The organism is Bradyrhizobium sp. SBR1B, from assembly GCF_014198205.1.
GTDB lineage: Bacteria > Pseudomonadota > Alphaproteobacteria > Rhizobiales > Xanthobacteraceae > Bradyrhizobium.
This window is the reverse complement of record NZ_JACIHC010000009.1, coordinates 227,062-269,494: the sequence shown is the minus strand read 5'-3', so window position 1 is coordinate 269,494 and position 42,433 is coordinate 227,062. Positions and strand designations below refer to the sequence as shown.

General features: G+C 64.4%; 38 protein-coding genes and 3 pseudogenes (1 of these 41 cut by a window edge). 23 read left to right on the top strand and 18 right to left on the bottom strand.

Annotation, left to right across the window (positions count from 1 at the left end; genetic code table 11):
- Positions 1-216: 216 nt before the first annotated feature.
- The gene (locus tag GGD61_RS23810; protein ID WP_026202531.1) at positions 217-912 is read right to left on the bottom strand and encodes a DUF1013 domain-containing protein; all 696 of its coding nucleotides are present in this window, start codon (positions 910-912) and stop codon (positions 217-219) included.
- 243 nt (positions 913-1,155) lie between these two features.
- Here GGD61_RS23810 and ispH point away from each other — a divergent pair, with 243 nt between their 5' ends.
- Genes ispH through rnhA form a run of 3 tightly spaced genes read left to right on the top strand, consistent with a single transcriptional unit; the run spans position 1,156 to position 3,575 of the window.
- The gene (gene ispH, locus GGD61_RS23805; RefSeq protein WP_092254145.1) at positions 1,156-2,124 is read left to right on the top strand and encodes a 4-hydroxy-3-methylbut-2-enyl diphosphate reductase; all 969 of its coding nucleotides are present in this window, start codon (positions 1,156-1,158) and stop codon (positions 2,122-2,124) included.
- Positions 2,125-2,130: 6 nt separating this feature from the next.
- On the top strand, positions 2,131-3,114 hold the full coding sequence (locus GGD61_RS23800) for a homoserine kinase (protein WP_092254147.1): 984 nt from the start codon (positions 2,131-2,133) through the stop codon (positions 3,112-3,114).
- Positions 3,111-3,575 (top strand): ribonuclease HI, encoded by a 465-nt coding sequence (gene rnhA / locus GGD61_RS23795; protein WP_018321313.1) that lies wholly within the window; start codon positions 3,111-3,113, stop codon positions 3,573-3,575. The genes GGD61_RS23800 and rnhA overlap by 4 nt, the downstream gene beginning before the upstream one ends.
- A gap of 158 nt (positions 3,576-3,733) precedes the next feature.
- Here rnhA and GGD61_RS23790 read toward each other — a convergent pair whose 3' ends face one another.
- From GGD61_RS23790 to GGD61_RS23765, 6 genes are all read right to left on the bottom strand, one after another.
- Complete coding sequence (locus tag GGD61_RS23790) at positions 3,734-4,219, bottom strand: peroxiredoxin (protein ID WP_018321314.1); 486 nt, start codon at positions 4,217-4,219, stop codon at positions 3,734-3,736.
- 108 nt (positions 4,220-4,327) lie between these two features.
- Positions 4,328-4,882 carry a DUF924 family protein gene (locus GGD61_RS23785; RefSeq protein WP_092254151.1) on the bottom strand — a complete coding sequence of 185 codons (555 nt, stop codon included), beginning with the start codon at positions 4,880-4,882 and terminating at the stop codon, positions 4,328-4,330.
- Positions 4,883-4,897: 15 nt separating this feature from the next.
- Positions 4,898-6,583, bottom strand: a complete 1,686-nt coding sequence (locus GGD61_RS23780; RefSeq protein ID WP_018321316.1) for a long-chain fatty acid--CoA ligase — start codon at positions 6,581-6,583, stop codon at positions 4,898-4,900.
- Positions 6,584-6,777: 194 nt separating this feature from the next.
- Positions 6,778-8,277, bottom strand: a complete 1,500-nt coding sequence (locus GGD61_RS23775; RefSeq protein ID WP_183231215.1) for a D-alanyl-D-alanine carboxypeptidase family protein — start codon at positions 8,275-8,277, stop codon at positions 6,778-6,780.
- A 189-nt stretch (positions 8,278-8,466) separates the two neighbouring features.
- Positions 8,467-10,263, bottom strand: coding sequence for a glucan ABC transporter ATP-binding protein/ permease (locus tag GGD61_RS23770; protein ID WP_018321318.1), 1,797 nt, complete (start codon positions 10,261-10,263; stop codon positions 8,467-8,469).
- Positions 10,264-10,348: 85 nt separating this feature from the next.
- Positions 10,349-11,398, bottom strand: coding sequence for an ABC transporter substrate-binding protein (locus tag GGD61_RS23765; RefSeq protein ID WP_183231214.1), 1,050 nt, complete (start codon positions 11,396-11,398; stop codon positions 10,349-10,351).
- 229 nt (positions 11,399-11,627) lie between these two features.
- On the opposite strand from GGD61_RS23765, the gene GGD61_RS23760 reads away from it, so the two are divergent.
- From GGD61_RS23760 to GGD61_RS23730, 7 genes are all read left to right on the top strand, one after another.
- Positions 11,628-11,996, top strand: coding sequence for a hypothetical protein (locus tag GGD61_RS23760; RefSeq protein ID WP_018321320.1), 369 nt, complete (start codon positions 11,628-11,630; stop codon positions 11,994-11,996).
- Positions 11,997-12,113: 117 nt separating this feature from the next.
- The gene (hisE, locus tag GGD61_RS23755; protein WP_018321321.1) at positions 12,114-12,518 is read left to right on the top strand and encodes a phosphoribosyl-ATP diphosphatase; all 405 of its coding nucleotides are present in this window, start codon (positions 12,114-12,116) and stop codon (positions 12,516-12,518) included.
- 145 nt (positions 12,519-12,663) lie between these two features.
- Positions 12,664-13,266 carry a YqaA family protein gene (locus GGD61_RS23750; protein ID WP_183231213.1) on the top strand — a complete coding sequence of 201 codons (603 nt, stop codon included), beginning with the start codon at positions 12,664-12,666 and terminating at the stop codon, positions 13,264-13,266.
- A 100-nt stretch (positions 13,267-13,366) separates the two neighbouring features.
- Positions 13,367-13,906 carry a hypothetical protein gene (locus GGD61_RS23745; RefSeq protein ID WP_092254159.1) on the top strand — a complete coding sequence of 180 codons (540 nt, stop codon included), beginning with the start codon at positions 13,367-13,369 and terminating at the stop codon, positions 13,904-13,906.
- A 29-nt stretch (positions 13,907-13,935) separates the two neighbouring features.
- The gene (locus GGD61_RS23740; RefSeq protein ID WP_183231212.1) at positions 13,936-15,336 is read left to right on the top strand and encodes an aspartate ammonia-lyase; all 1,401 of its coding nucleotides are present in this window, start codon (positions 13,936-13,938) and stop codon (positions 15,334-15,336) included.
- A gap of 258 nt (positions 15,337-15,594) precedes the next feature.
- Positions 15,595-16,563 (top strand): nitronate monooxygenase family protein, encoded by a 969-nt coding sequence (locus GGD61_RS23735; protein WP_183231211.1) that lies wholly within the window; start codon positions 15,595-15,597, stop codon positions 16,561-16,563.
- 210 nt (positions 16,564-16,773) lie between these two features.
- Positions 16,774-17,553 (top strand): thioesterase family protein, encoded by a 780-nt coding sequence (locus tag GGD61_RS23730; RefSeq protein WP_183231210.1) that lies wholly within the window; start codon positions 16,774-16,776, stop codon positions 17,551-17,553.
- 332 nt (positions 17,554-17,885) lie between these two features.
- On the opposite strand, the pseudogene GGD61_RS23725 reads toward GGD61_RS23730, so the two are convergent.
- Positions 17,886-19,445, bottom strand: a pseudogene (locus GGD61_RS23725) (AMP-binding protein).
- A 123-nt stretch (positions 19,446-19,568) separates the two neighbouring features.
- Between GGD61_RS23725 and GGD61_RS23720 the strand changes: the two are divergent.
- From GGD61_RS23720 to GGD61_RS23705, 4 genes are all read left to right on the top strand, one after another.
- Entirely contained in the window at positions 19,569-20,534 is a 966-nt protein-coding gene (locus tag GGD61_RS23720) for a nitronate monooxygenase family protein (RefSeq protein WP_183231209.1), read from the top strand.
- A 142-nt stretch (positions 20,535-20,676) separates the two neighbouring features.
- A complete protein-coding gene (locus GGD61_RS23715) occupies positions 20,677-20,925 on the top strand; it encodes a hypothetical protein (protein ID WP_028140683.1) in 249 nt (82 codons plus the stop codon).
- Positions 20,926-21,057: 132 nt separating this feature from the next.
- Positions 21,058-21,774: a hypothetical protein gene (locus GGD61_RS23710; protein ID WP_183231208.1), complete on the top strand. Its 717-nt coding sequence runs from the start codon at positions 21,058-21,060 to the stop codon at positions 21,772-21,774.
- 86 nt (positions 21,775-21,860) lie between these two features.
- Positions 21,861-22,571, top strand: coding sequence for a hypothetical protein (locus GGD61_RS23705; RefSeq protein ID WP_018321332.1), 711 nt, complete (start codon positions 21,861-21,863; stop codon positions 22,569-22,571).
- 50 nt (positions 22,572-22,621) lie between these two features.
- Here GGD61_RS23705 and GGD61_RS23700 read toward each other — a convergent pair whose 3' ends face one another.
- A complete protein-coding gene (locus tag GGD61_RS23700) occupies positions 22,622-24,193 on the bottom strand; it encodes a winged helix-turn-helix domain-containing protein (protein WP_092254170.1) in 1,572 nt (523 codons plus the stop codon).
- Positions 24,194-24,558: 365 nt separating this feature from the next.
- On the opposite strand from GGD61_RS23700, the pseudogene GGD61_RS23695 reads away from it, so the two are divergent.
- Both GGD61_RS23695 and GGD61_RS23690 read left to right on the top strand, forming a co-directional pair.
- A pseudogene (locus GGD61_RS23695) lies at positions 24,559-25,738 on the top strand (adenylosuccinate lyase family protein).
- A gap of 112 nt (positions 25,739-25,850) precedes the next feature.
- The gene (locus GGD61_RS23690) at positions 25,851-27,107 is read left to right on the top strand and encodes an aminopeptidase (protein WP_092254174.1); all 1,257 of its coding nucleotides are present in this window, start codon (positions 25,851-25,853) and stop codon (positions 27,105-27,107) included.
- A gap of 176 nt (positions 27,108-27,283) precedes the next feature.
- Here GGD61_RS23690 and GGD61_RS23685 read toward each other — a convergent pair whose 3' ends face one another.
- A complete protein-coding gene (locus tag GGD61_RS23685; protein WP_092254176.1) occupies positions 27,284-27,838 on the bottom strand; it encodes a hypothetical protein in 555 nt (184 codons plus the stop codon).
- A 237-nt stretch (positions 27,839-28,075) separates the two neighbouring features.
- On the opposite strand from GGD61_RS23685, the gene GGD61_RS23680 reads away from it, so the two are divergent.
- The gene (locus GGD61_RS23680) at positions 28,076-28,531 is read left to right on the top strand and encodes a cupin domain-containing protein (RefSeq protein ID WP_018321336.1); all 456 of its coding nucleotides are present in this window, start codon (positions 28,076-28,078) and stop codon (positions 28,529-28,531) included.
- Positions 28,532-28,662: 131 nt separating this feature from the next.
- Here GGD61_RS23680 and GGD61_RS23675 read toward each other — a convergent pair.
- The 7 genes and pseudogenes from GGD61_RS23675 to GGD61_RS23645 all read right to left on the bottom strand — a co-directional run bounded on the left by GGD61_RS23675 (position 28,663) and on the right by GGD61_RS23645 (position 34,454).
- Positions 28,663-29,710, bottom strand: a pseudogene (locus GGD61_RS23675) (amidohydrolase family protein).
- 254 nt (positions 29,711-29,964) lie between these two features.
- Positions 29,965-30,507, bottom strand: a complete 543-nt coding sequence (locus GGD61_RS23670) for a hypothetical protein (protein ID WP_177237023.1) — start codon at positions 30,505-30,507, stop codon at positions 29,965-29,967.
- 65 nt (positions 30,508-30,572) lie between these two features.
- Positions 30,573-31,385, bottom strand: coding sequence for an MBL fold metallo-hydrolase (locus GGD61_RS23665; protein WP_092254881.1), 813 nt, complete (start codon positions 31,383-31,385; stop codon positions 30,573-30,575).
- Positions 31,386-31,444: 59 nt separating this feature from the next.
- Entirely contained in the window at positions 31,445-31,849 is a 405-nt protein-coding gene (locus GGD61_RS23660; RefSeq protein ID WP_092254182.1) for a type II toxin-antitoxin system VapC family toxin, read from the bottom strand.
- A complete protein-coding gene (locus GGD61_RS23655; protein ID WP_018321341.1) occupies positions 31,846-32,100 on the bottom strand; it encodes an AbrB/MazE/SpoVT family DNA-binding domain-containing protein in 255 nt (84 codons plus the stop codon). The genes GGD61_RS23660 and GGD61_RS23655 overlap by 4 nt, the downstream gene beginning before the upstream one ends.
- A gap of 75 nt (positions 32,101-32,175) precedes the next feature.
- Positions 32,176-33,708, bottom strand: coding sequence for a permease (locus tag GGD61_RS23650; RefSeq protein WP_183231207.1), 1,533 nt, complete (start codon positions 33,706-33,708; stop codon positions 32,176-32,178).
- The gene (locus GGD61_RS23645; protein ID WP_183231206.1) at positions 33,705-34,454 is read right to left on the bottom strand and encodes an ABC transporter ATP-binding protein; all 750 of its coding nucleotides are present in this window, start codon (positions 34,452-34,454) and stop codon (positions 33,705-33,707) included. Before GGD61_RS23645 ends, GGD61_RS23650 begins: the two co-directional genes overlap by 4 nt.
- Positions 34,455-34,717: 263 nt before the next feature.
- On the opposite strand from GGD61_RS23645, the gene GGD61_RS23640 reads away from it, so the two are divergent.
- From GGD61_RS23640 to GGD61_RS23615, 6 genes are all read left to right on the top strand, one after another.
- On the top strand, positions 34,718-35,593 hold the full coding sequence (locus GGD61_RS23640; protein WP_018321344.1) for a branched-chain amino acid ABC transporter permease: 876 nt from the start codon (positions 34,718-34,720) through the stop codon (positions 35,591-35,593).
- 5 nt (positions 35,594-35,598) lie between these two features.
- Positions 35,599-36,750 (top strand): branched-chain amino acid ABC transporter permease, encoded by a 1,152-nt coding sequence (locus GGD61_RS23635; protein WP_092254186.1) that lies wholly within the window; start codon positions 35,599-35,601, stop codon positions 36,748-36,750.
- On the top strand, positions 36,747-37,505 hold the full coding sequence (locus GGD61_RS23630) for an ABC transporter ATP-binding protein (RefSeq protein WP_018321346.1): 759 nt from the start codon (positions 36,747-36,749) through the stop codon (positions 37,503-37,505). The genes GGD61_RS23635 and GGD61_RS23630 overlap by 4 nt, the downstream gene beginning before the upstream one ends.
- Before the next feature lie 3 nt (positions 37,506-37,508).
- Positions 37,509-38,297, top strand: a complete 789-nt coding sequence (locus GGD61_RS23625) for an ABC transporter ATP-binding protein (RefSeq protein WP_092254188.1) — start codon at positions 37,509-37,511, stop codon at positions 38,295-38,297.
- A gap of 91 nt (positions 38,298-38,388) precedes the next feature.
- Positions 38,389-40,227, top strand: a complete 1,839-nt coding sequence (locus GGD61_RS23620; protein ID WP_092254190.1) for a long-chain fatty acid--CoA ligase — start codon at positions 38,389-38,391, stop codon at positions 40,225-40,227.
- A 105-nt stretch (positions 40,228-40,332) separates the two neighbouring features.
- Positions 40,333-41,532 carry an ABC transporter substrate-binding protein gene (locus tag GGD61_RS23615; protein ID WP_018321349.1) on the top strand — a complete coding sequence of 400 codons (1,200 nt, stop codon included), beginning with the start codon at positions 40,333-40,335 and terminating at the stop codon, positions 41,530-41,532.
- A gap of 213 nt (positions 41,533-41,745) precedes the next feature.
- Here the strand turns inward: GGD61_RS23615 and GGD61_RS23610 are convergent, their stop codons facing one another.
- Positions 41,746-42,433, bottom strand: the 3' portion of a protein-coding gene (locus tag GGD61_RS23610) for a lysozyme inhibitor LprI family protein (RefSeq protein ID WP_092254192.1). It continues 425 nt past the right edge of the window; only the last 688 of its 1,113 coding nucleotides appear in the window; its start codon lies off the right edge, out of view; the stop codon is at positions 41,746-41,748.

Sequence of the window (42,433 nt, the reverse complement as noted above, 5' to 3'; positions counted from 1 at the left end):
ACACTAGAGACCTCGCTGGCAATTGCCGTGACCGCGCCCCTCTCTCCTCATGTCCTCAGCCTCCAAGACCGATAACGCAACAGGCCCACAAGGGGGGAGGGAACGCAGCTCGCGTGTGGCGACATGCGTCGCATTCACTCAGCCGTTCTTACAAACAAAAACGCGGCGGGATTTCCCGCCGCGTTTGCATTCGATGGTGAATGAACGAGAGAAGAACTACTCCTCCTCGTCTTCCTGCTTCTTGCCGCCGAGCGTCTTCAGCTTGGCGAACACGGCGTCGAGGTTGAGGTCGTCGCTCGATCGCTCGGCCGGCTCGAACTCGTCCTTCTTGGTGGTCTCGGAAGCCGGCAGCAGCGTGGCGCCGCCATAGGCTGCGTCGATCGGCTTCTCCTTGGCGGCGCGCGCCACCTCGAAATCGAGCTCGATCTGCGAGCAGAGGCCGAGGGTGACGGGGTCGATCGGGGTCAGCTGGGAGGTGTTCCAGTGGGTGCGGTCCCGTACGCTCGCGATGGTGCTCTTGGTGGTGCCGACCAGGCGCATGATCTGGGCGTCCTTGAGCTCGGCATGGTTGCGCAGCAGCCAGAGGATGGCGCTCGGACGCTCATGGCGGCGCGAGACCGGAGTGTAGCGCGGGCCCTTGCGCTTGGGCTGGGGCGGCAGCACCACCTTGCTCTCCTGGAGGCGGAGCCGATAATCCGGATTCCGCTCGCCCTTCTCGATCTCCTCGCGGGTCAGCTGGCCGTTGGAGAGGGGATCCATGCCCTTGATGCCCTGGGCAGCATCGCCGTCGGCGATCGCGCGCACCTCGAGGGGATGCATCTTGGTGAAATCGGCGACCTGATCGAAGGTCAGCGCGGTGTTGTCGAGCAGCCAGACGGCGGTCGCCTTGGGCATCAGAGGTGCGTTGCTCATGGCAAATCTCCTTTGTGCTTCGCCCACCCCTCTGGAGGCGAAACCGGTGGTCATCAGCGATGACTGGGAATTCGCGCTATATAAGCCCGGAGGGGGTAGCCACGCAATGGTTCTGCTATAGATAGTGCCTTGACAGCGCCCGAAAGGGGGCCCAATTCCCTGTAAGCTCGTACCCAAGCCCTATTCCATTCATCGACCGCTTCCCGCCCATTTGGCGAGGTGATTCGGTCCCGAGATCGCTCAATGTCAGCCAAACCAGACCTCAAGATCGTGCTTTGTTCTCCCCGTGGCTTCTGCGCCGGGGTGGTCCGGGCGATCGACACCGTGGAACGGGCGCTCGATAAGTACGGCGCCCCCGTCTATGTTCGCCATGAGATTGTGCACAACAAATATGTCGTCGACGGGTTGAAGAAAAAGGGTGCCATCTTCGTTGAGGAGCTCGCCGAAATCCCGGAAAACACCACCGCGCCGGTGGTATTCTCGGCCCATGGCGTGCCGAAATCGGTTCCGGCCGATGCCCAGTCCCGCAATTTGTTCTCGCTGGATGCGACCTGCCCGCTGGTCACCAAGGTGCACCGCGAGGCCGCGATCCACTTCAAGCGTGGCCGCGAGATCTTCCTGATCGGCCACTCCCATCATCCCGAGGTGGTCGGCACGCTCGGCCAGCTTCCGACCGGCGCCGTGACCCTGATCGAGACCGCCGAGGATGCCAAGACGATCTCCCCGAAGGACCCCAACAACCTCGCCTTCGTGACCCAGACCACGCTGTCGATCGACGACACCGCGGAGATCGTGGCGCTGCTGAAGGAGCGCTTCCCGAACATCAACGGGCCGCACAAGGAAGACATCTGCTACGCCACCACCAACCGCCAGCTCGCGGTGAAGAAGGTGGCGCCGGTGGTCGACGCGCTCATCGTCGTCGGTGCTCCCAATTCGTCGAACTCGCAGCGCCTGCGCGAGGTCGCCGAGCGCGAGGGCTGCCGGATCGCGGTGCTGGCGCAGCGCGCCACCGACATCGACTGGGACAAGTTCGGCAACATTTCGAGCCTCGGCATCACTGCGGGCGCTTCCGCGCCGGAAGTGATCGTCGAAGAGATCATGGACGCCTTCGCCGAGCGCTACACGCTGCATGTGGAGACGGTCTCGGCCGCTGAGGAGAACGAGTTCTTCCCGCTGCCGCGTCAGGTGCGCCCCGAAGCCGCCGCCGAGTAGACCTTTATGGCGGTCTACACCGACGTTGCCGCCGACGAGCTTGCGGATTTCCTGAAGCAATACGAGCTCGGCGAATTGCTCTCCTACAAGGGCATCGCCGAGGGCGTTGAGAACACCAACTTCCTGCTGCATACCAGCCAGGGGTCGTTCATCCTCACGCTCTACGAGAAGCGCGTGGCGAAGAACGATTTGCCGTTCTTCCTCGCGCTGATGACGCATCTGGCCGAGCACGGCATCAACTGCCCGCTGCCGGTGAAGGGAAGAGACGGCGAGGCATTGCGCGAGCTGTCCGGGCGTCCCGCGGCGATCATCACCTTTCTCGAAGGCATGTGGCCGCGCAAGCCGAACGTCGCCCATTGCGCCGGCGTCGGTGCGGCGCTGGCGAAGATGCATCTGGCCGGCGCGAACTTTGCGGTTCGGCGCGCCAACGCGCTGTCGGTCGCGGGCTGGCGGCCGCTGTTCGATGCGGCCTCGAACCGTGCCGATGAGGTGCAGTCGGGCCTGCGCGCGTTCCTGGCGACCGAGCTCGACCATCTCTCGAGCGGGATCTGGCCGGATAATCTGCCTGAGGGCGTGATCCACGCCGACCTCTTCAACGACAACGTCTTCTTCCTCGGTGACCAGCTCTCGGGGATCATCGACTTCACCTTCGCCTGCAACGACATGCTGGCCTATGACGTCGCGATCTGCCTCAACGCCTGGTGCTTCGAGCCGGATCATTCCTTCAACGTCACCAAGGCGCGCGCCTTCCTCAACGCCTATGGCCGCGTGCGAAAGCTTTCGGAGGCGGAGGAGGCCGCGCTGCCGCTGCTGGCGCGTGGTGCTGCGATCCGCTTCCTGCTGACGCGGCTGGTGGACTGGCTCAACGTGCCGCCCGGCGCGCTGGTCAAGCCGAAGGACCCGCTGGAATATTTTCGCAAGCTGCGCTTCCACCAGAGCGTGACGAGCGTACGCGATTACGGGCTGATGCCGTCAGGATTGGTCGCGTGAGCGAAAAGCCCGTCGTCACGATCTATACCGATGGCGCCTGCTCGGGAAACCCCGGGCCGGGCGGCTGGGGCGCGATCCTGAAGTTCGGCGACAAGGAAAAAGAGCTGAACGGCGGCGAGCGCCACACCACCAACAACCAGATGGAGCTGATGGCGGCGATCTCCGCGCTCGAGGCGCTGAAGAAGCCGTGCACGGTCGATCTCTACACCGACAGCCAGTATGTCCGGCAGGGCATCACCGGCTGGATCTTCGGCTGGAAGCGCAACGGCTGGCGCACCGCCGACAAGAAGCCGGTGAAGAATGTCGAGCTATGGCAGCGCCTGGATGCCGCGCTGAAGCAGCATGAGGTCCGCTGGCACTGGGTCAAGGGCCATGCCGGCCACCCCGAGAACGAGCGCGCGGACCAGCTGGCGCGCGACGGGATCGTGAAGGCGCGGTTGCAGCAGCGGCTGGCGGAGTAGGGGCTCGATGTGTCGGCGGTGCAGCTCGGTCTCGCTGCCGTCGCCGGTTTCGTAGGGTGGGCAAAGCGAAGCGTGCCCACGGGTTCTTCTAATTCGAGGAAAGAGGTGGGCACGGCGCTGACGCGCCTTTGCCCACCCTACGGCACTTTCGCCGCGGCTCAGAGCTGCCCGAGCAGCGTATCGCCGCCGGAGACCTCGACCTTGCCGGGCATTGCCTCGAGGTTGAGCTTCTTGACCACGCCGTCCTCGACCAGCATCGAATAGCGCTTGGAGCGGATGCCGAGGCCGTTGGCGGAGGCGTCCAGCTCCATGCCGATCGCCTTGGTGAAATCGGCGTTGCCGTCAGCGAGGAAGATGGCCTCGTCGCGCTGGTCGGTGTCGCGCTTCCAGGCGTTCATGACGAAGGCGTCGTTGACGGAGACGATGGCGATGCTGTCGACGCCCTTGTCCTTCAGGGCATAGGCGTTGAGGAAGATGCTCGGCAGATGCATCTTGTGGCAAGTGCCGGTATAAGCGCCGGGCACCGCGAACAGCGCCACCTTCTTGCCCTTGAAGATATCGTCAGTGGTCTTCACTTGCGGGCCTTCCGCCGTCATCACGCGGAATTTCGCCTCGGGCAGCTTGTCGCCAGTCTGGATCGCCATTGTCGGTCTCCCTGAATATCGATCCCGCTTATTAGACCGTGCGGCGGGCCTGCACAATATTGCCGGCGGGCGAAGCGGTGAGGGTGGGTCCCTTTCACCGTGATGTCATCAGCCGGCGAAGCCCCCCTTGTCGAGAAAGGCCTGCTCTTCCTCGGTGCTGTCGCGGCCGAGCAGGCGGTTGCGGTGGGGAAACCGGCCGAACCGCTGAATGATGTCGGCGTGCTCCCGGGCGTATTTCAGGTTTTCGGCATTCTCGGTGTTCTGAAACAGCGCGACGCAACGCAGCTGGTCGGGCAGGTGCTCGGAATGCATGAAGGGCAAATAAAGGAATTCGAGCAGGACCGGATCGATCCTGCCAGCGACCCCGCGATCAATCGCCCGGCGGGCGACGTCGCGCGCCTGGGCATCGCTGGCAAAGGCCTGGGGCGTGCCGCGGAACATGTTGCGGGGGAATTGGTCGAGCACGATGACCAGCGCGAGTGCGCCGTCATCGCTTGCCTCCCATGACGCGAGCTCGCCGGCGACCGCCTTCTGCCACAAAGCAAGGAAGCGGCGCCTGACCTCGGCGTCGAAGGCCTGGTTGCGCTTGTACCAGCGCTCGCGGCCGGCCTCGCGCCAGAAGGCGAGAATGCCTGATGGCGCGATATCGTCGACGACAGTCATGAACCGCAGACGCGCTTACGCCGCCTGAGCTTTCTTCTCGTCGCGCAGTTCGCGTCGCAGGATCTTGCCGACATTGGTCTTGGGCAGGTCGCTGCGGAATTCGATGTGCTTGGGCACCTTGTAGCCGGTGAGCTGCTCGTGACAGAATTTGATCACGGCCTCGGCAGTGAGGTTTTGATCCTTCTTCACCACGAAAGCCTTCACCGCTTCGCCCGACTTGGAATCGGGGATGCCGATCACGGCGCATTCGAGCACGCCCGGATGGCTCGCGATCACTTCCTCGATCTCGTTGGGATAGACGTTGAAGCCTGAGACCAGGATCATGTCCTTCTTGCGGTCGACGATCTTGGTGTAGCCCTTCTCGTCCATGATGCCGATGTCGCCGGTACGGAAATAGCCGTCCGCGGTCATCACCTTCGCGGTCTCCTCGGGCCTGTTCCAGTAGCCCGACATCACCTGCGGACCCTTGGCACAGATCTCGCCGGCCTGGCCGAGCGGCACTTCGTTGCCGTCGTCGTCGCGGATCGAGATGTAGGTCGACGGCACGGGAATGCCGATCGTCCCCGTGAACTCGGTTGCCGTTGCCGGATTGCAGGTCAGCGTCGGCGAAGTCTCCGACAGGCCGTAACCCTCGGCGATGAAGCAGCCGGTGATCGCTTTCCATTGGTCGGCCACGGGGCGCTGCACCGCCATGCCGCCGCCGTTGGAGATCTTCAGCTTGGAGAAGTCGAGCTTCTTGAAATCAGGGTGGTGCATCAGGCCGTTGTAGAGCGTGTTCACGGCCGGGAAGCTGTTGACCTGGTATTTCGCCAGCTCCTTGACGAAGCCGGCGATGTCGCGCGGGTTGGGGATCAGGAGATTGCAGCCGCCGGCGCGCACCGCGAGCAGGTAGCAGGCCGTCAGCGCGAAAATGTGATAGAGCGGCAGCGCGCAGACGATCATGAGCTGGTCGACATGCGGCGGCGCGGCGAGCGCCGGCTGGAGCCAGGCGTCGTTCTGCAGGACGTTGGCGACGATGTTGCGGTGGAGCAGGGTGGCGCCCTTGGAGACGCCGGTGGTGCCGCCGGTATATTGCAGGAAGGCGACGTCGCCCGGCGAGAGTTTTGGCTTGTTGAAGGTCATGCCGCGGCCGGCCGACACCGCATCGTTGAAAGAGACCGAGCCCGGCAGCGACCATGCCGGTACCATCTTCTTGACGCGGCGGACGACGAGATTGACGATCACGCCCTTGAAGCCGAGCAGATCGCCCATGCTGCCGACGATGACGTGCTTCACCTGCGTCTTGGCGATCACCTGCTCGACGGTGTGGGCGAAATTCTCCAGCACGATGATGGCTTCGGCGCCGGAATCCTTGAGCTGGTGCTCGAGCTCACGCGGCGTGTAGAGCGGATTGACGTTGACCACCGCGAAGCCGGCGCGCAGCACCGCGGCGGTCGCGATCGGATATTGCAGCACGTTCGGCATCATGATGGCGACGCGGGCGCCGCGCTGCAGTCCGCGGCCCTGCAAATAGGCGCCGAGCGCGACCGACATCTGGTCGAGGTCGCGGTAGCTGATGGACTTGTCCATGCAGATGAACGCCTTGCGGTCGGCGAACTTGGTGAAGCTCTCCTCCAGCAGATCGACCAGCGATGCGTATTGGGTCGGCTCGATATCGGCGGGCACGCCGGGCGGATATTGCTTGAGCCAGATGCGCTCCATGGAAAACTCCCCTCATCTACCAGAGCCCGTTGTGTCTCGGGCTTGCCTCATTGCCGCCAGTATCGAGCCTGCCGGAACGGGTGGCAAGTCGTCGAGGCTTAAGACATAGGTCAGGAAGTGGCTACTGGAATCGTCGATACCGCGCTGCCGCAGGTGCGAAGCGCGGGGGGGGGGGGGCCCGGTTCGGCGCGCCGTTAACTGTTGTTGGCCGGCTTGGCCGCGGGCTTGGTTGCGGCCTTGGGCTTGGCGGGCTTCGGATCGCTGCTTGCCGCAGGCTTCTCGGCGGGTTTTGCTGCCGCATTGTGCTTGGCGGCGGCATGCTTGGGCGCCGCCGGCTTAGCCGCAGTCTTCGTGTCGCTCTTATCGTTGCTCTTATCGTTTTTCTTGGCCTCAGCCGGCTTGGCAACAGGCTTCACGGCCGCCGTCTTGGTGTCCTTCGCGGCGTCCTTGCCCGCGTCTTTCGGCTTGTCGGCCGCGTCAGGCTTCTTGGCCACGCGCGACTTCTTGCCACGCGGCTTAGACGCCGTCTGCTGGTCGGCATCGGCCGCGACCGCCGCGATCAGGGCGGTGCCGGTGCGGGTCGGGCCGGTATAGACCAGCACGGGCTCGGTCGCCGCCGGAGCCGAGGCCATCAGCTCGGAGGCCTTCATCAGGGGCGGCTGGAGGCCGGCGGTGAAGAAGGTCACCTGGGCTTCGCCGCCGGTGGCCGAGGCCGATCCGCTGGTGCCGCCATTGGCCGCAATCAGCGCATCGTCGTCGTCGCTGGCCGGCCGCTTGCGATGGCCGCCGCACATCTCGTCGCGCAGGTTCGGCGGCGAGGCGTCGACCGGCACGAGGTTATCGACCGTGCCGAGCGAGGGGCGCAGCCACGTCAGATTGTCCTGGCCGAAGCCGCGCTCCAGCAACTGCGCCGCCTTCACCGCGCGCGCAGTGCCGGAATTGGCGCCGAGCACCACCGCGATCAGCCGGCGGCCGTTGCGCGTGGCCGAGGCGACGAGGTTGTAGCCGGAGGCACAGATGAAGCCGGTCTTGAAACCGTCGGCGCCGGGATAGCGGCCGATCAGCTTGTTGAAATTGCCGGTGGTACGCTTGCCGAAGCGGATCGCCGGGATGTGCACGAAGTATTCGTATTCCGGCAGGTCGCGCAGGAACGAGCGGGCGAGGATGCCGAGGTCGCGCGCCGACGTGATCTGGCCGTCGGCGGGCAGGCCGTTCGGATTGACGTAGCTGGTCTGCGTCATGCCGAGCTTCTTCGCGGTGTCGTTCATCATCGCGGAGAAGCCGTCGATCGAACCGCCGACGCCTTCGGCGAGCACCACGGCCATGTCGTTCGCCGACTTGACCATCATCATCTTCAGAGCGTTGTCGACGGTGAGCTGCGTTCCCGGACGGAACCCCATCTTCGAGGGCGACTGCGAGGCCGCCGTCGGCGAAACCGTGAGCAGCGTGTCGAGCGTCAGCCTGCCGTCCTTGACCGCCCTCAACGTCACATACGCTGTCATGATCTTGGTGACGGAGGCCGGATACCAGGGAATGGTCGCGTTCTCGGCCTGCAACACCTTGCCAGTGTCGGCCTCGATCAGCAGCAGCGCTTCGGCGCTCACCGCGCGCGGCGCCAGCAGCGCGGCACATGCGAGGCTTGCAGCGAACAGGTTGAACAGGGATTTGCGAAGCAGCGGGCGTAGGGCGTGCACTATCCGATTCCGGTCCTTGGAGACCCGCCAGTTCCGGGCGGTGCTCGTGATCTGAGTGTCGGTTCTGAAATCCAGCGCCGCCGCTTGCGGCGCCGCAAACCTATACCGGCTGGTGCGTCGAGAACAGGGGCATGAACGGGGTATTCCGCAATGAAATAGGCCGAATTTCGACGATCCTGTGGGGACTTGCTAGGGGGATTTGGCAGCAGTCGCAGCAGCCTCAGCGGCTGTCACACTGGCCCGTGTGGTCTCGTGGACCATGAACTGGGCCCTGGCGAGCTCGGCGAAATGGCCGCTCTTGGCCACCAGTTCATCGAAAGTTCCACTTTCGATCACCCGTCCGTTCTCGAACACCAGGATCCGCGTGGCGTTGCGGATGGTGGAGAGCCGGTGGGCGATCACGAAGGTGGTGCGGCCCTTCATCACTTCGTCGAGAGCGGCATTCACCTTGGCCTCGGTGACGGCGTCGAGCGCGCTGGTCGCCTCGTCCAGGATCAGGATCGGCGGGTCCTTCAACAGCGCGCGGGCGATCGACAGCCGCTGCCGCTCGCCGCCGGACAGCATGCGGCCGCGCTCGCCGGCATTGGTCTCGAAGCCGCCGCTGCGCTCGATGAAATCGAGCGCCTGCGCCCGCTCGGCCGCCTTGCGCATCTCGGCCTCGGTCGCGTCCGGCTTGCCGACGCGCAGATTCTCCTCGATCGAGCGGTTGAACAGCAGCGCCTCCTGGAACACGACGCCGATATTCCGGCGCAGCGAGGTCAGCGTGACGCCGCGCACGTCCATGCCGTCGATCTTGATGAAACCCGACTGCGGGTCGAAGGCGCGATGCAACAGCGCGATCGCGGTGGATTTGCCGGCGCCGGTGGGGCCGACCAGCGCGATGGTCTGGCCGGGCAGTGCGGTGAAGGTGAGGTCCTCGATCGCCGGCCGCTTGCCGTCATAGGAAAAGGTGACGTCGTTGAACTCGACGAGACCGGACAGCCTGCCGGCGTCGATCGCGTCGGGCCGGTCATGCACCGCGGGCACGGCGTCGAGCACATTGAAGAACTCGCGCAGGCGGGGCGCTTCCATGAACACGTTGTTGATGAAGCTCACCACCTGCTCGAGCTTCTGGATCAGCAGCGTCGCAAAGCTCACGAACATCACGATCTCGCCGACCGAGGTCAGCCCCTGGTCGTGCAGCGCGATGCCGAGCGTGAAGATTGCGAGCACGGTGATGGTGGTGGAGGCGCGCGTGATGACGGTGACGAGCGCCCACCACGACAGCACCGGCATTTGCGCGGCGAGCAGCTCGTCGGCGACGGAGCGCAGTCCCTTCACCTCGGATTCGACGCGGACGAAGCTCTGCACCAGCGCGACATTGCCGAGCGCATCGGAGGCGCGCGCGGACAGCTCGCTATATTGCTCCTCGACCGCCATCTGCATGCCGAAGGTCTTGCGCACCACGAAGGTCGTCAATGCCGTGAAGACGATGCAGAGCACGAACAGCAGGATCGCCAATCGCCAGTTCAAGTAGAGCGACAGCGGCAGCAGCACCACGACCGAGAGGATCGCGGCAAAGTGCTCGCGGAAGAAGCCGAGCCACAGTCGCCACAAGGCGTCGGTGCCGTTGAGCATCACCTTCATCAGCCGGCCCGAATGGGTTCCGGAGTGGAAGGTCAGCGGCAATTGCAGGATGTGCTCGAAATAGTCGGTCAGCACCGCCTGGCGCTGGCGGTGCGAGAGCCGGTCGGCCTGCAAGGCCACGAGCGCGCTGCAGAGAATGGTGAACAGCCCGAACGCGACCCAGGCTACCAGGAACGGCCAGGCCGAGCTCGACCCGGCCACGGTCTTGCCCGACAGCACGTCGACGATCCGCCCGAACAGCACGGGCTCGGCGAACTGCGAGCCCGCCAGCAGGAGGTTGGCGACCGCAAGCAGCCAGCCCAGCCGCGCCTCCTTGCCGAGCAGCTCGAGAACGCGGGTATAGAGACGGAGGATGGGCATGCGGGCGACGAACTCGAGCGGATAACGAAGCCCGTATTTTAAGCAGGGATCGCGCGGGAGATATAGCGGAAGCTGTCAGTTTTTCTCAGTTGATCAGCCGCCCCGCCACCGGCGGCAGGAACCGGTCGTCGAAGATGTCGCCAGCCGTGGGCCGTTTGCGGAATTTGAAGTCCTGCGCGATCTGGTCGATCGAGCGCTCCAGGCGCGCGGGCTCGACGCCGCCGAGGCCGTTGCGCTTGACCTCATCGGTCAGGATGTTGTCGACGAGGACGGTGCGCAGGCGCTCCAGCTCCAGGTCGCGGTCGCCGTCGTCGATGCGGCCCGCGGCCTCGTCCGCCGCGCGTGCCGGCTCCTTGATGGTCGCATTGATGCCGGCGATCAAGGCGCGGACGAAGCCCTTCACGGCGTCCGGCTTCGCCGCGGCGAAGGCGGGATTGACCACCACGGCGAAGCCATAGGCCTCGCAGCCATAGTCGGCATAACGCAGCACGACGAGATCGGCGCCGGGCACGCCGCGGTCGCGCAGGTTCACCGCGGAGAGATAGTTGAAGCCTGCGACCGCATCGACCTGTCCCGCGGACAGGATCGGCTCGCGGACCGCAGCGCCAATCTTGTGGAATTTGACGCGCGATGCCTTGATACCGTTCTGCTGCGCCAGCGCCGGCCACAGTCGCATCGACAGATCGCCGTCGGCAACGCCGACGGTCTTGCCGTCGAGATCGGGCAAGACATGGATGCCGCGGCTCCTGCGCGCGACGATCGCGTAGGGCGCGCGGTTGAACAGCACGAACGCCGCCTTGACCGGCGCCGAGTCCTCCTTGTCGCGAAGGCGGATCAGCTCGTTGATGTCGACCAGCGCAAGCTCGCTGTCGCCCTTGGCGACGCGTGCGAGCGCCTCCGGCGATCCGGCTGCACTGTTGAAGGACACGTTGAGACGTTCGGCGCTGAACCTGCCGTCCTTCGCCGCAAGGAAGAACGGCGCCATGCTCGCGTCCAACGGGCGGTCGAAGGTGAAGTGAATCGCAACGGACGGCGCAGCGGTCTCGGCCGCACTGACATCGCCTGCAACGAGCGTTGCAAGCGAGATCGAGAGAGCCAGCAGGCAACGGAGGGCGGTCGTCTTAAATCCTGACATCGATTGCGCCGGTTCCGCATTGTTATGGTTTCGTGACGCTTCGCGGCGCCCGGCTGCGGCCAGTCTCTCCGCGCCAACATGAACGGCAGATGAGCGGCGGTTGCGGCACGATTACGCAACCCCGTTCAGCTTGTGTTGGGGTTGGGGAACCCAACTTAGGCTGTGCGGGTTTTAAAGGCATGAGCCTGTCCGCAGGCGTCCATTCCAGGTCCCAAGGAGGGCCCAAGACATGTTCGAGCGATTCTCCAAGTTTGCGGGCCGAAAGGCCGTTCTGGCCACCGCCGCGGTGCTGGCGCTGACCGCGCTTGCCCCGACCGCGTCCTATGCAGGCGGCCGTCACTGGCATGGTGGTGGAGGCGGCGCGGCCGCAGCTGCGGCTTTCGCGGCCATCGGCACCGGTCTTGCCATCGCCGCGACCCGTGACTCCTATGCCTATGACTACGGTCCGGGCTATGGCTATTACGGCGGTCCCGCCTATTACAGCGGCCCAGCCTACGGGCCCTATTATGGTCCAGGCCCGAACTTCCAATATCAGCGCTATGGCGGCACCGCTCCGTCCGAGTTCTGCGGCCAGGGTTACTACCAGAACTGCTACTAGCTCTGGCAGCTGGAGTTCACCATGACAGGCCGTCGCGCTTGCTGCGCCGGCCTGTTTTTTGCTTTTATTGCCGCGCGTTAACACGCCCGCCATTTGTTTAGAGTAGTTTTGAGTACCATGAGTGATTCGCTTGAGCGGCTATATCTGGCTGTGCTCGCGGCCAGGGATCTTGATCCGGCAACATCGCGTACGGCCCGGCTGTTTCAGCGCGGGCCCTCGAAAATGGCAAAGAAGCTCGCCGAAGAGGCCATCGAGGTCGTGATCGACGCCGTCAATGGCGACGCCGACGCCGTGATCCGGGAAAGCGCCGATCTCCTGTACAATCTCACCGTGCTCTGGGCCTCTGCGGGCGTGCGTCCCGAGGACGTCTGGCGCGAGATGGCGCGGCGGGAAGACATGCTCGGCATCGCCGAGAAGCTGCCGAAATCGTCGATGAAGCTGCCCAAAGTCGCGTCACCGCGCGTGGCCGCCAGGCGGCCAATTGTCGCGCTCGAGGGGCGTGCCGCGCGCAAGCGCCACTAAAGCGCGATGGGATCGCGGTGAATGGTTCATCGCGCTTTAGCCTCTTGTTTGAGCATGATCTTTCCGGAAAACCGCCGCACACTTTTCCGGATCATGCTCGAAACGTCATAATTCGCCTCAATCTCGGCATGGACAAATCCGTCCCATGGTGCTTCATCGCGGCGCCATGCTGAAACGTATCTACGACTGGTGCACCGACGCCGCTCACAAGCCCTACGCGCTCTGGATCATGGGAGCGGTGTCTTTCGCCGAAAGCTCCTTCTTTCCGGTGCCGCCGGATGTGATGCTGATCCCGATGTCGCTGGCGCGCCCGCAGCGCGCCTGGCTCTACGCGGCCGTCTGCACCATCACCTCGGTGCTCGGCGGCATTCTGGGCTACGCCATCGGCGCGCTGCTGTTCGACTCGGTCGGTCATTGGCTGATCCAGGTCTACGGCCTCGGCGACAAGGTCGACGCCTTCCGTGCCTCCTATGCGGAGTGGGGCGCGGTGATCATCCTGCTCAAGGGTTTGACGCCGATCCCCTACAAGCTCGTCACGATCACCTCGGGCTTTGCCGGCTACAACATTCTGTTGTTCACGATCTGCTCGATCGTCGCGCGCGGCGGACGATTCTTCGTCGTTGCGATCCTGCTCAACCGTTATGGCGACTGGATCCGGCACAAGCTCGAAGAGCGTCTTGGATTGTGGGTGGCGATCGGTGCTGCGCTGCTGGTGCTCGGCTTCGTGGTGGCGATCAAGCTGATCTAGAGCATGATCCGGAAAAGTGTGATGCGGTTTTCCGAGAAGATCATGCTCACTTGGTAACCCGCGCTTTGCCGCCGGGCCGGGTTCGGCTACGGTTGCCGCCATGATGGTTCGATCCGGCAATCCGGCCTTGCGGCTCGGGACGCTGATATCAGCAGTGCTGCTGGTCCTGCTCGGTGCCGCCGGGACCGGATGGCCGCAATCCGCTCCGCCGGCGCTTGGCTTGCAGGAGCAGGGGCCGCAGGCTGCGCCTCAGCCGTCGACACCCGCTCCATCGGCGCCGCCGGCGGCAGCGGAAAATCCCGGGCTGATCAATGAAATGGGCAAGCTGTTCGACAAGCTGCCCTCGATCCTGCCGCCGATCAAAAGCCCGAACGAGACCATGAACGATCTGTCGCGGCTGGCGAAGCCCTCGACCATGGTGTCGGGCCGGGTGGCCTGTCCGGCCTCGTCCAACGGTGCGCCCGATTGCAAGCAGGCCGCCGACCAGCTCTGCCAGAGCAAGGGTTACAAGGACGGCAAGAGCCTGAATGCCGACTCCGCGGAAAAATGCTCGGCCAAGGTCCTGATTCCCGGCAGGGCTCGCAAGCCGGACGACTGCCGCACCGATACTTTCGTGACCAGCGCGCTGTGCCAGAACTAAAGGACGTCGCGCAGCAACAAGGAGCGCCCATGAGCCGTACGGAGCAGGACTTCCTCGGACAGCGTGAGATCGCCGACGACATCTATTACGGCGTCCAGACCATCCGGGGTAAGGAAAACTTCCACATCACCGGCATTCCGATGAACCAGGAGCCTTACTTCGTGAAGGCGCTCGGTTACGTCAAGAAGGCAGCCGCCATGGCCAATCGCGATCTCGGCGCGATCGATGCCAAGGTCGCGGACGCGATCATCCTCGGCTGCGATCGCGTCATCGCCGGCGACATGATGGACCAGTTCGTCACCGACTTCATCCAGGGCGGCGCCGGCACCTCCACCAACATGAACGCCAACGAGGTGATCGCGAACCTCGCGCTGGAATCGCTCGGCTTCGGCAAGGGCGACTATCAGCACGTCAGCCCGAACGATCACGTCAATTACGGTCAGTCGACCAACGACACCTATCCGACCGCCTTTCGTCTCGCGCTGATCCTGCGGCTCGAGAGCTACATGACCGCGCTGCGTCAGCTCCAGGAAGCTTTCTTCGCCAAGGGTCGCGAGTTCGACCGTGTGCTGAAGATGGGCCGCACGCATCTGCAAGATGCCGTGCCGATGTCGCTCGGGGCCGAATTCCGGGGCTGGGGCACCACGATCGGCGAGGAGGTCGATCGCATCTCGGAAGCGCGTGCGCTGCTGCGCGAGATCAATCTCGGCGCCACCGCGATCGGCACCTCCGTCACTGCTGCGATCGGCTATCCCAAGCTCGCGGTCCGGCACCTCAGCGCGCTGACCGGCGTCGACTTCATCCTCGCCGGCGATCTCGTCGAGGCGACCTCGGACACCGGCGCCTATGTGCAGCTCTCGGGCGTGTTGAAGCGCACCGCGAGCAAGCTGACCAAGATCTGCAACGACATCCGCCTGCTCGCCTCCGGGCCGCGTGCCGGCTTCAACGAGATCAACCTGCCGCAGCTGCAGCCGGGCTCCTCGATCATGCCGGGCAAGGTCAATCCCGTGATCCCCGAGGTCGTCAACCAGACCAGCTTCCTCGTCATCGGGCTCGACACCACGGTGACGCTCGCGGCATCCGCCGGCCAGCTCCAGCTCAACGTGATGGAGCCGGTGATCTCGTTCGCGCTGTTCTTCTCGATCCGCACCATGGAGCGCGCGGTCAACAGCCTGCGCGAGAATTGCGTGGTCGGCATCACCGCCAACGAGGAGCACACCCGCAACATGGTGCTCAACTCGCTCGGCATCGTCACGGTGCTGAAGCCGCTGCTCGGCTACAAGCAATGCGCCGAGATCGCGCGCGAGGGCTACAAGAGCGGCAAGTCGCTGCATCAGATCGTGGTGGTCGAGCGCAAGCTGCTGATGCAGGAGAAGTGGGACGAGATGTTCTCGTTCGAGCGGCTGATCAATCCGGATCTGATCGGGTAGGCGGCCGTCATCCGCAACGCTCGCCTCGTCATTGCGAGGAGCTCTTGCGACGAAGCAATCCAGAGGATCTCCGCGGAGACAGGCTGGATTGCTTCGCTGCGCTCGTGGAGGACACAGATGGGAAGGAATTCCGCTGCTTGGAAATTGCTGCCCAGGCATCCGCCACGGCGGCAAAACGCAATACTTGACAGTGGAAAGATTGCCTTGTTGGTATGGCGGTCAACCTTCCATTGACCTGCCAATAGAGGATCGCCCGCAATGTCCATGCCTGCCTTGTTCAAAGGACGCCTGTCGATCCCCGTGATCGGCTCGCCGCTCTTCATCATCTCGGTGCCCGATCTCGTGATCGCGCAGTGCAAGGCGGGTGTGGTCGGCTCGTTTCCGTCGCTGAACGCGCGGCCGCCGGAGCTGCTCGACGAATGGCTGGCGCGGATCACCGAGGAGCTCGCGGCCTATGACCGGGCCCATCCCGACAAGCCGTCGGCGCCGTTTGCGGTCAACCAGATCGTGCACAAGTCGAACAACCGACTCGATCACGACATGCAGCTCTGCGCCAAGTACAAGGTGCCGATGATCATCTCCTCGCTCGGCGCGCGCGAGGAGATGAACCAGGCCGTGCACGGCTGGGGCGGCATCGTCTTCCACGACGTGATCAACCAGAAATTCGCGCACAAGGCGATCGAGAAGGGCGCCGATGGCCTGATCCTGGTCGCGGCCGGCGCCGGCGGCCATGCCGGCACCATTTCGCCGCTGGCTTTCGTCGCCGAGACACGAAAATGGTTCGATGGCCCGATCGCGCTGTCGGGGGCGATCGGCAACGGCAAGGCGATCCGCGCCGCGCGCATCCTCGGGGCCGACTTCGCCTATATCGGCTCGGCCTTCATCGCGACCAAGGAAGCCAACGCGGTGGAGAAATACAAGGAGATGATCGCGGGATCGACCGCCGACGACATTGTCTATTCCAACCTCTTCACCGGCGTGCACGGCAATTATCTGAAACCCTCGATCCTCGCCGCCGGCATGGATCCGGAAAACCTGCCGACCTCCGATCCCTCCAAGATGAATTTCGGTACCGACGCTTCCGGCGAGCGCGCCAAGCCGAAGGCCTGGAAGGAAATCTGGGGCTCGGGCCAGGGCATCGGCAGCGTCGAGGCCATCCTGCCCGCCGCCGAATTGATCGCGCGCTTCAAGAAGGAATACGACGAGGCGATCGATCCGCCGTTGTAAGCAGCGGTTATCGTAGCGCGCGAATGCCTCATCCGTCGTCCCGGACAAGCGAAGCGCAGATTCGGGACCCATAACCACAGCAAGAAGTTTGGCGAAGACTCGTAGTAAGTCTCGCGTCAAAACTTCTTCCTGGGGTTATGGGTCCCTGCTTTCGCAGGGACGACACTTTTTCCTGAATTCCGATTGTCCAAGCCAACAGAGATTTGAGCGATGCCCCCCATCTACCGCGTCGACGGCAACAGCGTCGTCACCAGCCCGGATGCCGCCGGTCCCTGGGACCGGCGCATGCAGCACGGCTCGGCGCCGGCGTCGCTGGTGACATGGGCGGCCGAGCGCATTCCGACGCCTGCTCCGATGGATATCGCGCGCGTCACCATCGATCTCATGCGCCCGGTGCCGGTGGCGCCGCTGACGATTGAGACTGAGGTCTTGCGTGAGGGCCGCAAGATTCAGCTCTGCGAAATCAAGCTGCTCGCCGACGGTGTGCAGGTCGTCGGCGCCACCGTGCTCAAGATCAGGCGCCAGGCGCTGTCGTTGCCCAACGACGTCAAGGCGCTGCCGGTGACGCTGCCCATGCCGGAGGACTCGCTGGCCGAGGATGGCCACGCCGCCACCAGCCCGTTCGTGCGTTCGGTCTCGATGCGCGCCGCGCGCGGCCGTTTCGGCCAGGCCGGCGCCGGCGCGATCTGGTTTCGCGTCGACCATCCGCTGATTGCCGGCGAAGCAATCTCACAGGCCATGCGTGCCGTGGTCGCCGCCGATTTCTCCAACGGCACCGCCTCGACGCTCGACTTCCGCGCCTGGACCTACATCAACGCCGATCTCACCGTGAACTTTTCGCGCCAGCCCATAGGTGATTGGATTCTGCTCGACGGCGATTCCTGGATCGGCCCCGACGGCGCGGGGCTCGCGATGTCGCGGCTGGCGGACCGGCAAGGCTATTTCGGCCGCGCGGTGCAGAGCCTGGTGATCGAGAAGCGGCAAGCGTGACGGCGGGGCCGCGATGGCTCCTTCCGAATGAACGGCAGGCTTCCGCCGCCGCGGAAGGGATGTTTGGTCGTGTCGACCAGAGCATCCTGCCAGTTCACATTCCGTAGAAGATCTTGATCTCCCACAGCACCACGATGATAGCCGTGATCAATGTGACCGCGGCGACTGCACTTTCCAGGGAAGCGACTCGCATGTCTTACTCCGCTTCCCAGCCCCGTCAGCGGTCTAGGTGATTCCCTGATTCGCCGGCAATCGCGCGGGGCTCGCCGGCGTGCACTCCGTCGCGCGTTGTGGTGCCGGAGCCACAACGATACCGTAGAATCCCGGGGTAATTACCCCACCATCCGGTCCCGCCCGCTCCAAAAACCGGCGCGCAGCACCTTCTTGTCGACCTTGCCGACACCGGTCATCGGCAGCTGCTTGACGAACTGAATCTGCTTGGGCGCATGCGCCGAGCCTTTTCGCGTTTTCACGAGGTTGATCAACTCGTCCGGATCGGGCCTTGCGCCCTCGCGCGGCACGACGATGGCGGTGACGGACTCGCCCCATTTCTCGTCAGGGATGCCGACGACCGCGACCATGGCGACGTCGGCGTGCTGCGACAGCACATCCTCGACCTCGCGCGGAAAGATGTTGAAGCCGCCGGACACGATCATGTCCTTCTTGCGGTCGAGGATGAACATGTAGCCGCGTTCGTCCTTGCGCGCGATGTCGCCGGTGTGGACCCAGCCGTTCTTCAGCGTCTCGGCGGTGATGTCGGGCCGCTTCCAATATTCCGCCATCACATGCGGGGCGCGCACGCAGATCTCGCCGGCCTCGCCGGTCTTCACCTCCTGGTCGTCGTCGTCGAGGATCCTGACCTCGCAGGCCGTGATCGGGAAGCCGCAGGACAAAAACAGCTCCGGCGTCTTGGGATCGTGATCGGCCTTGCGCAGCACCGAGACCGGATAGCATTCGGTCTGCCCGTAAAGCTGCGAGAACACCGGTCCGATGCGCTCGATGCCCTCGACCAGCCGGCTCGGCGACATCGCCGACGCCCCGTAGAGCACGAGCTCGAGCGAGGACAGGTCGGTCTTATCAAGCGCAGGATGGTCGAGCAGCACGTAAATCATGGTCGGCACGAACAGCGTGAAGTTGATGCGCTCGCGCGCGATCGTGGTCAGCACGGCCTCGGGATCGAATCCCTTCAGCATGTGCACGGTGCCTCCGCGCATCAGGGTCGGCAGCACTTTCGTGCCGGCGACATGGCTGATCGGGGCGACCGTGAGGTAGCGGGCGGCGTCGGGGATTTCGAAATCGGCGAGGATCGCGGCGGCTGCTCCGGCATTCTCGCGGTGATAGCGCAGCGCGCCCTTGGATTTGCCGGTGGTGCCGCCGGTGTAGTTCAGCGTGGAGAGATCATCGAGACCGGCGAGGCACTGCGCGCTGGCGTGTCCCGCGCTCTCGATGGCCGCCAGCAGATTGACACTAGCCGGCTGGTCCCGTCGTGAAGATCGCCTTCAGCCGGGTCGCCCTTGCGGAAAGCTCGCCGCCGCGGTCGCGGAAGGCGGCCGCATCGACCACCAGCATCTCGGCCTCGGAGTCCTCGAGCTGGAACAGCTGGTCCTCCAGCGATCCCAGCGGATGCAGCCAGGTGATGCAGAGCCGCGACAATTGCGCGGCGACGCCGGCGCACCAGGTGTCGGCGCGGTTCGCGGTGAGGAAAGCGACGCGCGCACCGGTTGCAGGCCAAGCCGCATGAACACGCCCTGGATGCGTCCGATCAGGTCGATAGTGCCCTGATAGCTCAGCGATCCCTCGGGCCATGCGAAAGCAGTGCGGCCGGGATAGCGCGACAGCGCCCGTAGCGTCTGCGCACAAGTCGGGGACGATGCGTGGAGCGGATCGGACATATGTTTCCTCGTTGCTTTGTCACCGGCTTCTGGCGTGCCAATGTTGCCGATGACGCTAGCACAGAGACTGCGGGAGGAAACGACAAAGCCCGCACGGGAGGCAAGCGTGACGAGGAGATTTGCGTGCCATCAGATCGACTGCAACGCTTCGGCGATCGTCTCGCTCTGCCGCTGATCGCAGCGCCGATGTTCCTGGTGTCGGGCGTCGAGCTCATGGTCGCGGCCTGCCGCAACGGCGTGATCGGCAGCTTCCCCACCGCGAATTGCCGCAGCACGGTGCAGCTCGATGAATGGCTCTCCGCGATCGCGATGCGGCTGCGGCAGCACGAAGACCAAACCGGCTGCAAGGCAGCGCCGCTCTGCCCGAACCTGATCGTGCACCGCTCCAATGCAAGGCTCGCGCAGGATCTCGCCGTGCTGCTGCGGCACAGGCCGGAGATCGTCATCACCTCGGTCGGCTCGCCCGCGCCCGTGCTGAAGCCGCTGCATGACGCCGGTGCGCTGGTGCTGGCGGACGTCGCCTCCATCCGCCACGCCGAACGGGCGGCGGAGGCAGGTGCCGATGGGCTCGTGCTGCTCACGGCGGGCGCGGGCGGGCAGACCGGCTGGCTCAACCCGTTTGCCTTCGTCCGCGCGGTGCGCGCATTCTACGACGGCATCATCGTGCTCGCCGGCGGCATCAGCGATGGCCATGCGCTGCACGCGACCGAAGTGCTCGGCTGCGATCTCGCCTATATGGGCACGAAATTCATCGCGACGCGCGAGAGCATGGCGGACGACCGCTACAAGCGGATGCTGGTCGAGAGCTGCGCCGACGACATTCTGCTCACCACTGCGTTCACGGGTCTGCAGACCAGCATGCTGAGGCCGTCGATCGTGGCCGCCGGCCTCGATCCCGACGATCTCCCGGCGCGCGGGGCGATCGACATCGCTGAGGATATCGACGTTGCCGCGCGCGAGAGCCGGCCAAAGCGCTGGCGCGACATCTGGAGCGGCGGGCACTCGACCTCGGGGGTGACGGACGTGCCGGCGGTCGACGAGCTGGTTGCGCGGACGCTCGCCGAATATCGTGCGGCGGGCGGGCCGTAGGCGCAGCCCGTCGAGCCCGGCCACGACGGTGTGGGTCACGGTTAATCCCGGGCTCCTCCGCCCCCCTTATTTAACGGCAGATTAACCATCGCCGGCCAAGAATCCCCTCACGGCCGCCAATCAGGGCCGAGAGGGACAGGCGATGGACTTCGATTTTCTCAACAGCAAGACAGCGGCTTCGCTGGACGAAATCCGCGTCCGCGTCGCTCATGCCCTGGCGCGACACCCGCTGTGCCGCAACGTCCGTTTCGACATCGTCAGCGTCCCCCGCACCCGTCGGGGCGGCAACTGGACGGTGACGCTGCAATCGGTCGAGCCGCGCGCGGTATGGGAGGCTTCGGAGATCGTCGCCGATATCCAGGACGCCTACGACCTTTCGGCAGCTGCCTGATTTCCTTGAACTTTCCGGGCGATGTCGCCGCAGTCCGCGCGATTGCCGCCGCGATGGCACGGTTAAGCCTTAATTATCGCCCAGTTGTCGGGCAGTGATCACGTGGACTTGAAGTTGGGCGCGGAGAGACGTTTGTCCAAAGCCATCACCATCGTTGTGCTGACCTGTTTCCTCGTCCTGGGCGCCGCCACCACCGCCATTCTTGGCCGGGACAGCGTGCCCAGCGTCAGCGAAGAGATGATCGCGCAGACGCCTCCGGCCAAGCCGCTCGCCACCAACCGCGCCGCCAAGGCCGACCGTCTGGTTCCGACCCTGGCCCTGGCTTCGGCCGCGTTCGAGCCGGTCCAGGTGCCGGCCGACAGGCTTTCGCGGGCGCCCGTGCTGGCCGAGCCGCTGCGCCAGGCCTTTGCCGCCGCCACGCCATCCGATTTCCCGATGCCCAAGGCGTCGAGCCTCTCCGAAGCGCCCGCGGCGGCTGAAGTTCCTGCCGTCGAAGTGCCGGCCAAGCCGAAGGTCGTGGCCAAGCCGCAGCCGCAGAAACACTATACCCTGCTGTCGGACGCACAGATCTCCGGCATCCGGGATCGCCTGAAGCTGTCCTCGTCGCAGGAATATTACTGGCCCTCGGTCGAGACTGCGTTGCGCAACGTTGTCCGCAAGATCTCGGCCAACAAGCTCTCCAATCCGAACGCGCCACCCAGCGCACAGATCGATCCGAACTGCGACGAGGTCCAGCAATTGAAGTCGGCTGCCATGCCGCTGCTGTTCCAGCTGCGTGACGATCAGAAGGAAGAAGTGCGCAAGCTCGCCCGCCTCATCGGGCTCGAAAAAGTCGCGCAGCAGATCTGACGCGGCGTTCCTTCCCAGGAACCGCTCGCCATCAGGAACATCCGGTAATCCCACGGCGTTGCTCGCTCCAAACAGGGAGTGGGTTAATGCGCGCCACGACAGCTTATTTCGTCGGTGCCGGAACCATTGTCGCGGCCATTGCCATTGGTCTGGGCGGCGGCATCGTTGCCGGCAACATCATGAATCCGGTCGCGTCCAAACAGGGCCCGGACACCAGCAAGATGGCGCAGCGCGCCGAGTCCGCGGGCGCGCCGGCACAGACGAGCGCGCCGTCGGAACGCGTCAATTATCTCACCGGCTCGCAAGCCTTCGGCGCAATGATTGCCGCGCCCGCGCAAGCCGAAGCGAAGCCGGAAGCTGTAAAGCCCGACACGCAGACCACTCAGGCGAATGCCGGACCGCCGGCGCCGCCGCCTTCGCAAGCGGCCGCGGTTGAGCCGCCCAAGGAACAGTCCAAGGAACAGTCGAGGTCAGCAATCGCATCGCCTCCGCAAGCCGCAAAGCCGGCTGAGCAGCAGGCCTCGACCGAGCCGGCCTCTTCACCCGAGAACGCCTATGCCAAGGCGAGGGACTCCGACGCGAAGCGCGCTGCGTCCGAGCGGCGCCGGATGGAGCGCCGCGAGCGCTGGACCGAGCGCCGCCACTACGATTCCCGCGAGCAGCGCGGCTTGCGCGACCGCACCGATTGGGACGACGTCGCGCGCAACATCCGCGAAGATTCCGATGTGCGTGATTACGCCAGCCGGCCGCGCGGCGGCTTCCCGCAGATCAGGTTGTTCGGGCCCGACGACGACTAGCGCCGAGCCCGCGATCGCGGCTTGCGATGGGAGAATGTCCGCGCGCATCGTCACGTCATTCCGGCGCGCCGCAATCCTTCGAGATAATGCGCACGATCCTCATCCCGCAGCATCGGCAGCTCGCGCGTGATCCAGCCGAGCGAGACCTCGGGCTGGGCGCGGCGCAGGCCTTCCAGGGCGGACGCTGCGAGCGCCGGATTTCCTGACATTCCGGCCGCCGCCGTCAAGACACGGTGCGCGCCGACGAAATCGCCGCGCTGTCGCATCGATTCCCGCGCCATCTGCACGGCTCCGTCATAGTCGCGGCCGACGAACCGGGCATAGGCCGCAACCCCGCAATAGATCGCTGCGAGCGGATCGCGCGGGCTCAGCCGCAGTGCGCGACGTGCGGCGGCATCGCCCTCTTGCCATCGTCCGGCGTAGCACAGCGTCACACCGTAAAAGGCATGCGCCATCGCGAAGTTCGGGTTGAGCGTCAGCGCCAGCTCGAACTCCGCCAGCGCGTCATCGAAGCGGCGGCGGAACAGGTAGGTGTAGGCAAGGCCATGATGGGCCCAGGCATCCTCGCGATCGGCCTCCACCGCCGCAAGCGCCGCGCGTTCGGCGATCGGCACTGTCGCGGCCATGTCGGCCCAGCCCATATGCGCGCCGAAGATATGGCTGGTCGCGAGCAGGCCCAGCGCCTTGCCATAGGCGGGATCGATCGCGACGGCCTTTTCGAGCAGCCCTTGCGCAGCGGCATTGTCCTCGCGCGTGCTGCGCCAGTGATGCGACAGCGCGCGCATCACGAGGTCCCAGGCATCCAGGCTGCCCGGCGGCTTCTGCTCGGCGCGAAAACTTTCGGCGGCGTAGAGCTGCGGCTCGATTGCGGCGACGATCGCCTCGGTGATCTCGTCCTGCACGGCGAAGATGTCGGCGAGCTCGCGGTCGTAGCGCTCGGCCCAGAGATGGCTGCCGGTCGAGACGTCGTTGAGTTGAGCCGAGATGCGCACCCGCTCGCCGCTCCGCCGCACGCTGCCTTCGACCACATAGCGAACCCCGAGCTCCTGCGCGACCTCGCGGATGTGCACGGCGCGGCCCTTGTAGACGAAGGAGGAATTGCGCGCGATGACGAAGAACCAGCGCAGCTTCGACAGCGCGGTGATGATGTCCTCGCTGATGCCGTCGGAGAAATAGTCCTGCTCGGCCGCGCCGCTCATATTGGTGAAGGGCAGCACGGCGATCGCGGGCCGTTCGGGAAGCGCGAGTGCGGCGCGCTGCACCCGTGCGGCGTAGCCAGGCTCCGGCGCGATCGCGCCACCCATCGTGCTACCTTTGGCCTCGACATCGCCGACGAAGCGAAAGCCCTTGCGGGCGATGGTGCGGATCAGGGCCTGGTTCGCGCCACTGTCGCCGACGGCCTTGCGTGCCGCGTTGATCCGGCTGGTCAAGGTGGATTCGGAGACGCTGCGCCCGTGCCAGATCTTGTCGATCAGCTCGTCCTTGCTGACCACCCGGTCGCGGTTCTGCATCAGGTGGACGACGAGATCGAAAACCTGTGGCTCCACGGCAATGGGAACCTGCTCGCGGCTCAGCTCGCGCCGGTCGGTATCGAGAAGGTGATCCCGGAACAGAAACTGCACGTCGAAACTCAGGCCTCATTACGAATTTGGGTAGCAAACGACAAAATGAAAATTTGGGTCGAAAACTGTGAGTCTGCCGAAGGGGACGTTTGGTTCATCGCGATCGCGTGATGGCAGCCATGCCGTGCGATTGGGGTCGGATCGCTGGGGGTGACGTGTTGACCGGATATCTCCCTCCGCAATCGACCCGTCATCCTTCGAGGCCTCCGCTTCGCTCCGGCACCTGCGGATGAGGGGCGATCGTGCGAGTGCGCCGTATGTCGTCGTGCGGGACGAATGTGCGACGAGCCGCGAATGTCCTTTGCCGGACCGTGTGCCCTGCGTAAGCTGTCGCCCACACAAACACCAACCACGAAGAAACGCCGATGCCTGCTTTTCCTGCCTCCACCACCGTGCTCGATTCCATGCTGTTCCGCGACGCCTTCGGTACGCCCGAGATGCGGGAGGTGTTCTCCGACGTCGCGCTGGTGGCGCGCTATGCCGAGGTCGAGGTGGCGCTGGCGAAGGCTGAGGCGAAATGCGGCGTGATCCCGCGGGAGGCGGCCGAGCAGATCGCGGCGCGGACGGACGTCGCCGCGCTCGATTTCGATCTGCTCAGGCAGGAGACCGACATCGTCGGCTATCCGATCCTCCCACTGGTGCATCAGATGGTGAAGCAGTGCGGCGAGGCCGGCCGCTACGTGCATTGGGGCGCGACCACGCAGGACATCATGGACACCGCCGTGGTGTTGCAACTGCGCGCCGCGCTCGGGATCGTCGAGCGCGACATCGCCGAACTTCGCCGCATCCTCGCCGACCTCTCGAAGCGTTACCGCGACACGCCGATGGCCGGCCGCACCCATCTCCAGCAAGCGCTGCCGGTGACCTTCGGCTACAAGACCGCGATCTGGCTCGCCATGTTCGACCGCCACGCCGAGCGGCTGGCGCAATTGAAGCCGCGCGTGCTGGTCGGCCAGTTCGCCGGCGCCGCCGGCACGCTGGCCTCGCTCGGCGGTCTATGAGCCTTTCGTCAAGGGACGCGGCGCCTCCTCGACCATGCCGCAGAAGCGCAACCCGATCTCGTCGGAGCTGATGCTGGCGGCGTCCAAGGCGGTGCGCCAGCACGCCGGCCTGATGCTCGACGCCATGGTACAGGATTTCGAGCGTGCCACGGGCCCCTGGCACGCCGAATGGATGGCGATCCCCGAAAGCTTCGTGCTGACCGCCGGCGCGCTGCACCAGGCGAAGTTCGCACTCGCAGGTCTCATCGTCGACGAGGCGAAGATGAACGACAATCTCGCCGTCAGCCGCGGCCTGATCGTGGCCGAAGCGGTCATGATGGGGCTCGCGCCGCAGCTCGGCCGGCAGGAGGCCCATGACGTGGTCTATGACGCCTGCCGTCAGGCCAACGAGAAGGGCATGAGCCTGGCCGACGCGCTGTCCGTGGACTCCCGGATATCGAGCCGCATCGATCGCGCCACAATCGAGGCGCTCACCTCACCGAAAAATTACCTCGGGCTCGCGCCCGCCATGGTTGACCGGGTGCTGAAATCGGCAACGCGTTGAAAACCAAAATGCGTGAAACTGCGTATCTTCTCCATGTCGCAAGGTGCTCGCGCACTTGCGTCCCGCGATGCTAGACTTAGATTGAACGACAGACTTCGGCAGAGGGCCCCGCATGACTGATCACCGCAATTCCGCCACTTCCATCGATCCCGTGAAACTCGACCGGCTGGCCGAGGTGGCGGTGAAGGTGGGCCTGGGCTTGCGGCCGGGACAGGATCTGCTTCTGACGGCGCCCGCGATCGCGCTGCCGCTGGTGCGGCGGATCGCCGTGCATGCCTACAAGGCCGGTGCCGGCATCGTGACACCGATCCTGTCGGACGAGGAGATGACGCTGGCGCGCTACCGCCACGGTCACGACAGCAGTTTCGATCGTGCCGCCGGCTGGCTCTACGAGGGCATGGCCAAGGCGTTCTCCGACAACACCGCGCGGCTCGCCATCGTCGGCGACAATCCGATGCTGCTGTCGGGCGAGGATCCTTCCAAGGTGGCGCGCGCCAGCAAGGCGAACTCGATGGCCTATCAGCCCGCCCTGGAAAAGATCGTCAATTTCGACACCAACTGGAACATCATCGCCTACCCAAGCCCGTCCTGGGCCAGGCAGGTATTCCCTGATGATCCCGAGGACGTTGCGATCGGCAAGCTCGCGGATGCGATCTTCGCGGCCTCGCGCGTCGATCGCGAGGATGCGATGGGCAATTGGGCGAGCCACAATGCGGTGCTGCGCGAGCGTACCAACTGGCTCAACGGCCAGCGCTTCCGTGCGCTCCAGTACAACGGACCGGGGGTCGACCTCACCATTGGCCTTGCCGACGGCCACGAATGGGAGGGCGGCGCCTCGCTCTCCAAGAACGGCATCAGCTGCAACGCCAACATCCCGACCGAAGAGGTCTTCACCACGCCGCATTGCCGCCGCGTCTACGGCCATGTCGTGAGCTCGAAGCCGCTGTCCTATCAGGGCACGCTGATCGACAACATCGCGGTGCGCTTCGAGGACGGCAAGATCGTCGATGCAAAAGCCTCGCGCGGCGCGGAGGTGCTGAACAAGGTGCTCGACACCGATGAGGGCGCCCGCCGCCTCGGCGAAGTGGCGTTGGTGCCGCATTCCTCGCCGATCTCGCAGAGCGGGCTGTTGTTCTACAACACGCTGTTCGACGAGAACGCGGCATCCCACATCGCGCTCGGCCAGTGCTATTCGAAATGCTTCGTCAACGGCGCGCAGCTCACCCCGCAGCAGATCGCCGCGCAAGGCGGCAACCAGAGCCTGATCCATATCGACTGGATGATCGGCTCGGCCGAGACCGATATCGACGGCATCTTGCCCGATGGCAGCAAGGTACCCGTATTTCGCAAGGGCGAGTGGGCGAAGTAGCGCGTCTTGCGGCCATCCTTCGAGACGCCCGCCGCTGGCGGGGCTCCTCAGGATGAGGACGGAGTGCGCGGCCGTCGCTCCAGCGGGCACCGAAGTCGATCAGCCTCATCCTGAGGAGACCGCGAAGCGGTCGTCTCGAAGGACGAGGCGCGCGCTCAGGCCTCTGCCGAACCGCCTCACGCCGCCGCGTTGCGCAGCATCGGATTGTTGTCGATGCTGAAGCGGTTGAACAATGTCGTGAACGGGCTGCCGTCCGTGGCCCGCACGATGGCGTCGGAAGCGGCGATCGCCTCGTAGAGCGCGCCGACGGGATCGTCCGCCTCGCCCAGGGCGAGGTTCATGCGGATCTCCTCGCGAGCCTCGTTGATCTCGTCCTCGTCGTCGAGTGTCGCCTCCAGCGCCTCCGCCGCACGCCGCATCTCCGCGAGGTCGCCGCCGCCGGAAAATTTGAGGATGTCGAGCCAATAGGGGCGGGCGACGACGAGCTGGACGAACGCTTCGAACGTATCGGCGATAATTCCCGCGCGGCCTTCCGATGAGACGTAGAGCACGTTCTGCGACGGCAGCAGCACGAAGGCGCCGCCGGAGCCGTCACTGCCGATCTGCCGGGGGCTTTCGATGCCGTCGATGGTGAACCAGGGCTCCTCGTCGGGCGCGAAGGAGACATCGAGGCTGAACAGCCAGGCGACGGCCTCACGATTGGCTGTCAGAACCTCGGGCGTGAGGGGCATCGGCGTGGCTCCGTTCTATGCTTCCGCGCACTTTGTCGCACCCCAAAAAGGATCGGTTCATGTGCGCGAATTTGCAGGGAAATCGCGACGTTAACCGTTTCGCGCCTGCAACTTGCGGCTGATTTTCGAGGCCTGCGTAAGAAAGAATTAAAAACGGATGACTAGCGTTCCCGACATCTTTCGAAACAATGCGGGCCGAGACCCGGCCATACTTAATTATATCCCCTGGGGAAGAAGATGTCGCGCTCATTGATTGAAATCGGTAGTTGTAACGTGGATCTCGAGCTCCGGCCGATCGAGCCATCCTGGATCATCGAGGGCAATCCCGTGTCGCGCTCGCATATCCTGTCCACCAGCGCCGACGGCACCGCCTCGACCATTATCTGGCAGTGCACCGAAGGCCGCTTCAACTGGTACTACGATATCGACGAGACGATCATGATCATGGAAGGATCGATCGTGCTCGAAAGCGACGGCATGCCGCCCAAGCGCTACGGCCCCGGCGACGTGATCTTCTTCCGCGACGGCGCGCATGCCAAATGGCATGTCGAAGGCCACGTCAAGAAGATCGCCTTCTGCCGCAAGACCAATCCCGTGATGATCGGTTTCCTGATCCGCGTCGTCAACAAGCTGAAGAAGATCTTTACCTCCACCGGCGAGCGCCGTCCGGCCTCGCTGATGGGCGCCGGCTAGAGCATGATCCGGAAAAGTGTGCAGCGGTTTTCCGAAAAGATCATGCTCAAACAATAGTCTCAGTTCAAGAACGCTTCCCAGCGGCCACGACGGAAGAGGGGTCGGGATCAACATCCCGGCCCCTTTTCTCGTCATGACGGCAGCTCGAGCCGATAAACGTCGATGGCGGTCTGCGAGAACAGCGCGGTCTTCTCGGCCTCGCTCAGGGGTGCGGCGATGCGCTTGAAGGCGTTGAAGATCACCTGGTAGCTGCACTGGCCCTTGTCCGGCGGGAAGTTGCTCTCTCGCGCGGTTGGGTCCGAACGCCTCGATGCAGGTTTCGACGTAAGGGCGCCAGGCCGCGGCAAGCTCCTCGGATGACGACGGCCTGTCGCGCATGTGGAAGTCGTAGCCGAGCAGGCACATAGCGAGGCCGCCGAGCTTCACCACCACGTTCTCACATGTCGCGATCTCGCGGATCGAGGCGCGCCATTGCGCAAACACCTCTTCGCGCCGCCCCGCAAAGCGGCCGACGCCGGCCGGGCCGCCGCAATGGTCGAGCACGATCCTGGTGTCGGGGAAGGCGCGCGCCAATTCGGTCAGTTCGCCGATCTGTGGATGGAACAGCCAGGCATCGAAGCTGAGGTTGAGTGGTGCCAGGCAGGCAAAGCCTTTGCGGAAAGCGGGATCCTGCAACAGGCCCTTCGGCCGGTTCGCATACATGCCGGCGACGACAGGATCCTCGTCCCAGGCCGAGGAATGCCGGATGCCGCGGAAGCGGCCATTGCCGGCGGCGATCTCGGCTTCCAGCAGCGGCTTGGCGGCGTCGCCGAGCAGCAGATTGGCGTGGCTGACGATGCCGGCACAGATCGCCGCCTTGCCGTAAGCGCCGCTCGCGCTCATCGCGGCGACGCCGTTGGCGAATTCGACCTCGCCGACGGGCCGGAACGCCTCCGGCCCGTGCGCGCGATACATCGAGCGGCAATCGACATAGACCGTGGCAATCACGTTGTGGCCGGAGGCGATGTCGGCCGCCATCTCCTCGATCAGATAGCGGTGCCCGCGATTCCAGAGATGGTGATGGGGATCGACGATCGGCCGCAAGGGATCAATGATCTCCTCTTGATGCAGCGCGAGCCAGTCCTCGCGCGGCTCGACGAACAGCCCGCTCGTATTCGCGGGCACACTGCTTGCAGCCATCGCGTGTTCGCTCCCTCTAAATTTTTGTGTCGGGAGCCTAGCATCTCACGCGCACGCACAGGAGCGCGCATTGCTCAGAGCCCCACAGCAGCGGTGGAGCAAGGTGCGCTCCCTCTCCCGCTTGCGGGGAGGGCTGGGGTGGGGGTGCTTCCGCAATGGGACACTCCCGATACGGAGAAAGCCCCCACCCGGCGCTACGCGCCGACCTCCCCCGCAAGCGGGAGAGGTTGCAGCGAGTTTGCCGCCGGATCGTTTCAATCAAAATCCAATCGGCCTAAGTCCTTCCGCCGCTTCGCCTTCACATCGACCATTAGCCGCCAATCACTTGCATCGGCCGGCTTGGCCTCGCCGAGCCAGTGGAAGAAATCGCCGGTGATTTCCGTAAAGCTCCAGCGGGTCAGCTCGCCGGCCTCCGTTGTGCCTTCCTGCACGATGTCGGCGCCGCGCGGCCGGCCGATCTGCTGGCGGAAGACGCTGCGTCCGGGATCGAACCAGGAAATCCGCCACGCAGCGATGGTCGGATCGTAGACGCGCAGCGTCGTGCCGTACCAATTGCCCGCAATCGGAAAGTCGGGGCTGCCTGCGGGGCGCGGGATGATCCAGACGTCCTGGACGGCGCGGCCCTCCAGCACCCAGCCAAAATGGATCTCGCCGGCTGCCGTGTGTTTCGCTGCGCCGGGCCCATGGGCGCTGATCTCGGCAACCCAATCCCCGACGAAGCGGCCATAGAGCTGCAGCGCCGCCGCGTGCTCGGGGTTCGGTCCATCCGCGTGCAAGAGTCTGGCAAAGTCGGTCATGTCGATCTCCTGTTTCAGACAGATCAGCACGACCGGCCGATCGCCGGCTTGGAGAAAATTGCGCGTCAGACCCCGTCGAGGATGATCACCGTCGGCTTCGACGGCAGCGCATCCCGCGACATGCGGAACGACCGCTCGGAGCGCCGGTCGATCTCGAATTGCTGGCCGATCCGGCGCATGAAATCGTCGAGCGGGGTGGCGAAGCGATGCATCGGCAGCACGACCGAGGCGCGCAGGCGCTTGGTGATGTCAGAAATCCCTTCGAGCGACATGGTGTAAGTGCCGTCGATCGGCACCATCACGATATCGAGCCGTCCGATCTGGGCGAAATGGCTGTCGTCGAGCTTGTGATGGAGGTGGCCGAGATGGCCGATACAGAGCCCCGCGACCTCGAAGATGAAGATCGAATTGCCGTCGCGGATCATGTCGGCGCCGGCATCATCGCCGAAATAGCGGCGGATGTCGGTCGTGACATTGCGGATGAAGGCGTCACTGATGCGCTCCGACACGATCGCCGGCTTGCCGTCCTCGCCCCAACCATGCAGCACGTGAGGAATGCGCTTATCGGGAAACAGCGAGTAGTGCGTGCTGTGGGCCCGGTTCATGGTCACGACGTCGGGCAGTCGTCCGACCTGATAGGCGCCGCTATAATCGGTCGCGATGCGCAGGCCGCCGGGCGTGTCGATGAAATAGGTGGAATGGCCGGCATAGGTGATCTCGACCCCGCCTGTGCCGGCCGCCGGCCGGAACGCCACCGGCAGGATACGCGGGGCCGCGTTGGCCATCGCTAGGCATTCGCTGCGCTGTGGCTGCTGGGCGGGGGCAGGGGCGGCCAGCCAACTGAGAAACGCAAGAGCCGTCAGCAATGGTCGAAACATGCAGAACCGTCCGCCGCTCATCGACGATCTGCTGAGTGTATCGACGAATTATCCTCGCGTCATGTGGTGCCGGCCAGCCGCGCCAATCCGCCGCTTGCCTCGATCAGTTTCACGGCTTTCCTGTCGAAGGACACGAAAGTGTCGGCTCCAAGCCAATTGCCTTCATGGGCGATGACGCCATCGGCGAAATCGCCCCCGGCCTCGAGGAGCGACAATCCAGCCTCGGCTGCCGGCCGATCGACGACCGCATTGGAGGCATTGATCAAATGCCGGATCGAAGCCGAGATATTCTCAGCCGAAGTTTTGTAGCCTCGAGAGAGAACCCAGGCCAGTTCGCACAGTGCGGGAATCGAGATGGCTATTAGGTCTGCCTTCTTGAGAAGGGCTTCGGCCACCTTGCTCTGTTCGGCGTCATCCCCGACCAGAACGCGCACCAACACGTTGGTGTCGGGCGTTATCTTCATCGCTTGCCGGTCCAGCCGTCAGCGATGACTTCGTTCATCTCCTCGATCGACAATGATCGACCGTTCGTTTTTCCTCTCAGGAAACCGAAGGCGTCCGAAATCTTTCCGACGGGCCGAGCTGCCTTCACCTCAACCCGCCCTCCAGGAAGCTTCTCTATCGAGATCTTGTCGCCGGGATGCACACCGAGGTGCTCCAGGAGATCCTTCCGCAGCGTAACCTGCCCCTTTGCCGTGACAGTAAGCGTGCCCATGGGATCCTCAATTCTTGATAGCCGATAGGTAAGGTAATTTAGCCTTACTTTCAAGTGAGGCAGGCAAGGCGCCTCTCACGCCTTCTTGTCCCGCCTTGGGCTGAACTTCCAGGTGATCGCAACGAGGCTGGCGGTGATCAAGCCGCTGATGAGGCCGGCGATGGGGAGTGCAAGCAGCAATGCCGCGGTTGCGGCCCAGCCAATCGAGGAGAACGCCTCCGCGAAGGTCGCGAGCCGCGACGAGGTCTGGCGGCGGCGGAATTGGCTGCGCCGGGCCTGCACCCGGAACCAGAGCTGGATCGCGGTCGCGGAGGCCGAGAGAATGATCGCGCCGGCACTCACTGCTGCCTGGATCGGTGCGGCGAAGGCCAGAGCGGCGATCAGCGGGCAGAAGATGACGGCGATCGCGATTAGCACCACCTCGATCTTGGCGCGGATGACGGCGGATGGCGTCAGCGGCGCAGTCGCGACCAGGTCGGGGGCGTCCTCGCCCGAGATGGTCAGCCAGGCCAGTCCGCCGGCAAGCTGTCCGGCCGCCATCACCACGACTGGCGTGATCAGCGTCAGCGCCGCGGAGCTGTCGGCAAAATTGCGCCAGAGCAGCAAGGCCGGCGGCACCAGATAGAGCAGCTGCATCAGGGTCTGCGAGATCAGCCAGGGATCGCGCCAGAGCAGCGAGAACTCCTTGCGCCGCAGCGCCTGCTGCCGCGACCCGGCGCGGAACGGGCGCTCCTTCGCGCGCCTGTTGCCGGAGGCGCCGTAAGCGGCGGCATCGATCGCCGTGTCGGCAAAGCGATGCGAGAAGATCGCCATGACGCTTCCGAGCAGCACCAAAGCGAGCGCCAGGAGCGGCAGCAGCGCTTCGCTGTCGCCCATCGCCGCCCGCGCCGGCCACCACCAGATGCTCTCGACATCGGGGGCATGGGCGGCCACGCTGCCTGAGGTCAGGATGGTGAAGCGCGACAGCGTGCCGTAGGACATGATCGCCGCGACCTGGAGCGCGATGACGAAGCCGGCGCCGATGATCGCGGCGAGGATCTGGGCGATCAGGCGCGTGCGCGCCGGGCCGATCAGGCGAAACAACAGGATGGTGACGGCGATCGCGACCGCCGCGGCCGACAGGCCCATGACGACGACCACCCCGAATGCGCTGAGCCAGCGCGCCCCGCCGCCGATCACGAGCACGTCGATGAAGGGCGTCGAGAACAGCAGCGCGATCGCGGTGACGGTCAGCGCGATCGCGGCGATGCGGACCGAGAACAGATTGGCGAGCGTCGCCGGCGAGGACATGATCAGGTCGAGATCGGCGCGGGCGTAGAACACCCGCGTCACCGATTCGATCGCCTGCGACAGCATCAAGGTCCAGGCGAGAAAGATCGTCGCCGAGATCACGATCAGCGAGGATTTGTCGAGCGGCAGCTGCAGATCGGCGAAACGGCCGATCACCGCCCAGGCCGGCAGGTGCAGCAGCGCGGCGAAGCAGATGAGGCCGATGACGGCGGCGCGCGCCCGCTTGCGCCGTCCGCCGGTCATCATGGCGAACCATTCGCGCCAGGCGAGCCGGAGCTCGTGGCGTGCGAACCAGGAGAGCGCGGTGGCCGAGCTCATGCGGCTTCCGGAAGCGTCACCAGCGCGATGAAGAGATCCTCCAGGCTGGTATCGGCATGGCCGTTCTGCTGGCGCAGCTCGGTCAGCGTGCCCTCGGCCACCAGGCGGCCCGAGGCGATCACGCCGATGCGGTCGGCCATGCGCTCGGCGACTTCGAGAATATGCGTGGTCATGATGACGGTGCAGCCGGCGCGGACACGTTCGCTGAGCAGGCCCTTCACGTGGCGGGCGGAGACGGCATCGAGCCCCGTCAGCGGTTCGTCGAGAATGATGAGGCGGGGATCGTGCACCAGCGCGCCGGCGAGCGCGACCTTCTGGCGCATGCCCTTGGAAAAGCCTTCGCAGCGCTCGTGTCGGTGCGGCTCGAGGCCGAGCGAGCCGAGCAGGTCCTGCGCGACCGGCTCCGAGACCGACGGCGCGATGCCCCAGAGGCCGGCGACGAATTCGAGATATTCGAGCGGGGTCAGCTTGTCGTAGATCATCGGCTCGTCGGAGACCCACGCCATCACCTGCTTGGCGGCGACGGGATTTTCGAGCGCATCGATGCCGAAGATCGAGACCGCGCCGGCATCGGGCCGCAGCAGGCCCGCGACCATGCGCAAAGTGGTGGTCTTGCCGGCGCCGTTGGGACCGACCAGCGCATAGAATTCGCCGGCGTGGATGGTGAGATCGAGGCTGTCGACCGCCAGACGGTCAAAACGCTTCGTTAACCCCAGGACTTCCAGCGCCGGCTTGTCCCGCTTCATGACGCCCACACTATCCGGGTTTTGCATCGCTCGCGACCATGATCCCAAGATGTTTCGGCACCGTGAATCTACGGCCCACAAATTCCGCCATCCGGTTTCGACTAATGGCAAGTCACCGTTTGTTGACAGTACGGAGCGGTTCAGGCTGAATTGGTTCCGGACAAATGGCGCTAACGCAGCGAGACGACTGCGTAGCGACTGGACACAAGATGCGGCAAGGCGGTCGGGAAGAGCCGCCGGCTGTATCGGGAGGACGCGCGTCAATGCTGGATTTCGTTCAGCAGCTGGTCAGCGGTGTTGCGCTCGGCTGCGTCTACGGCCTGATCGCGCTCGGCTTCGTGCTCGTCTACAAGGCCACCGAGGTCGTTAATTTCGCCCAGGGCGATCTGATGATGCTCGGCGGCTTCTTCGCCTTCACCTTCATCGGCATGATGGGCCTGAACTACTGGATCGGCTTTGCCGGTGCGGTGGCCGCGATGGCGCTGTTCGGCATGCTGGCGGAGCGCGTCGTGGTGCGGCCGATCCTCGGCTATCCGCAATTCTCCATCATCATGGCGACCATCGGCCTCGGCTATTTCCTGCGCTCGGTTGCCGGCATGATCTGGGGCACCGATGATCTGAAGATCGAGACCCCGTTCAGCCAGGGCGTGCTCCGCATCGGCTCGCTGGTGCTCGCCTACGACAAGCTGTCGGTGATCGCGGCGACGATGATCCTGTGCACGCTGCTCTATCTGTTCTTCAACAAGACCACGCTCGGCACCGCGATGCGCGCCAGTTCCGAGAACATGCTCGCGGCCTACTACATGGGCATTCCGGTCAAGCGCGTGGTGTCGATCGTCTGGGCGATCAGCGCGGCGGTGGCGACCTGCGCCGGCGTGCTGCTGGCGCCGATCACCTTCATCCATTCCAATGTCGGCCTCGTGCTTGGCCTCAAGGCATTTCCCGCTGCGGTCCTCGGCGGCTTCGGCTCGATCCCGGGCGCCGTGGTCGGCGGCGTCCTGATCGGCGTGATCGAGAGCATGGCCGGCTTCTACCTGCCCGAAGGCTGGAAGGATGTCGCGCCGTATCTCGTGCTGCTCGCGGTGCTGCTCTTGAAGCCCGAAGGCCTGTTCGGCCACCACGTCCGCAAGAAGGTCTGAACGCCATGCGCTTCCTGTTCAAGACCGACTATGAGGACGACATCAAGCTGTTCCCGCATTCGGGCTATCTGGTCTCGTACGGCATCCTGCTCGTACTGCTGCTGATCGCGCCCTATGTGCTCTCCAGCTATTTGATGAGCCAGCTCGTCTTCGTCTGCATCTATGCGATCGTCGGCGTCGCGCTGCTGATCCTGACCGGCTTTACCGGCCAGGCCTCACTCGGTCACGCCGCGTTCCTCGCCATCGGGGCCTACACGGCGGCATATTTGCAGAAGTACAACGTGCCGTTCCCGGTTTACTTCCTCGCCGCCGGAGGTTTGACCGGCATCATCGGTGCGATGGTCGGCTTTCCCGCTTTGCGCCTGACCGGCATCTACCTCGTCATCGCCACCATCTCCTTTGCCCTGATCGTCGAGGAGATCCTGGCGCGCTGGGAAAGCGTCACCCACGGCAACGAGGGTATGCGGGTGAAGACGTTGTCGCTGCTCGGCGTCACCGTCCCGCGCGACAGCCCCACCTTCTATTTCCTCTGCCTCTCGGTGCTGGTGCTGACCATCGTCGGCACGCTCAACCTGCTGCGTTCGCCGACGGGCCGCGCCTTCGTCGCGATCCGCGACAGCGAGACGGCGGCGCGCAGCATGGGCGTCAATGTCGCGCTCTACAAGGTGAAGTCCTTTGCGATCTCGGCGGCAATCACCGGCTTTGCCGGCGTGCTGTTCGCGCACAAGCTCTCCTTCATCTCGCCGGAGATGTTCACGCTCCAGCTCTCGATCGAGTTCATCATCGTGATCCTGATCGGCGGTACCTTCAGCCTGCACGGCGCGGTGCTCGGCGCGATCTTCATCGTGATGATCGATCCGTTCCTGACCTATCTGAAGGACGACATGCCCGGTATGATCGCTGGGATCGCCGCGACGTTCGGCGCCGGCCCGGCCACCGCCGGCAACATCCAGTCGAAGGTCGCGGCCTTCGCCTCGCTCAACGGCCTCAAGGGCGCGATCTACGGCATCATCATCGTGCTGTTCGTGTTGTTCGAGCCGCTCGGTCTCTACGGCCGCTGGCTGAAGATAAAACTCTTCTTCCAGCTGTTCCCGCTCTACAAGCGCGCCACCTTCAAGCGGCAGAAGATCTACGTGAAGTCGGAGCGGAACCGATGAGCTATTTCCGCGCCGAGAATCTGTCGCTGCATTTCGGGGGACTCAAGGCCGTCGATGCGGTGTCCTTCGCGGTCGAGAAGGGCGAGATCCTCTCGATCATCGGGCCGAACGGTGCGGGCAAAAGCTCGATCTTCAACCTGATCTCGCGGATCTACCGGCCGACCTCGGGCCGCATCTTCTTCGAGGATCAGGATATCACCGAAGAGCCGCCCTACGACATCGCCAAGCTCGGCATCGCCCGCACCTTCCAGAACATCGAGCTGTTCGAGAATGCGACCGTGCTGTCCAACCTGCTGGTCGGCCGCCATCGGCATTCGACCACGCAGCTCTGGCAGGAGCTTTTGTTCCTGCCGAGCGTGCGCGCCAACGAGAAAGTCCATCGCCGCAGGGTCGAGCAGGTCATCGAATTCCTCGACCTCGAACCCTATCGCGACAAGCTGATCTCGGGCCTGCCTTACGGCGTGCGCAAGGTGATCGAGCTGGCGCGCGCGCTGTGCTCGGAGCCGAAGCTGATCCTGCTCGACGAGCCATCGTCCGGCCTCAATGTCGAGGAAACCGACGACATGTCGTTCTGGATCCGCGACATGAAGAGCGAGCTCGGCGTCACCGTATTGATGGTCGAGCACGACATGTCGCTGGTCAACCGCGTCTCCGATCGCGTCATCGCGCTCAACTACGGCCGCGTGCTGGCGATGGGGTCGCCCGCCGAAGTCCAGCAGCATCCCGACGTCGTCGCTGCGTATCTGGGAGCTTGACGCATGGTTGCCGCCGTCACGCCCGAAATCATCTTAAAACTCTCCAACATCGAGAGCTATTACGGGCCGATCATGGCGATCCGCGGCATCTCGCTGGAAGTGCCGCGCGGCCGCATCGTCACCCTGCTGGGGGCCAATGGCGCCGGCAAGACCACGGTGCTGAAGACCATCTCGGGCATTCTCGACCCACAGAAGGGCTCGATCGAATTCCTGGGCAAGCCGATCCAGCGCATGGAGGCCGACCGGATCGTGCGGCTCGGCCTCAGCCATGTGCCGGAGGGACGCGAGGTGTTTCCGTTCCTGTCCGTGCGCGAGAACCTGATGATGGGGGCCTATCCGCGCAAGGACCGCGCCGGCGTCGCGGAGGATCTCGAGCGCGTCTATGGTTACTTTCCGCGGCTGAAGGAGCGCATCAACCAGCCGGCCGGCCAGCTCTCGGGCGGCGAGCAGCAGATGCTGGCGATCGGCCGCGCCCTGATGAACCGGCCGACGCTGCTGCTGCTCGACGAGCCGTCGCTCGGCCTGTCGCCGCTGCTGGTGAAGGAGATCTTCACCATCATCCGCCGCGTCAACGAGGAGCAGGGCATGTCGATCCTGCTGGTCGAGCAGAACGCCAAGGTGGCGCTGGAGACGGCGCATTACGGCTACGTGCTGGAGATCGGCCGTATCGTGATGAACGACACCTGCGACCGCTTGATGCATTCCCAGGACATCCAGGAGTTCTACCTTGGCGCCAAGGAAGCGGGCGCGCGGGGCGAGCGGCGCTGGAAAAAGAAGAAGACGTGGCGGTGAGGAAGAGCTGGCAGTAAGATGAGCTTGCCATCCGCACTCAAGACCGCCGGCAAGGCAGGCAGCGGAGGCAGGCGACAAGGAGGAGACGTGCATGGCCCGACCGGCGGTGCTGACGGTCGCTGATACGATCGCGAAGAGCTTCTTGCGCGCTGCGGAGACGCGGGGCGATCGGCCGGCCATCCGCGAGAAGAAATTCGGCATCTGGCAGCCGACAAGCTGGCGCGAATGGCTGGCGATATCGAAAGAGATCGCCTACGCGCTTCACGCCTCCGGCTTCATGCCCGGCGACGTCGCCTCCATCATCGCCAATGCCGTGCCGGAATGGGTCCATGCCGACATGGGCATCCTGTGCGCCGGCGGCGTCGCTTCGGGCATCTACCCGACCGACGCGTCGTCCCAGGTCGAGTATCTCATCAACGATTCCCGGACCAAAGTGATCTTCGCCGAGGACGAGGAGCAGCTCGACAAGATCCTCGCCTGCCGCTCGCGCTGCGCGAGCCTGCAGAAGATCATCGTGTTCGATATGGAGGGCCTCAGCGGCTTCTCCGACGACATGGTGATGTCGCTCGACGAGTTTCGCGCGCTCGGCCGCAATCACATGGTCGGCCGCGAGGCGCTGTGGCAGGAGATGCTCGACAGCCGCGGCGCCGGCGATCTCGCGATCCTGGTCTATACCTCCGGCACCACCGGTCCCCCCAAGGGCGCGATGCATGCCAACCGCAGCGTCACGCACCAGATGCGTCACGCCAACGACTTCATCCCGGCGCAGGAGGACGAGGACAGGCTGATCTTCCTGCCGCTGTGCCACGTCGCCGAACGCATCGGCGGCTACTACATCTCGGTCGCACTCGGCTCGGTGATGAATTTCGCCGAGAGCCCGGAAACCGTGCCGGACAATTTGCGCGAGGTGCAGCCGACCGTCTTCCTCGCGGTCCCACGCATCTGGGAAAAATTCTACTCCGCCATCACCATCGCGCTGAAGGATGCGACCCCGCTGCAGCAATGGGTCTATCGCCGCGCCATCGGCATCGGCTACCGCATGGTCGATTACCGGATCGAAGGCAAGCCGCCGCCGCTGTCGTTGCACCTCGCAAGCCGGATCGCCTACCGGCTCGCATTCCGCAACATCCGCCGCATGATCGGGCTCGATCGCTGCCGCGTCGCCTTCACCGGCGCAGCGCCGATCGCGCCGGAGCTGATCCGCTGGTATCTCGCGCTCGGCATCGACATGCACGAGCTCTACGGCCAGACCGAGAATTGCGGTGTCGCCACCATGATGCCGGCGGAGCGGATCAAGCTCGGTTCGGTCGGCACCGCCGTGCCCTGGGGCGAGGTCACGCTGTCGCCCGAGGGTGAGATCCTGATCAAGGGCGACTTCCTGTTCATGGGTTACCTGAACCAGCCGGAGAAGACCGCCGAGACAATCGATCAGCGCGGCTGGCTGCACACCGGCGACGTCGGCACCATCGACAATGAAGGCTTTGTCCGCATCACCGACCGGATGAAGGACATCATCATCACCTCCGGCGGCAAGAACATCACGCCGTCCGAGATCGAGAACCAACTCAAATTCTCGCCCTACATCTCCGATGCGGTCGTGATCGGCGACAAGCGGCCGTATCTGACCTGCCTCGTGATGATCGACCAGGAGAACGTCGAGAAGTTCGCCCAGGACCACGACATTCCCTTCACCAATTACGCGAGCCTGTGCCGGGCGACCGAGATTCAGGACCTGATCGGGCGCGAGATCGAGCAGGTCAACGGCAATTTTGCCCGCGTCGAGACCATCAAGAAGTTCTACCTGATCGAACGCCAGCTCACACCGGAGGACGAGGAGCTGACGCCGACCATGAAGCTGAAGCGCGGCTTCGTGAACAAGCGCTACGCCGCCGAGATCGAGGCGATGTATCGCGAGCGCGCGGTTGCTTGAGCAAGATCCGGAGGATCATGCTCAAGAGAGATGGATTTGAGAAAACGGCGAAGGCTTGAGAGGCCCGATCCTTCGCTCAACACGGGCCACTGAAGGAGGACTGCAATGTCGAAATCGCTGAAGGCGCTGGGCCTGGCGGTGAGCGCCCTTGCGCTGACCTGTCTGCCGGCCGCCGCTCAAACCAAGGTCACCAATGAAGGCATCTCGGCATCCGAGATCGTCATCGGCACGCATCAGGACCTGTCGGGCCCGATCAAGGGCTGGGGCGTGCCGGTCTCCAACGGCATGAAGATGGCGGTCGAGGAGATCAACGCGGCGGGCGGTGTCCAGGGTCGCAAGATCAAGCTTGTCGTCGAGGATAGCGGCTACGATCCGAAGAAAGCTGTGCTGGCTTCGCAAAAGCTGATCGAGCGCGACAAGATTTTCGCGATGGTGGGACCAATGGGATCGCCGACCGTGCTCGCTGCGCAGGATATCCTGCTCGACGCCGGCGTGCTTCAGCTCTTCCCGCTGACGGCGGCCGAGTTCACCTTCAAGTTCGATGCGGCCAAGCCGCAGGAGCGGCTGAAGTTCAACAACCTCCTGCCCTATGTCGAGAGCACGCGCGCAGCGCTCAAATACATGATTGAGGCAAAGAATTTCAAGAAGCCGTGCATCATGCATCAGGACGACGAGTACGGAAAAAACGTGCTCGATGGTTTTAACCAACAGCTCGCCGCCATGAAGGTGCAGCCGGCCTCGATCACGAGCTACAAGCGCGGCGCCTCCGACTTCTCGGCGCAGGTCGCCAAGATGAAGTCCGACGGCTGCGACCTCGTCGTGCTCGGCGCGGTCCTCCGTGAGCCTATCGGCACGATGACCGAGGCCAGGAAGCTCGGCTGGGAGGTCACCTTCCTCGGTGCCACGCCCGTCAACGTGCTCGAAGTGCCGGCGCTCGGCAAGGAAGTGGTGGAAGGGCTGTATGCCGCTTCGAACTTCGAAATCCCCTACGAAGACACCGCGAAGGGAAAGGTGAAGGACTGGCTCGTCAATTACAAGAAGATGTTCAACGCCGACGCCAATACGCAGGCGATCATCGGCTACAATGCGGTGATGACGTTCGCGCATTATGCCAACAAGGCTGGCAAGGATCTCACTGGCCAGAAGATGCTCGACGCGCTGGAGTCCGGCGACAAGTTCCAGGATATCTTCAATTCGCCGCCGACCGTGTTCTCGAAGACCAACCATCTCGCCACCACCGTCACCCAGGTGCAGCAGGTGAAGAACGGCCGTTGGGTGCTGGTGAAGGACAATCTGATGTTTTGATGAAGGGCGGCTCTCGCGACACGACCGGTGCACCCTCTTCCCTTGCGGGAGAGGGTGGATCGCCGCAAAGCGGCGAGCCGGGTGAGGGGTCTCTATCCTCACGAATAGCCTAGCGAGCGGAAAAACAACTCATCCGGCGCCAGAGCCGAAGCTTGGCTTCGGCGTTTTCTCCCGCAAGAGGAGAAGGAAGAAGCTCGCCAAGCTGAGCGAAACTCAAGATCCCCCGCTCGCCGTCCCCGAATTCACCGGTGCCAACTCGTCCTCGCGGCAGCGCCAGCCGTCGGCGGCTTTGACGAACGCAAAAGTGCGCTGGATCCTCAGGCGGCGCGTCACGTTGAAGGCTTCTGCCGAACGCTCCTTGTTGGCGGCGCTCGGCTGCGGGAGGCCGGTCCTGGCGTCCCAGCAGGTGCCGGTGCAGCTGGATGCGACCTTGCTGCACATGGTGAAGGGCGCCAGCACCGCCATTTCGATTTCGCCGGTGACCTGCGCCTCCTGTTCGGTCACCTGGCTGTCGAGCGCGTAGACGCGGTTGATGCGGAGGAAGCTGCCGCACGAATTGGCCGCATGGATCCGCGCCGCGCAGAAGTCGACCGCGTCGGTGTCGGGGATGCGGGCCGCGACCTGCCGGCCGAACACCTTTCTGGGGTCGCCCTTTGCCGTGCGGATCTCGTCGGCCTTGTGCTTTAGATGGTCGGAGAGACAATCCTCTGCGGATTCGAGCTCCTGGAGCGGCACGTTCTCCTTGCCGACCAAATTGCATTTGCGATCGCGCTCTCGTGTCCACCTGCCATATTCAGCGAAGGCAAAGCGCGCTGCGGTCGGGTCCAGCTTGCCGATCAGGCCGAGCACCTGGCCATTGAGCTCCGTTTCGGCGAGTGCCAGCGACGGGTCCGCACAGATC

Bases quoted from the DNA above. Each gene is read 5' to 3' on its own strand.
- GGD61_RS23810 (WP_026202531.1), bottom strand. From the start codon at position 912: ATGAGCAACGCACCTCTGATGCCCAAGGCGACCGCCGTCTGGCTGCTC.
- ispH (WP_092254145.1), top strand. From the start codon at position 1,156: ATGTCAGCCAAACCAGACCTCAAGATCGTGCTTTGTTCTCCCCGTGGC.
- GGD61_RS23800 (WP_092254147.1), top strand. From the start codon at position 2,131: ATGGCGGTCTACACCGACGTTGCCGCCGACGAGCTTGCGGATTTCCTG.
- GGD61_RS23790 (WP_018321314.1), bottom strand. From the start codon at position 4,219: ATGGCGATCCAGACTGGCGACAAGCTGCCCGAGGCGAAATTCCGCGTG.
- GGD61_RS23785 (WP_092254151.1), bottom strand. From the start codon at position 4,882: ATGACTGTCGTCGACGATATCGCGCCATCAGGCATTCTCGCCTTCTGG.
- GGD61_RS23780 (WP_018321316.1), bottom strand. From the start codon at position 6,583: ATGGAGCGCATCTGGCTCAAGCAATATCCGCCCGGCGTGCCCGCCGAT.
- GGD61_RS23770 (WP_018321318.1), bottom strand. From the start codon at position 10,263: ATGCCCATCCTCCGTCTCTATACCCGCGTTCTCGAGCTGCTCGGCAAG.
- GGD61_RS23765 (WP_183231214.1), bottom strand. From the start codon at position 11,398: ATGTCAGGATTTAAGACGACCGCCCTCCGTTGCCTGCTGGCTCTCTCG.
- GGD61_RS23760 (WP_018321320.1), top strand. From the start codon at position 11,628: ATGTTCGAGCGATTCTCCAAGTTTGCGGGCCGAAAGGCCGTTCTGGCC.
- hisE (WP_018321321.1), top strand. From the start codon at position 12,114: ATGAGTGATTCGCTTGAGCGGCTATATCTGGCTGTGCTCGCGGCCAGG.
- GGD61_RS23750 (WP_183231213.1), top strand. From the start codon at position 12,664: ATGGTGCTTCATCGCGGCGCCATGCTGAAACGTATCTACGACTGGTGC.
- GGD61_RS23745 (WP_092254159.1), top strand. From the start codon at position 13,367: ATGATGGTTCGATCCGGCAATCCGGCCTTGCGGCTCGGGACGCTGATA.
- GGD61_RS23740 (WP_183231212.1), top strand. From the start codon at position 13,936: ATGAGCCGTACGGAGCAGGACTTCCTCGGACAGCGTGAGATCGCCGAC.
- GGD61_RS23735 (WP_183231211.1), top strand. From the start codon at position 15,595: ATGTCCATGCCTGCCTTGTTCAAAGGACGCCTGTCGATCCCCGTGATC.
- GGD61_RS23730 (WP_183231210.1), top strand. From the start codon at position 16,774: ATGCCCCCCATCTACCGCGTCGACGGCAACAGCGTCGTCACCAGCCCG.
- GGD61_RS23715 (WP_028140683.1), top strand. From the start codon at position 20,677: ATGGACTTCGATTTTCTCAACAGCAAGACAGCGGCTTCGCTGGACGAA.
- GGD61_RS23705 (WP_018321332.1), top strand. From the start codon at position 21,861: ATGCGCGCCACGACAGCTTATTTCGTCGGTGCCGGAACCATTGTCGCG.
- GGD61_RS23690 (WP_092254174.1), top strand. From the start codon at position 25,851: ATGACTGATCACCGCAATTCCGCCACTTCCATCGATCCCGTGAAACTC.
- GGD61_RS23685 (WP_092254176.1), bottom strand. From the start codon at position 27,838: ATGCCCCTCACGCCCGAGGTTCTGACAGCCAATCGTGAGGCCGTCGCC.
- GGD61_RS23680 (WP_018321336.1), top strand. From the start codon at position 28,076: ATGTCGCGCTCATTGATTGAAATCGGTAGTTGTAACGTGGATCTCGAG.
- GGD61_RS23670 (WP_177237023.1), bottom strand. From the start codon at position 30,507: ATGACCGACTTTGCCAGACTCTTGCACGCGGATGGACCGAACCCCGAG.
- GGD61_RS23665 (WP_092254881.1), bottom strand. From the start codon at position 31,385: ATGTTTCGACCATTGCTGACGGCTCTTGCGTTTCTCAGTTGGCTGGCC.
- GGD61_RS23660 (WP_092254182.1), bottom strand. From the start codon at position 31,849: ATGAAGATAACGCCCGACACCAACGTGTTGGTGCGCGTTCTGGTCGGG.
- GGD61_RS23655 (WP_018321341.1), bottom strand. From the start codon at position 32,100: ATGGGCACGCTTACTGTCACGGCAAAGGGGCAGGTTACGCTGCGGAAG.
- GGD61_RS23650 (WP_183231207.1), bottom strand. From the start codon at position 33,708: ATGAGCTCGGCCACCGCGCTCTCCTGGTTCGCACGCCACGAGCTCCGG.
- GGD61_RS23645 (WP_183231206.1), bottom strand. From the start codon at position 34,454: ATGAAGCGGGACAAGCCGGCGCTGGAAGTCCTGGGGTTAACGAAGCGT.
- GGD61_RS23640 (WP_018321344.1), top strand. From the start codon at position 34,718: ATGCTGGATTTCGTTCAGCAGCTGGTCAGCGGTGTTGCGCTCGGCTGC.
- GGD61_RS23635 (WP_092254186.1), top strand. From the start codon at position 35,599: ATGCGCTTCCTGTTCAAGACCGACTATGAGGACGACATCAAGCTGTTC.
- GGD61_RS23630 (WP_018321346.1), top strand. From the start codon at position 36,747: ATGAGCTATTTCCGCGCCGAGAATCTGTCGCTGCATTTCGGGGGACTC.
- GGD61_RS23625 (WP_092254188.1), top strand. From the start codon at position 37,509: ATGGTTGCCGCCGTCACGCCCGAAATCATCTTAAAACTCTCCAACATC.
- GGD61_RS23620 (WP_092254190.1), top strand. From the start codon at position 38,389: ATGGCCCGACCGGCGGTGCTGACGGTCGCTGATACGATCGCGAAGAGC.
- GGD61_RS23615 (WP_018321349.1), top strand. From the start codon at position 40,333: ATGTCGAAATCGCTGAAGGCGCTGGGCCTGGCGGTGAGCGCCCTTGCG.